This is a genomic window from Clostridium sp. AF22-10 (assembly GCF_003478725.1).
Lineage (GTDB): Bacteria > Bacillota > Clostridia > Lachnospirales > Lachnospiraceae > Otoolea > Otoolea fessa.
Genome location: NZ_QUFZ01000021.1, coordinates 1 through 41981 on the forward strand (window position 1 = coordinate 1; position 41981 = coordinate 41981).

39 protein-coding genes, 1 tRNA gene, 1 pseudogene and 1 riboswitch are annotated in these 41981 nt (G+C 48.4%); of the genes and pseudogenes, 9 read left to right on the forward strand and 32 right to left on the reverse strand.

Features of this window, described 5'->3' with window-relative positions:
• Nucleotides 1–195 precede the first annotated feature (195 nt).
• Both DWX91_RS13045 and DWX91_RS13050 read left to right on the forward strand, forming a co-directional pair.
• Nucleotides 196–435, forward strand: a complete 240-nt coding sequence (locus DWX91_RS13045; protein ID WP_118539153.1) for a hypothetical protein — start codon at nt 196–198, stop codon at nt 433–435.
• A gap of 74 nt (nt 436–509) precedes the next feature.
• Nucleotides 510–1667: a hypothetical protein gene (locus DWX91_RS13050; protein ID WP_118539155.1), complete on the forward strand. Its 1158-nt coding sequence runs from the start codon at nt 510–512 to the stop codon at nt 1665–1667.
• A 37-nt stretch (nt 1668–1704) separates the two neighbouring features.
• Here DWX91_RS13050 and DWX91_RS13055 read toward each other — a convergent pair whose 3' ends face one another.
• Together DWX91_RS13055 and DWX91_RS13060 are read right to left on the reverse strand one after the other, a co-directional pair.
• A complete protein-coding gene (locus tag DWX91_RS13055) occupies nt 1705–2139 on the reverse strand; it encodes a hypothetical protein (RefSeq protein WP_147354407.1) in 435 nt (144 codons plus the stop codon).
• A gap of 336 nt (nt 2140–2475) precedes the next feature.
• Nucleotides 2476–3273 carry a tyrosine-type recombinase/integrase gene (locus DWX91_RS13060; RefSeq protein ID WP_118539159.1) on the reverse strand — a complete coding sequence of 266 codons (798 nt, stop codon included), beginning with the start codon at nt 3271–3273 and terminating at the stop codon, nt 2476–2478.
• 90 nt (nt 3274–3363) lie between these two features.
• Between DWX91_RS13060 and DWX91_RS13065 the strand changes: the two genes are divergently transcribed.
• Genes DWX91_RS13065 through DWX91_RS13080 form a run of 4 tightly spaced genes read left to right on the forward strand, consistent with a single transcriptional unit; the run spans nt 3364 to nt 5754 of the window.
• Entirely contained in the window at nt 3364–3726 is a 363-nt protein-coding gene (locus DWX91_RS13065; RefSeq protein ID WP_118490869.1) for a hypothetical protein, read from the forward strand.
• The gene (locus DWX91_RS13070) at nt 3719–4354 is read left to right on the forward strand and encodes a hypothetical protein (RefSeq protein WP_118539161.1); all 636 of its coding nucleotides are present in this window, start codon (nt 3719–3721) and stop codon (nt 4352–4354) included. Before DWX91_RS13065 ends, DWX91_RS13070 begins: the two co-directional genes overlap by 8 nt.
• Entirely contained in the window at nt 4326–4754 is a 429-nt protein-coding gene (locus DWX91_RS13075; protein WP_118539163.1) for a putative ABC transporter permease, read from the forward strand. Before DWX91_RS13070 ends, DWX91_RS13075 begins: the two co-directional genes overlap by 29 nt.
• Nucleotides 4755–4770: 16 nt before the next feature.
• Nucleotides 4771–5754, forward strand: a complete 984-nt coding sequence (locus tag DWX91_RS13080) for a CHAP domain-containing protein (RefSeq protein ID WP_118539165.1) — start codon at nt 4771–4773, stop codon at nt 5752–5754.
• Nucleotides 5755–6441: 687 nt separating this feature from the next.
• Here the strand turns inward: DWX91_RS13080 and DWX91_RS13085 are convergent.
• From DWX91_RS13085 to DWX91_RS13160, 18 genes and pseudogenes are all read right to left on the reverse strand, one after another.
• Complete coding sequence (locus DWX91_RS13085) at nt 6442–6945, reverse strand: YqeG family HAD IIIA-type phosphatase (RefSeq protein WP_118539169.1); 504 nt, start codon at nt 6943–6945, stop codon at nt 6442–6444.
• A complete protein-coding gene (gene nrdR / locus DWX91_RS13090) occupies nt 6945–7442 on the reverse strand; it encodes a transcriptional regulator NrdR (RefSeq protein ID WP_106999995.1) in 498 nt (165 codons plus the stop codon). Before nrdR ends, DWX91_RS13085 begins: the two co-directional genes overlap by 1 nt.
• 122 nt (nt 7443–7564) lie before the next feature.
• Nucleotides 7565–7816 carry a YlmC/YmxH family sporulation protein gene (locus DWX91_RS13095; protein WP_106999996.1) on the reverse strand — a complete coding sequence of 84 codons (252 nt, stop codon included), beginning with the start codon at nt 7814–7816 and terminating at the stop codon, nt 7565–7567.
• Nucleotides 7817–7903: 87 nt separating this feature from the next.
• Complete coding sequence (locus DWX91_RS18210; protein WP_412693911.1) at nt 7904–8488, reverse strand: hypothetical protein; 585 nt, start codon at nt 8486–8488, stop codon at nt 7904–7906.
• Nucleotides 8470–8826, reverse strand: a complete 357-nt coding sequence (locus tag DWX91_RS18215) for a hypothetical protein (protein ID WP_412693912.1) — start codon at nt 8824–8826, stop codon at nt 8470–8472. Before DWX91_RS18215 ends, DWX91_RS18210 begins: the two co-directional genes overlap by 19 nt.
• A 5-nt stretch (nt 8827–8831) precedes the next feature.
• Nucleotides 8832–10061, reverse strand: coding sequence for a sirohydrochlorin cobaltochelatase (locus tag DWX91_RS13105; protein ID WP_118539167.1), 1230 nt, complete (start codon nt 10059–10061; stop codon nt 8832–8834).
• Between the two features lie 41 nt (nt 10062–10102).
• Nucleotides 10103–10280: riboswitch (cobalamin riboswitch) on the reverse strand.
• 297 nt (nt 10281–10577) lie between these two features.
• On the reverse strand, nt 10578–10757 hold the full coding sequence (locus DWX91_RS13110; protein ID WP_118482129.1) for a hypothetical protein: 180 nt from the start codon (nt 10755–10757) through the stop codon (nt 10578–10580).
• On the reverse strand, nt 10736–11338 hold the full coding sequence (locus tag DWX91_RS13115) for a hypothetical protein (protein ID WP_147353565.1): 603 nt from the start codon (nt 11336–11338) through the stop codon (nt 10736–10738). Before DWX91_RS13115 ends, DWX91_RS13110 begins: the two co-directional genes overlap by 22 nt.
• A 196-nt stretch (nt 11339–11534) precedes the next feature.
• Nucleotides 11535–12212: a (d)CMP kinase gene (cmk, locus tag DWX91_RS13120; protein WP_118472759.1), complete on the reverse strand. Its 678-nt coding sequence runs from the start codon at nt 12210–12212 to the stop codon at nt 11535–11537.
• A 23-nt stretch (nt 12213–12235) separates the two neighbouring features.
• The gene (locus tag DWX91_RS13125; protein WP_118472758.1) at nt 12236–13501 is read right to left on the reverse strand and encodes an NAD(P)/FAD-dependent oxidoreductase; all 1266 of its coding nucleotides are present in this window, start codon (nt 13499–13501) and stop codon (nt 12236–12238) included.
• Between the two features lie 37 nt (nt 13502–13538).
• A complete protein-coding gene (locus DWX91_RS13130; protein ID WP_227589675.1) occupies nt 13539–13955 on the reverse strand; it encodes a VOC family protein in 417 nt (138 codons plus the stop codon).
• Nucleotides 13956–14133: 178 nt separating this feature from the next.
• Nucleotides 14134–15642 carry a polyphosphate:AMP phosphotransferase gene (pap, locus tag DWX91_RS13135; RefSeq protein ID WP_118472757.1) on the reverse strand — a complete coding sequence of 503 codons (1509 nt, stop codon included), beginning with the start codon at nt 15640–15642 and terminating at the stop codon, nt 14134–14136.
• 52 nt (nt 15643–15694) lie between these two features.
• Entirely contained in the window at nt 15695–15859 is a 165-nt protein-coding gene (locus DWX91_RS17580; RefSeq protein WP_412693915.1) for a DUF3783 domain-containing protein, read from the reverse strand.
• Entirely contained in the window at nt 15793–16194 is a 402-nt protein-coding gene (locus DWX91_RS17585; protein ID WP_243099063.1) for a hypothetical protein, read from the reverse strand. Before DWX91_RS17585 ends, DWX91_RS17580 begins: the two co-directional genes overlap by 67 nt.
• A 263-nt stretch (nt 16195–16457) precedes the next feature.
• Nucleotides 16458–17561, reverse strand: coding sequence for an N-acetylmuramoyl-L-alanine amidase family protein (locus DWX91_RS13145; protein WP_118472755.1), 1104 nt, complete (start codon nt 17559–17561; stop codon nt 16458–16460).
• Between the two features lie 378 nt (nt 17562–17939).
• Nucleotides 17940–21702: pseudogene (locus DWX91_RS13150) on the reverse strand (phosphoribosylformylglycinamidine synthase).
• Nucleotides 21703–21871: 169 nt separating this feature from the next.
• Nucleotides 21872–22498, reverse strand: coding sequence for a histidine phosphatase family protein (locus DWX91_RS13155; RefSeq protein ID WP_118472753.1), 627 nt, complete (start codon nt 22496–22498; stop codon nt 21872–21874).
• Nucleotides 22499–22504: 6 nt separating this feature from the next.
• Entirely contained in the window at nt 22505–23059 is a 555-nt protein-coding gene (locus DWX91_RS13160; RefSeq protein ID WP_022359291.1) for a sigma-70 domain-containing protein, read from the reverse strand.
• Nucleotides 23060–23198: 139 nt separating this feature from the next.
• Between DWX91_RS13160 and DWX91_RS13165 the strand changes: the two genes are divergently transcribed.
• Nucleotides 23199–24122, forward strand: a complete 924-nt coding sequence (locus tag DWX91_RS13165) for a LysR family transcriptional regulator (protein WP_118472752.1) — start codon at nt 23199–23201, stop codon at nt 24120–24122.
• Here the strand turns inward: DWX91_RS13165 and DWX91_RS18220 are convergent.
• The 3 genes from DWX91_RS18220 to DWX91_RS13175 form a co-directional block, all read right to left on the reverse strand.
• Complete coding sequence (locus tag DWX91_RS18220; protein WP_412693913.1) at nt 24058–25302, reverse strand: ATP-dependent DNA helicase; 1245 nt, start codon at nt 25300–25302, stop codon at nt 24058–24060. The genes DWX91_RS13165 and DWX91_RS18220 overlap by 65 nt on opposite strands.
• Nucleotides 25303–25346: 44 nt before the next feature.
• Nucleotides 25347–26441, reverse strand: a complete 1095-nt coding sequence (locus tag DWX91_RS18225) for a DEAD/DEAH box helicase (protein ID WP_412693914.1) — start codon at nt 26439–26441, stop codon at nt 25347–25349.
• A 355-nt stretch (nt 26442–26796) separates the two neighbouring features.
• The gene (locus DWX91_RS13175; protein ID WP_118472750.1) at nt 26797–27039 is read right to left on the reverse strand and encodes an HPr family phosphocarrier protein; all 243 of its coding nucleotides are present in this window, start codon (nt 27037–27039) and stop codon (nt 26797–26799) included.
• A 493-nt stretch (nt 27040–27532) separates the two neighbouring features.
• Here DWX91_RS13175 and DWX91_RS13180 point away from each other — a divergent pair.
• Nucleotides 27533–27603: transfer RNA gene (locus DWX91_RS13180), tRNA-Trp, on the forward strand.
• Nucleotides 27604–27854: 251 nt separating this feature from the next.
• Here DWX91_RS13180 and radA read toward each other — a convergent pair.
• The 9 genes from radA to DWX91_RS13225 all read right to left on the reverse strand — a co-directional run bounded on the left by radA (nt 27855) and on the right by DWX91_RS13225 (nt 41591).
• Complete coding sequence (radA, locus tag DWX91_RS13185) at nt 27855–29258, reverse strand: DNA repair protein RadA (RefSeq protein WP_118472801.1); 1404 nt, start codon at nt 29256–29258, stop codon at nt 27855–27857.
• A gap of 161 nt (nt 29259–29419) precedes the next feature.
• Nucleotides 29420–29833 (reverse strand): hypothetical protein, encoded by a 414-nt coding sequence (locus tag DWX91_RS13190; protein ID WP_022359635.1) that lies wholly within the window; start codon nt 29831–29833, stop codon nt 29420–29422.
• Nucleotides 29834–29957: 124 nt separating this feature from the next.
• Nucleotides 29958–32405, reverse strand: coding sequence for an ATP-dependent Clp protease ATP-binding subunit (locus DWX91_RS13195; RefSeq protein ID WP_118472749.1), 2448 nt, complete (start codon nt 32403–32405; stop codon nt 29958–29960).
• Nucleotides 32406–32433: 28 nt separating this feature from the next.
• On the reverse strand, nt 32434–33468 hold the full coding sequence (locus tag DWX91_RS13200) for an ATP--guanido phosphotransferase (RefSeq protein WP_107000011.1): 1035 nt from the start codon (nt 33466–33468) through the stop codon (nt 32434–32436).
• Complete coding sequence (locus DWX91_RS13205; protein WP_107000012.1) at nt 33452–34018, reverse strand: UvrB/UvrC motif-containing protein; 567 nt, start codon at nt 34016–34018, stop codon at nt 33452–33454. Before DWX91_RS13205 ends, DWX91_RS13200 begins: the two co-directional genes overlap by 17 nt.
• A gap of 73 nt (nt 34019–34091) precedes the next feature.
• The gene (locus DWX91_RS13210; protein WP_022359631.1) at nt 34092–34466 is read right to left on the reverse strand and encodes a GntR family transcriptional regulator; all 375 of its coding nucleotides are present in this window, start codon (nt 34464–34466) and stop codon (nt 34092–34094) included.
• Nucleotides 34467–34685: 219 nt separating this feature from the next.
• Nucleotides 34686–37067, reverse strand: coding sequence for a cadherin-like beta sandwich domain-containing protein (locus tag DWX91_RS13215; protein WP_118472748.1), 2382 nt, complete (start codon nt 37065–37067; stop codon nt 34686–34688).
• Between the two features lie 124 nt (nt 37068–37191).
• On the reverse strand, nt 37192–39726 hold the full coding sequence (locus DWX91_RS13220) for an SH3 domain-containing protein (RefSeq protein ID WP_118472747.1): 2535 nt from the start codon (nt 39724–39726) through the stop codon (nt 37192–37194).
• A gap of 356 nt (nt 39727–40082) precedes the next feature.
• Nucleotides 40083–41591, reverse strand: a complete 1509-nt coding sequence (locus DWX91_RS13225; RefSeq protein WP_243033868.1) for an oxaloacetate decarboxylase subunit alpha — start codon at nt 41589–41591, stop codon at nt 40083–40085.
• Nucleotides 41592–41761: 170 nt separating this feature from the next.
• On the opposite strand from DWX91_RS13225, the gene DWX91_RS16940 reads away from it, so the two are divergent.
• The coding region (locus DWX91_RS16940; protein WP_207664032.1) for a hypothetical protein at nt 41762–41981 on the forward strand (220 nt) is incomplete at its 3' end.

A 41981-nucleotide genomic window follows, 5' to 3' on the forward strand; every position in this document is an offset into this window, starting at 1 on the left:
TGATTGGATAGTATGTGGGTTATGTTATGGAAAGATGTTTTATTTAAATATGGATACTCTTACATGGTCTTAAGTTTAAATATTCTCATCTATTATTAAATAACAATTTAACAAAATAAACTTCATAGGCTTCCTTTTAGGAGAAGATCATAGTAGGAGGAATTTATTTCTCACCACATATCTAGGAGGAAGCTTATGCTAAATAGAATTGTAAAAAGTGTTGTTCAGGCTATGAGTGATACATTAACATCAGAACAGTTACAAAGATTACAGGATGTGTTATATATTAATTTTCAAGGAACAAAAGTTACGAAGGATGAAACAGAGATCGTTGAGATAGATGGAATATCAAGCGCTTTGTTCCTAACTCTTGAAACAAATTCTCTACTCTCCCATCATAGAGAGAGACACAAGGATTTCATAATAAATTTCTGAGCGGATAAAGAATGACCTTTGTCTGCTTTTTTATTACCTAAAACCCTATTAAATTCACTAAAGGAGGACTTTAAATGATAGGATCTACAAATTTAAGCACTGGTGGCGGAGTTGGCTCCGATGAATTAACAGCTACCAGTGCAAATGTACTTGAAAATACAACTTATGTCGGCGCGGATACTGATGACGAGCTGGCAGAAGGTACAATGCAGCATCTCACCAGCCGCGCTACGATTACTCATACGGCAGAAAATGCCACGAAAGTAATCGAGGGTGATGCAGCTTTTACATCTATTAACAGCGATGGAACGGCGCGTGCAGAAATTAGATATAATGGCACTGAAGGATTTATTACTCCTAATACATTATTCGCCGTACCACAGGGAGATATGGCTACTGCTGGTGGATTGACTGCCGAGAAATTATTAGAAGGACAAAGTGCATTTGGAATCGCTGGTGCTGCCACTTCTGATGCGACTGCGACAGCAAATCAAATTTCAAGTGGAAAAATTGCTTATGTCAAAGGTTCTAAGATTACAGGTACTCTTGCAGAACGCGGACAATCTCAATATGGTAATTTTGGGCAAGGTAATGGATATGTAGCCATCAATGCACTTCCAGAGGGCATTTATCGGTCAAATGGAGCTGCTTGGGCACCAGAGGCACGTATCGCAACCTCAACATTAGCAAGCGGAATTGGGCTTAATGCCAGTGTTATTAAGAAGGGTGTTTCCATATTGGGTATTACGGGAAGTTATGAGGGTTATTATTCTGGTAATGGAACTATATATAATCGTGGTTCTTGGGGCAGTGGATATAACATTGGATGGTTTACTTCGTATGTTCAGGGTGTTGATGACTCTGGTGGAGTTTCAATTACGCAACAACAAACTTCTATTGCTATTACTACAAAAAATAAATACAGACAATCAACTGAAGCAGTTGATATTGGAAAAAAAAAATTAATCGTGGGAAATCCATGGAATAACTTAACTGTCATCATGTTCTCGAAGAGAAACGTTAATTGCACATTAAAAGCTGAAATATATAACAGCTCTGGAAGTATAATTGCTCAATCTGGTCAAGTTGCTGATGGCACAGAAAAAACTATCTCAATAAACCTTTCTAATATAAACACAAGTTTTTATATTCGTCTGGAAAATAAATATGTTAGTAGTTCTTCTTACTGGTATAGTGAAGATTTTACAATATTAAAAATACAACTATCTTAATTAGTTGAAAGATATACTTGAAATATAGATACAGATTTTATACTACTTCCAAAAACATTACCAACAGATATATAAATCCAATAATTTCCAGAAAAAGAAGATATATCACAAATACAAACACCATTTCCTGATATAACCTCAGAATTGCCCCAGTATGCTTCGGCTTTATATGATGATATATATACTTCATTATTTTAGTAGAAACTCCACCGCCGATTCTAGCCCACATTTCGACATTACCATATATTTTTAAGTAATTCCAACCAGAAAGATTTTGAATATTATTAAATCGTATTATAATATCTCCCTTATATAACTTAGAACCTTGTATAGAGGAACCAAAAGAAACAGAACCATAAGCAGTGTGGTTGCTCATTATACTAATCCCCGATTGTCCACCGCCATAAGAACCATTATTGAATAGATAAAGTGGATTGCTTACATATCCTTCGAATCTTCCTGTAATACCCATTATCTAAATAGCATATTTAGGAACATATGTTCTGTAAAATTCTTGACAACTTAACTAGCCTATATTATGATGTATTTAAAATCATAACATAGGAGGATTGAACAACATTATGAAGGCATCGCGTCAAATAAAGAATTGTTCTAAATGTGGTCAAGTATATATATAAATTCTACGGGACAGAACCTTTGTCCAAATTGCAGAATAAAATACTATCAACCAAATTATAATAGACACCCCATCAAACGCACAGAATTAGTCCTAGAACGCGGCAAAATACTCTCATTGAATATTTTTACGTCTAACGAATAAATCCCTCAAATAAGTCATTCTGAGAGCTTACCACGTTACCACCCTGTCTATGATCGCTCTTTGTTCGGTTGATGTCTTTCTGAGATATATTCTGGTTGTATCAATGTTTTCATGTCCCATCAAATCTGCAAGTAAAGCTAGGTCATTATGCTTATCCAAAAAATTCTTAGCATATCTGTGTCGGAATGAATGCGGATATACTACCTCGACTGATACCTTTGATTTTTCAGCATATCTTTTAATCTGCTGTGCCAATCCGCGCGTTGTAATTTGATTCCCAAAACGGTTCAGAAATATAAAGCCGCTCTTTCTCCCTGTTTTTTCAATCCATATCAATGCTTCTTTTTGAAGTTTTGCTGGAATAAAGATTCTGCGAAGTTTACCGCCTTTGGTATATAAATCCACATATCCCATCTCTACATTCTCGCCCTTAAATCTAACAAGTTCACTAACACGCGCACCTGTCGCAGCCATGAACCAAATCGCAAAATACCATTGTTTGTTCTTCATTTTCTTAAATTTGCGTTTTAAATAGATATAGTCGGCGTTACTGATTACATTCTCAAGAAATGTCTTGCGCTGGATTCGAACGGTCTTTAATCTGAGCTTTTCTTTTCCAAGATACTGTAAATACTTATTGATTCCCAAAATTCTGACGTTGACAGTGCTGGGCGCATAATGCTCCATTAAATACTCTTTGTATGATAAAAGATTGGTCTTATTCACTTCTGGATAATGTGTTTTAAAATAATTTGCCGTCCAAACATAGTTCTGGATTGTGCTGTCGGTTAAATTTTCTCTTCTTAAAAATGTCTCGTATTTCATAAATGATATTCTCCTTTTTCTTCCGTATATCATTTATGTTCTCTTATTCTCATTGCAATGTAGGCGAATCGCGCCAGAAAGGAAAACCACATGAAAATTTATGTTAATGAACGATATGAAATTGTGGATGTAAATACCACAACTGATGAAACCCTGAAAGAATACGAAATTTCCGATGAACAATTTAAAGGAAAATGCATCGGATTTATTCGTGGATATAAATACGAACCAGTTTGGAAAATTGCCATTGATCCTGAGACGAACCTGCCACAGGTCGATGAAGAAGGTAATCAGGTTTATGAACTTGATGAAGATGGAAACAAAATCAACGCTGGATGGAGTTTGTATCCGTACTGGGATTATAACCAGCTCTGTCAGATGCAGCTTGAATACGAAAATAAACAACTTGTGCTGGCTATGGCAAATATGATTGGAGGTGTTGCAAATGATTAATGATATGCAAAAAAAGATTCTGGTAAAAGCAATCGAAATCGGTGTGGAAAGTGGTGAAGATGCACTGGAAATTTTAAAGTCTTATCCAAACTTATCCATCGCAGAGAAACAGGAAATAGGCAAAGAGGTTGGCATTGAATACTCTCCTACTCTCGCGGAGGCTCTGACGGAGAAAATCGCGGAATTATCTAGCGTTTGCAATAAAGCCATTGAGGACGGTGTAACAATTCAAATTAACGGAGTAGATGAGCATTTTTCTTATGGTATCGCATCTGGAGATCAGAGTAACATTGATTCCTTGTTCCAGCTCTCAGCGGCGACAAAGCTTCAACAGCCATATCACTGCGATGGAGGTTCTTGTAAGTTATATACACCAGAACAGATTGCGTCTATCTATATCGCTGAAAAAATGAACGCTACCGTTCAGACTACATACTTCAATCAATTAAAGCATATGATTTCTGATACGTATAAAGAAGAATCTGATGTTGAAACCGTCCTTGATATTACCTACGGTGTTTCTCTGACAGGAAAATATCTGGATGACTACAATCAGATCATGAAACAGAGCAACCTTATCGTAAAGGCGGTGTCTGGTAATGAAACAACAACTGAAGCTACTGCTTAAATATGGATTTTTATACTATGTAGGTGGCAGTATTTATTATAACATTGAGGTTCTATGGCGCGGATACAGCCATTGGTCTATGTTCTGTTTGGCTGGAATGTGTTTTATCTTTGCTGGACTACTCAATGAAATAGAGTCTTGGGAAATACCGTTATGGAGACAAATTCTACAAGCGTTAGTATTTACTCTATGCGGAGAATTTATATGTGGGTGTATTGTGAACCTATGGCTTAAATGGGATGTTTGGGATTACTCAAATGTTCCATTTAATTTGTTAGGTCAGATTTGTCTGCCATATGCTTTATTATGGATTCCACTTATTTTGATTGCTATTGTTTTAGACGATTATTTAAGATATTGGTTTTTTGGTGAAGAGAAACCAAGGTATAAGTTGTTTTAGAAAGGGATGATTTGAAATGAAGACTTATTCTTCTGTTACAAATGCAATTGATGCGGTAATTAATATTGCTCTTGCTGAAGTTGGTTATTTAGAGAAAGCATCAGGTGTTAATTTATATAATAAGACTGCTAATGCTGGTGATAAAAATTATACGAAATACGGATATGAAATGAATAAGATTTATCCTGCTGTAATGGATTATCCGGCATATTGGTGTGATAGTTTTGTTGATTGGTGTTTCTATAAAGCATTTGATGTATGTAATGCTAAAAAGGTTTTATGTGGAGATTTTGATGATTACACTATAGCTTCTGCTCAATTATATAAAAATAAAGGAGCATGGCACACTTCTAAACCACAGCGAGGGGATCAAATTTTCTTCACAAACGGAAAACGTATTTGTCATACCGGATTAGTTTATAAAGTAGATTCAAAATATATTTATACTGTTGAAGGTAACACATCTGATGGAACTGCTGTTGTGCCTAATGGTGGTGCTGTGTGTAAAAAAAAATATATCTTAAATAACAGTCGCATTGCAGGCTATGGAAGACCATTATATAGTCTTGCTGTGTCAGAAGGTAGTCAGTTGGTTACATATGATATTAAAACTGGTTTTAGAGGTGTCTCAGTGTGTGTAGATAGTGGTTTAAATATTCGTTCCTACCCTGTGTCAGGTTCAATAATTGGCACTGTACAAAATACTGTACTGGTTCATCCAACGAAAAAGACATTTGTATCAAATGGAGATGTTTGGTATTATCTTCCAGACAAGGATGGTTGGATCTCTGCAAAGTATATTGATGGTGGTTGGGTATATGAAACGACAATTTCATCGCCTAGAAAATGGTGGTATATCCATAAAGGATACACCTGTACAACCAATGGATTCGAGGTAATTAACGGTTTAACCTATGCTTTCGATAAAGATGGTTATATGTATGAGAACGAAGAGATTCCAGCCGAAGCTGATTCTGAAGGTATAGTAAAGATTAAATAATAAATAGTAGTAAATAAAAATACTTTGTTAAATAATGTTCTTATAGGGATAGTTGAGTTTAAATACTCTTCTATCCCTATTTTTTACGATTTTTTGAAAATTATTTCACTTGACTATGAGAAGATCCTGTGAGATACTAATTTGTGCAATCTGCCATTTCTGGGATTCAAACAGATTGCTTTTGGGGAATGTCAATAAATGGCGTTCCCTCATTTTTTACGATAAAAATATAGTACAAAATATAATTGTTTTTATCATACTCTCTACTATATTTTTTCCGTACATTTGTTCGATTTTCTTCTAATATTCTGCATAAGGCTTCTCTGTTTTCATGTACCACTCATGTACCAATTTTTGTGATCTTATGTGAAATTATAATAATTTACATGAAGATGATATTTCTTAAAAAAGCTAGTAATATCAATGCTTTACGGGCATTTTATTAGTGTTTTGAATATCGGCAATTTTAGGGGCGTTTATTTTATACTATAAAATCTTCTTTTTCAACTACTTTTTTGAAAACGCAGGGCACATCATGTCAATTCCGCCCCTTATTTTTCTAAAATTGCCGATATTTTTTCTAAAACAACTGATTTTCCACCGTTTCCAGCACTCCTGTCAGCATCCGGTTCTGCCGACTGGCAAGCTCTTTCAAACCGTTCAAAAATCCCCAGCTGCAAACTTCCGCTATTTTTTTTCCTGTCTTCTCACATAGAACCACAGGACAATTTTCTCCAGATACCGCTTTAACACAATCTGGATCTCTTCCTTCGGATTGATCGGCTTTACAAGAATCGAATAGATGCCTGTCCGCCTCGCCCCGTACACATCCGTAAAGAGCTGATCCCCGACAAACATCGTCGAGCGCTCGCCCGTTCCCATCCGACGCATCGCCTGCCTGTATCCGCTGCGCTTCGGTTTTCTACCCTTGTAAATATAATCCGAACCCACCTGTCCGGCAAACGGGGCGACCCGCGCCTCCTTATTATTCGAGAGCAGACAGGTGTGGAACCCTATCGCCCGCAAACGTTCAAAAAGCTGTACTGCCCGCTCGTCCGCCGGGGCACCGTGCGGCACCAGCGTATTGTCAATATCAAATATGATACCCCGCATTCCCTTCTGGTAAAACTGCTCATACGGGATATCATACGCAGAATCCAGCCATTCATCCGGATAAAACGCATTTCCCATCATCTGGTCTCTTCCCCGTTCTTTCCAGGCTCATACGACGGCACATTCCGCTGCTGTATCTTCTGCAGTTCCTCCATAAATGTATCGACGTCTTTAAACTCCCGGTATACCGATGCAAACCGCACATAGGTAACCACATCCAGATCCTTTAACCGCTCCATCACAAGTTCCCCGATCACCGCGGTCGAGATCTCCCGTTCTTCCCGGTTAAATAAATTGTTTTCCACATCGTCGATCAACGCCGAAATCTGTCCCTGAGAGACTGGGCGCTTGTGGCAGGAATGCAGGATTCCCGCCTCTATCTTCGCCCGGTCGTACATCTCCCGGGTATTATCCTTTTTGACAACCATCAGAGGGATCGTCTCAAGTTTTTCATATGTGGTAAAACGCTTTCCACAAGTCTCGCACTGTCTCCGGCGTCTGATAGAACTGTTGTCATCCGCAGGCCGTGAATCGATTACTTTCGTGTCAGCCGCGTTGCAAAATGGACACTTCAATCGCTCTTCCCCTTTTCTGGTTTTATTGATATGCCCCCGCCAGGTTTTCATAACATATCATACTTATTATAATATCGCAGGAAGTGCGCTTCTGCAAGCAGAAGTTTTCCGCTATTCCTTCTTTATTCCTTCTTTTCTCTCTCTTCTTTCAGCCTCACCAGAATAATGTCATCCCCTATCTGGCAGATGTCGCAGAATGGAATTATGTACTCTTTTTCCCGCCCCAGAAAGCCCCAGACACAGCCCGGTCCCGGCACGATGATCGCAAGCATTTTTCCCGTGCTGATGTCAAAATCGACGTCGCCCACAAAACCAAGGCGCTTGCAATCTTTTACATTTATAACTTCCCGCTGTTTGAGTTCACAGATACGCATAGACATAAACCTCCCGGATCCTTCTGTAATCAAAATATGTACAAAAGGACCGGGAGGTTCTTCCTGGACAGGTATTTCTATCTACTTTTATTTCGTAACTTCTGATAACGTCACGCTGTCAAAATGCAGCGTATAATCAATCAGATGCGGCTGGCTCATCGCCACCGTCAAGGCACTGACCGCTACATCCTCATCCAGCGTTACCGGAATCTGAAACTCGGAATTGCCCTCGGTCTGGATCGGATCATACTGCACGTCATCCACCAGCATATACTCATAGTTCGGGCTGCTCCAGACAATATCGGCAGTCACCTTTCCATCCTTGACGATAATGGTCGCCGGGCTATCCACCGATGCTCTGCCGGAACCTCCCTGCAGGGTTACCTCACAGGTATAAGTGCCGTCTGCCACATCTGCAGTCTGCCCTGCCGGTTTCTGGGCATCTGCCGCATCATCGCTATTCTCCGTCTCGGATGATGCCGCTTCCGCGTCCTCTGCCTCTCCGGAAACCGGATTTTCTACCCTTACTTTGTGGTCGTACCAGGTGCCCTTCTTACCAATCAGAGCCAGGTCAAATTCTTCTCCGAGCGCCGGAACCGGCACATCGAAGCCGTTGACCTCCTCGCTCAGACCGTCGCTGTAAGTAACCGTGTCTACGGTTGGCTGCAGCAACCGGCTTCATCTTCCTTTGCCTCGTCCGCAGTACCCAGATACAGGTTCACGATGTTTTTCGAGGTCAGGCTGATATGAAGTGTCACCTCGCCATCCTTGACCGTCAGGACACCTTTTCCATTTTTCGATTCATTGACCTTGAACATACTGCTGTCCGTCTTAAAATCGACGGTGTAGATGCCGTCTGCAAGGTCAATGCTGCTTTTCTGTTCGACATTCTCGGTTTCTGCGCTCTCTGTCTGCGCCACGGTGTCGGCTGCGTCCTGTTTCTGTCCTCCGCACGCTCCGAGAAGAGCGGCAGCAAGCAGAAGCGCCGCTAAATTTAATTTCTTTTTCATATACATTATTCCGAAATAGACTCAATGGCTGTCCGTGTATGAGCAACATAGAATGATTCTACTGCTTTAATTCTGCCCAGACCGGAAATCTGAGTATCTACCTTGTCAAATGCACCTGATGCCTCAAACTGGCTCTTCCAGGAATCCTCGTCATCGCCTGCCATGTCGTTGTTTGCGTGATCACCTGCAACTACCATCAGCGGACGAAGAACGACATTCTTATAACCTGCTGCCTTCACTGCCTCGATAACAGACTCACAGGAGGTCTCTTCCGGCTCGCCCTCTACGGTACCGATAAATACATTGCTATATCCAAGATTCTGCATCTGGGTCTGCATCTGGCTGTAGGTTACCTTTGCAACGTGTGCGGTACCATGCCCCATCAGAACGAATGCAGTTCCCTGATCGGCTGCGTCAGCTGCATCTTTAAAACCAGCTTCCGAAGCTTCTTCTGCTACAACTGCTTTTGCAACTGCCTCTTTATCTGCATTGATAACGGTTGCATCGTCGCCAACCTCACCCAACAGCGGCTCTGCGACAGCTATCTGCTCGAATTTATCCTGATACTTCTCGAGCGCCTCAACCATCTCGTCATACTCAGCACCGTGCATCAGGTGGGTCGGCTGGACAACCAGCTCTTTAACTCCGTTCTCCACGGCGCGCTCCAGTGCCTGATCCATATTGTCGATGCACTCGCCGTCACGAGCCTCAACGTGGTTGATAATGATCTGTGCGGTAAATGCACGGCGGACTGCCCAATCCGGGAATGCATCCTGGATGGAATCCTCGATACTCTTGATATCTTTCACACGGCTGTCGTTGAAGGAAGTACCAAAGCTGACTACCAGGATCTCTTTGTCGCCAATCTCATCCTGATTGCGCGGATCGTCCAGGCTCGCGTCGCCGGTATCACGACCAAAATAATCTGGATCTGCGTTCTCGCCTTCTACCAGCTCCTTCTGCTCGTCAGTCAGGGCATCCCATGCCTCTTTGGCTGCCTTGCACTGCTCATCCGTATCATCGGTGCGCTCCTGTACATAGATGTCATCGATCAGCTTTGCCACCTTATCTGCCGCTTCCTGATCGGAATCGGCGCTCTCAGCTGCCTCGGTCTCTGCCTCAGAAGCCGCCTCCGTCGAGGTTGCCTGGCTGGATGTACTGCCGCCGCAGGCTCCAAGCAATACGGACATCGTAACTGCCGCTGCACTTACAACTACTTTTTTGTTTTTTCTCATGTTTTCCTCCTTGTGTGACTCGCACAAAAATAGTTTTAACCGATATGTTCACGACAGCCGGCAGGTTTCCTGGCTTTCGGGTCATCATGCACGCCGCGCCTTCTCACTTTCGCAATGGCATCTGCAGCGCCACTCTCCGGTTCACAGTGACGAGATCGCACAGGTTTTGCACCTGTTTCCCTTTTACCCCCTGTCCATGCCTGTCAATCCGAGCAATCTGACTGGTCTGGCACAAACAGCGGCACCCACTGCCCATATCAGCTTGTTTCATTATAGATGGGGTATGTTTAAAAGTCAATTTATCCCGGAAATTATATTGAAAAAGAATGTGCCTTGGCACATTCTCGCGCCGAGCGCGGTCGCTTGCGACATGTTTCTGCTTCGCGCGAGTGCGCATCATTGGCACGTTAGTGCCTTTTTGTGCAACAGGGAGTTCCAAGGAATTTCCTGTTACACAAAAAAGCACCTCTCATCCGGATAAAAGGTGCTCTCCTCCTCTTAATGATTTTATATCTTTTATGGCATAAATTTCCGGTAAATCGAAATAATTTTCTCATTCTTCACCGTCACAGCCGTGTTGTATGGCTTAAACTCCCCGATCAGCCGATCACGGATCGCGAATAATTCTTCCGCGGTATACACCTGCGGCGGTGTATCCGGGTCAGAATCATCTGTCAGGACAAAGTTCTCATCCATCTGCAGCGTAACCTCTCCCAGCTATGGTAACTTCTCCCGACTGCCATCTCCGAGCCATAAAAGGAATCCTCCTCTACCATTCTCAGCTCTTCTCCCCCCTGTGCCGGACCGCCATTGATCTCGATCCGCCCAGACTCCTGTCGGTCAATCGAAGTAATGAGACATTCTTTCCCATCGATAAGCAGCGTATCTCCCGCCTGCAGTTCATCGATATCTGCCTTATGAAAATGCTCATAGTCATAGACCGTCAATGTGATGATAACATTGCTTTCATCCTGATGGATCTGCTGCGGTTTGAACCCAGCTGCAAAGGTACAGTTGTCAAAATGCGTCATATTGAGGGTTTCCCGGACTGGTTCAACCGTGAGCGGTTCCGTCCGCTCAGTTTCCTGCGTTTTATCCCGTTTGGGCTGCTCCTGCGCCTGATCATTTTCAGCCACAGCCTCACGGATCGCCCCCTGGCTCTCCTCATCGACAGCCCCTTCCTGTGTGGCTGTCTCCGATGCCGCGCCCGCACAGGCGGTCATCCATACACTCATCCCAAGTGCTGCGGCGATCCATGTTTGTTTCAATCGTCTCATGTTTGCTGCCGCCCCTTTTCGGCTTCTCCTTTTTCCTGGCATTTTCGTAACTGTTCAGTACCTTCACAGTCACGCGCAAAAATCCATCAAAAATTGCCTACGGCAATGGGATTTTTGCCTGCTGGCCCATGTTTTCGTACGGTCAGCGCAGTAAATGCGCAGACCTACTAAACTGTTACACATTTTCAGCAAAGTCTTATGCCTGCTTTTTCTTCGCCGCCTCAACCAACTTCTCCATCTCCCGCATTACCTCTTCAAAATCCAACGCAGAAGTATCCAGTAAAATGGCGTCCTCCGCCTGCTTGAGAGGCGACAATTCCCGGTGCATATCGCGGTAATCGCGCTCGATAATATCCTGCTCGATCGCCTCCAGGGAACAGCTTTCCCCGCGTTCGGTCAGCTCTTTATAACGGCGTCCAGCTCTCACACGGCTGCTCGCGGTCAGATATACTTTCAGGGTCGCATCCGGCAGAACCGCCGTTCCGATATCCCGGCCATCCATCACGACATCCCGGCGTCCGGCTAATTCACGCTGCAGCTCCACCAGTTTTTTGCGGACCGGCGCATAGACAGAGGTATTCGAAGCCATATTTCCAACCGCCTCCGTCCGAAGCTCGCTGCTGACATTCTCCCCATTTAAATAAACCTGCTGGATCCCATTTTCATATTCCAGTGAAATGGAAACCGTCTCACAGGCGCGTCCGATCGCCGCCTCATCATGGCTGTCGATGCCCTGGCGCAGAAAATACAATGCCATCGCCCGGTACATCGCCCCCGTATCAACATAAATATATCCATAATCTTCCGCCAGCTTCTTTGCCACTGTGCTCTTTCCAGCCCCGGCTGGTCCATCAATCGCTATATTAATCGGCATTTCGTTTCCCCTTTTTCATATCGTTATAATTCATGATTTTCCGCTGCGCTCCGTCCCGCCAGCATGCCAGTCGACCACGCAATTTGTAAGTTGTAGCCGCCGGTGACTGCATCGAGATCCAGCACTTCCCCTGCAAAATAAAGCCCTGGAAGCTTCTTCGACTCCATCGTGGATGGATTCACTTCTTTTACCGTCACACCGCCCTGGGTAATGATCGCCTCATTGAAACCTCGCAGCCCGGTCAGCGTCAGGGTAAAATGCTTTGTCACCTCCGCCAGCCGTCTCCGCTCTTCCTTCGTCACGGCGTTGACCTGCTTGTCCGGCTCAATGCCGCTGCGGCGAATTATGACCGGTATCAGTTTTGATGGGTACAGATGGTTCAGCGCATTTTTAAACTGTTTATTCTTCTCCGCCTCAAAATCGCGCAGAATCCGCGCATCGAGCTGTTCCATGGAAAGCGCCGGTTTCAGATCGATCATCAGAGTCAGCGGACCCTTTTTCAGTTTTTTCGCCGCATAACTGCTGGCACTCAAGAGTACCGGACCCGAAACGCCGTAATGGGTAAACAGCATCTCACCAAATTCACGGTAAACCTCTTTCTTTCCATTTAAAACAGCAGCTTCCACGTTCCGCAGGGAGAGCCCCTGCAGCTCTTTCACATCTTCCTTCGTCTCAAACGGAACAAGCGCCGGCGAAAGTTCCGTCACCTTGTGCCCTGCTGCCTCCGCAAACCGGTAACCATCGCCGGTTGAGCCGGTCGTTGGGTAGGACAGACCGCCCGTCGCCACGATCACTGCATCCGCAGCTATGTAGGAGTCCTTTTTCCCACGCTCATTACCGCCCTGCGCCAGAATCACACCTTTTAATACACCATCCTCCAGCCACAGTTCCCGAACTCCCTGATTCAATTCTACTTTCACGCGCAGTTCCCGCAGCCGTCTTGCAAACGCCGATGTCACATCCGATGCCCGGTCAGACACCGGAAAGACACGGTTGCCGCGCTCCACCTTAACATGACAGCCGTTCGCCTCCAGAAAATCCTTCATATCCTGGTTACTAAAACCGTAAAATGCACTGTATAAAAAGCGGCTGTTTGTCACAACACTGTCAAACAGACCTTCCATATCACAGTCATTCGTCACATTGCAGCGCCCTTTTCCCGTGATATAGATCTTTTTTCCCAGTTTCTCATTCTTTTCATAGATCGTTGCCGCGCAGCCATTTTCCGCCGCCGCAATCGCAGCTGCCATGCCGGCTGCCCCGCCGCCGATCACGATTATTTTTTTCATATTGCTATCCTTTTCGTTTTTATATCTCCTGGTGCTATCAATCCTGTACCAGGTGGATCGCAAATCCGCCGACTTCTTCTTTAAAATAGGCGAAAATACAGCGACCCTGCTCATCAAAGCGCTTCGTCTCTTCCCGAAGCGTCATACCGCGGTTCACAAAGTATCGGATCGCCGCCTCGCAATCATTTACGCCAAAGCCAATATGACCGTAGGTTCCGTGGCTCTCCACCTTCATATTTTCCGTCAGGTCACCGCTGAACACCGCTTTCTCCGTCTCGCGCGGCATCAGCCCCATCAGGCGCGCCAGTGTCTCAGCAACCTCCCAGGCCTCGTCTTCCGATTTTGTATTGATTCCCACGTGTTTTACGTGCATATGAAATAGTTCCATCGGGGTTGGATCCCCCGCATGCTCTGCCATAAATGCTAGTGTGCGCTCTTTTGCTGTCTGCTCCATTTTGTCCGCTTCCTTTCTATCGCTACATTTAACGCAAAGTTTACACAAATGTTTGTATTTTTCAAAATTGCCGTCTTTTTCTTTAAATATTGATTTTACTGTATCTTACGAAGAATTGCAACCGCGCTTCTTCATATTTCCACACATGATTACCAAATCGGCCGTCCGCTTCTTTCTATCACTTACGCAGCTTTTTTACCTCACGGATCTTCTCCTCCATCGCCTCCACAACCGTTTCCAGCACCTTGACGCGCGCGAAATATTTGGAATTTCCTTCTATGATCGTCCACGGGGCATAGGTAGTAGAGGTCCGCACCAGCATCTCATTGACTGCCTGCTCGTATGCGTCCCATTTTTCACGGTTGCGCCAGTCTTCGTCCGTGATTTTCCACTGTTTTGCCGGATCCTCCATGCGCTCCTTAAAGCGGCGTTCCTGCTCATCTTTATCAATATGAATCCAGAATTTCACGATCACCGCGCCAAAATTCGCCATGTGCTCTTCCATCTCGTTGATTTCCTGATATGCCCGTTTCCAGTCCGCCTCACCGCAGAAACCCTCGATCCGCTCCACCATCACACGCCCGTACCAGGTGCGGTCGAAGATCGCAATATGCCCCGCTTTCGGCATCTCCCGCCAGAAACGCCACAGATAATGGTGTACCTTCTCCACATCATTCGGTGCCGCCGTCGGATTGACCTTGTAGCCGCGTGGATCCAGGTGGCTTGTCAGGCGCCGGATCGCACCGCCTTTTCCCGCCGCATCCCAGCCTTCAAAGCCGATCACCACCGGAATCCGCAGCCGGTACAGCTCGCCGTGCAGCACCTCCAGCTTTTTCTGCAGCTTATCCAGACGTTCCTTATATTCCTCGCGTGTCAGCGTTTTCGTCAGATCCACGCCGGAAAGCACGCCATTTTTAAACCGCTCATCTGGAAGTTTGACCGGCGGATGCACCGCCCCTTCCTCGCGTTCCATTCGGCGACGGTTCAGCTCATACTCCAGCCGGTCTGTGACGGTGGATAAAATCTTGACCGCCGCATAATTTTTATCAGTCGCTTCCACGATCGTCCACGGCGCGTACCCGGTATCCGTCCGCTGCAGCATTTCCTCATTCATCTCCAGAAATGTATCGTAATCCTTGTTGCGCTTCCAGTCCGCCTCCGTCACACGCCACGCAGTCTCTTTGCTTTCTTCCAGCCGTTTAAAGCGCTTTTTCTGCTCGTCCCTGGAAATATACAGAAACAATTTGATCAGAATCATGCCGGAATCTGCCAGCTGCTTTTCAAATGAAAGGATATCCCGGAACGCCCCGTTTAGCTCCTGCCGCTTCGTCTCTTTGTCAAACCGGTCAACGGTAACCTTATCGTACCAACTCTTGTCAAAGATCATCATTCGTCCATCTTCCGGTGTCTTCGTCCAATACCGCCAGAGAAATGGACGCATCCGTTCCTCTTCTCCCGTCTCCCGGCTCGCATAAACATCAAAGCCGCGCGGATCCAGCGGCTGGATCAGGCGGTTGATCTGCGTTCCCTTACCGCCTGCCCCGAAGCCGTCAAATACGATGACAACCGGGATCTTTTCCGCCTTACAGGCGCGCTGCAATTCTCCCAGCTTCACATCCATCTCTTCCCGAAGCTTCTTGTAGTTTTCCTTATCCACTGATTTATTCAAATCTACTTTTTCCAGCATCTTTCCACCTCCACATCAAGCAGTAAAATGACCTTTCACCAATCTCCTGGCATCACAATGCTTCGTCTTTACCTTTCCCCGTCATCATCTCATGCTCTTTTTTGATCTCTTCGTATAATTGTACCGAATCCCACTTCATATTATACGGTGTCAGGACTGCTTTATAATCAATCCGTCCGACTCCCTTTTTTCGGAGTGCATGGATAAATGCATCGATCTGGCGGAAGAAAAGCCTGCCATGATCGCCATCTCATCTGAGAAATCCATTTTCCTGGAAGAATCGTTCTCCGGCACTTCTCGCTGCAGCCTCCCGTCTGCCTGTTTCTGAGCGGACTCTTCTTTTTGCGTTTCCTCCCCAGCCTCTATTGCTTGTCCGGCTTCCTTGAGGACATCCTCATTCAGTCCTTTCACACCAGCCAGCACGCCCACCGGCAGCCCGTACTCCTCCTTTTTCACTGCCCTTAAACGGAATCCCAGCGGCATAAGCGCCTGCTGCACCTTCATTTTTCTTTTGGAATCAGTAAAATTATACAATAATACAGTTGGTTTCATCGTAATTTATCGATTCTCCTCTCTGTTTCTTATTCCCGCCTCATCAATTCTCCGGCTTCTCAATATGATTCTCTATTATATCCTTTTTCCCCCCTTCTGTGCAAGAAAAACAAAAAAGCAGCGGCATCAGCCACTTGCTTTCGCTCGTCCGCTGTCTGCCGCTGTCTGATTTTTATCTCAGTCGAGAAGACTCCCACCTCTTCAGGTGGTGATTAATAGCAAATTTGTCTCAGTGGGAGTTGGATCTGCAGCCAGATATCTCCTTAGTGAAGAACACCATTTGCATCCGCTATCATACCGTTCGGAGCTACCATGTTAGTCCAGAGTGCTCCGCTATTCAGGTCAAACAGATACCATGCGCCATCGATGAACTGATAGCCTGTCTTTCTTGCACCACGGGTACCGTCGGATACCGGATTCAGATAATACTTATACGGTCCAATCTGCTGCCAGCCGGTCAGCATCTTGCCTCTCGTACCATCGGATACCGGGTTTAAATAGAACCAGTTATTATCAGTATAGATCCAGTCTGTATCCATGAATCCGTTTGCATTCAGATGATACCACTCATTATCAACATATACCCAGTTGTTCTTAACCGGTACACCATTGATGTAGTAAGACCAGCCGTAAATGCTGTTTACCCACTGACCATTCGCATTTGCCGGAGTGGAACCACCAGAAGAATTATCGGTCGGAGGTGTACCTGTATACACATCTGAAGAATTCATATAATATTCATCGGACTCGTCACTCCACTCACCCTTATCGCTTCCGTCAACCGCGCGCACCTTAAAGGTATAATCGCCGGATTTCGTCATGTATGGGTAGAAATTGTAGCTTGTGCCTGTAGTTGTAACAGTCGTTACGGTAGAACTGTTGCGGTACAGTTTAACTTCATACTTGCTTGCATCCGATACGCTGTCCCAGGTTGCGGTACGATTGCTCCAGCTAAGATCTTCGACCGTATCCAAATCGCCGTCAACAGCTGACATCGTAATCTTAACTTTCCACTCGCTCTTATCGCCAGATCGCTTCGTAACTTTGTAAGCCGACTTGGTTGCAGAAAGCTTTGTGCCGGATAACTGATAACCGTCCTTTGCCTCGATCGTCAGGTAGATGACCGGCTTATCACCTCTCTCCCACTCGCTGTCGTCATTGTCAAACTCCTGCTCGGTAATCTCAACATTACCCTTCGTAACTTGTACATCCGGATCCCCGATGCTGTCGCCCGCTTCCGGTTTCGCATTGACACGGAACTTAACTTCCGAGATCTTTTTGTCAGCCGCGTATGCCGGAATACTCATAGCCAGTGCCGCCATGATAGCAAGAACGGAAACCGCCGCTGCCTTCAGGTTATGTCTCATATCCCATCCTCCTTTTTTAATGTACTCTCGCGTACAAAATCTTGTTTTCATTATAACAAACATATCCGCCTGCGTCAAAATAAACTGTCGGTATTTTCAAAATTTTCCCCTTGTTTTTTTGAAGTAGATGTCTGCTTTCTGTTATTGACAGGATACCACACTTTTATTACCTGAGAATAACTTTTTGTTTAAGGTTTTCTGACATTTTCGTCAATGGTAGAATTTATATCATAATTGATATTTCCTGTGACATAAAAAAGAATGTACCTTTTTGTGTGATGGGGAATTCCAAGGAATTTTCTATCACACAAAAAATAGACCGGGGCAGATTTCTGCGATCCGGTCTATTTCTACCTTACTTAAAAGCAGGTGTTCATTTTATTTGAAATACTCCACACCTGAAGCAAACAGCTGCATATCCTGATTTCCATAGATATTCATGCCTGTATCGCTCCAGCAGCGCTCGTTGTGACCCATCTTACCAAGAATACGTCCATCCGGGCTTGTGATACCCTCGATGCACTGGTAGGAACCGTTCGGGTTCCACTCCTCGCTGACGGATAAGTTTCCGTTCGGATCGCTGTACTGGATCGCGATCTGACCATTTGCGCGAAGTTTTGCAAGCCACTCCTCGTTGGCTACGAAACGTCCTTCACCATGGGACATCGGGTTGCAGTATACGCCTCCCAGCTCTGCTTTTCTGAGCCACGGGGACAGGTTAGATACAACCTTTAAGTATGCCATGCGGGAAATGTGGCGTCCAATGTTGTTGGTTGTCAGAGTCGGGGAATCTGCTTTCTGAGGCTCAATCTTGCCTCCGGTTAAAAGTCCCAGTTTGATTAATGTCTGGAAGCCATTGCAGATACCCAGTACCAGGCCATCCCGGTCATGAAGCAGTTTGTCGATCTCCTCCATCATCGCCTCGTTGCGGAATACCGTAGCGAAGAATTTAGCCGAACCATCCGGCTCATCACCTGCGGAGAATCCACCCGGGAACATGATGATCTGGGATTTCTTGATATCCTCTTTGTACTGCTCGATGGAAGAACGGATATCGGATGCATTCTGGTTGCGGAATACACGCACAATCGTCTCCGCTCCGGCTGCCTCAAACGCTTTCGCGCTGTCCAGCTCGCAGTTGGTACCCGGCATTGCCGGAATAAATACAGTTGGTTTTGCCACTTTATGTTTACATACATATACCTTATCGGTATTGTAAAGTGTCTCTTCTGCTGCCTTCATCGGTGCGCCGGAAGCGGTCGGGAACACTTTCTCCAGGGTTCCGGTCCATGCTTTCAGAGCCTCTTCCATGGAGATCACGGTACTGCCATACTCGAGGTTCCCTTGTCGGTTACCTCACCGATCACGGTGTACGGAATGGACAGCTCGCCTACCTTGCCGTCCGGAACCTCGCAGACAATATTGCCCCAGCCAGCAGCGAAGAAGTCTCTCGGATCTACATTGTGCTCAATCTTTACGCCCAGGCGGTTACCAAATGCCATCTTGCTGACAGCCTCTGCCACACCTGCACCCTCAACCGCATATGCGGAAATAATCTTTCCAGACTCCATATCGCGGTAGATTTTCTCGTAACCATCCATGATCTGGCTGTATACCGGCAGGTCATGTGCATCTTTCTCGATGGTAAAGAGAACAATCTTGCTGCCCGCTTTCTTAAATTCCGGAGATACCACGTGTTTGGTATCGGAAATATCAACTGCAAAGGAAACCAGTGTCGGCGGTACATCGATTTCGCCGTGCTCTTCATCATAGAAGCTGCCGGACATGCTGTCCTTGCCGCCGATGGACGGAAGTCCAAATCCGAGCTGCGCACTGTAAGCACCGAGCAGAGCGGAGAACGGTGTGCCCCATCTCTTCGGATCTTCCGTCATACGTTTGAAGTACTCCTGGAAGGTAAAGCGGATCTTGTGGAAATCACCGCCGTTTGCCACGATCTTAGCAACAGAATCCAGCACTGCGTAAGTAGCGCCGTGGTACGGGCTCCAGCTGGACAGGTACGGATCATAGCCGTAGCTCATCATGGTAACAGTATCGCATTTGCCCTCGCTCATCGGCAGTTTTGCCACCATCGCCTGTGTCTCGGTCATCTGGTGGACACCGCCGTATGGCAGGAATACACTGCTTGCGCCCACGGTGCTGTCGAACATCTCAACCAGACCCTTCTGGGAGCATACATTTAAGGAAGAAAGCATGGACAGCCATTTTCCTTTGACATCCTTTACTTCCTGTTTATCAAATACATTGCCTTCCCTGGTCGGAACCTCAACGGTAACGGTTGTCTCCTGATGAGCACCGTTGGTATCCAGGAATGCACGGCTTAAATCTACGATCGTCTTGCCTCTCCAGTTCAGAACCAGGCGCGGGGACTCGGTAACAACGGCAACCGGAACTGCCTCCAGGTTCTCTTCTGCTGCATAAGCAAGCATCTTATCAACATCTTTCGGGTCTACCACCAGAGCCATACGCTCCTGTGACTCGGAAATCGCAATCTCCGTTCCGTCCAGACCTGCATATTTCTTCGGAACCTTATCAAGGTCAATCTGAAGTCCGTCAGCTAACTCACCGATCGCTACCGACACGCCGCCGGCGCCAAAGTCGTTACACTTCTTGATCAGACGGCTGACCTCCGGGCGGCGGAACAGTCTCTGTAATTTACGCTCGGTCGGTGCATTGCCCTTCTGAACCTCTGCGCCGCAGACCTCGATGGACTCCTCGGTATGTACCTTGGAAGAACCGGTTGCGCCGCCAATACCATCACGGCCGGTACGTCCACCCATCAGGATGATTACATCGCCCGGATCGGAAGTCTCACGGATGACGTTTTTGCGCGGAGCTGCTGCCATAACAGCACCGATCTCCATACGTTTTGCCACATAATTTGGATGATAAATCTCTTTTACATAGCCGGTAGCAAGACCGATCTGGTTACCGTAGGAGCTGTAGCCATGTGCTGCATCCTTTACGATGCGCTTCTGCGGAAGTTTGCCGTGCAGTGTCTCCGACATCGGACGGGTCGGATCAGCCGCACCGGTCACACGCATAGCCTGATATACATAGGTACGTCCGGAAAGCGGGTCACGGATAGCACCGCCTAAGCAGGTGGCAGCGCCGCCAAACGGCTCAATCTCGGTCGGATGGTTGTGGGTCTCATTCTTAAAGTTTACCAGCCACTCTTCTTCCTTGCCGTCGATGGTAACCGGAACTACGATACTGCAGGCATTGATCTCCTCAGACTCCTCCAGATCCTCCAGCTTGCCTTCACGGCGAAGCTTCTTCATAGCGAGAACAGCCAGATCCATCAGGCAGACAAACTTGTCATCGCGATCTTTGTAGAGAACCTCGCGATCTGCCAGATACTGTTTGTAGGAAGCTCCATCGGCTCATTGTAATCGCCCTTTGTAAAGGTAACGTCCTTTAACTCAGTCTGGAAGGTCGTATGACGGCAGTGATCGGACCAATATGTATCCAGCACGCGGATCTCGGTCACAGACGGATCTCTCTTCTCTTCGTTTTTAAAGTAGTTGTGGATATGCTCGAAATCCTTGAACGTCATCGCAAGGTTCAGGGAATCGTAGAGTTCTTTTAACTCTGCCTCGCCATAACCGCAGAAACCATCGAAAATCTTGACATCCTCCGGCTGCTCAAATACCGTTACCAGCGTTTCCGGCTTTGCGTTGTTATTCTCACGGGAATCCACCGGGTTAATGCACAGGGACTTGATGCCCTCGATCTGCTCCGCGGTCAGTGTTCCGGAAATAACATAAGTTGTCGCGGAACGGATCACCGGATTTTCCTCTTCATTCAGAAGTTTCACACACTGTTCTGCGGAATCGGCTCTCTGATCGAACTGTCCCGGCAGGAACTCAACGGAAAAGATCGTATCGCCTTCCTTGGACGGGAATGCCTCCTCATAGACAAAATCAACCGGCGGCTCAGAGAAGATAGTAATCAGCGCTTTCTGATATGCATCCTCCGATACATCCTCAATATCATAGCGGATCAGTACGCGGACATCGGTGATCGTGTCGATCCCCAGATAGCTTGCGATCTCCTCTTTCAGATCGTGAGCCAATACGGCAAATTCCGGTTTTTTCTCAACGAAAATACGTCTTACGCTCATGTTTTCCTCCTGTTTTTTCGTATTTTAATGTTTCATGTTCTGTAAAATACATTCATTTTTTAGCATAAAAGGCAAATGCCTTCTTCTAGCATCTGCCTTTATCATACACAATTTTTATAGATTAGTAAAATTAATATATTTAATATTTTTTATTAACATATCTTATTGGTTACTGTTCCAACGTCCCTGTCTCATTCAGTGCAAGCAGCTTTCCCATCCCCGTCGAACGGTCATACGAAACAACCGACAGACTGGCATTCGCCACAATGATCTCCTGCGGCTCCCGATGGAAACGGAGCAGATAATTCATCAAAAAGACGAGGATCCCACCGTGCGCCACGATCACCGCATCCCCGGCTGTCTCCTCCAAAATCTGTCGGATCGCCCGTTCACTCCGCGCCTCGCAGGATTTTCTTGATTCTCCGCCGGACGGGATGCCGACCATCGGCTGTTCCCTCCACAGATGAAATTCATCCGGGTACTCTGCTTCCACCTGCTGCCAGCTTTTGCCTTCCCAGCATCCAAAATCGCGCTCCCGCAGCCCCGTCAGTCGGCGGAGCGGTAATTTTTCTTCCTTGGCCAGGATCTCCGCCGTCTGGAATGCACGCGCAAGCGGGCTGGCATAGACCGCATCGATCCGCGTTTTTGCCGGATAGCCGCTCCTTTCTTTCAGGACAGTGGCAAGCTGCTCCGCCTGCTGCCGTCCTGTTTCGTTCAGCGGAATATCCGTCGTTCCCTGTATCTTTCCCGCCCGGTTCCAGTCGGTCTGACCGTGGCGTACCAAATAAAACAGCATTTTCTATTACTCCTGTTCATCTATCTCTTTCTGAGCCATCTCTGCCGCCTGACCGCTGACCTTCATCGCGTCCATCGTCAGCTTCATGATGTCACGGATCTCATCCTCGCTCATCTTCATGCGCTCCGCCAATTCCGCAAGGGTCGCTTCACGTCCCAGCTCCCGCGCCATGCTCGCAGAAATATCCTTGAGGACATTAACACGCGCCGCCATCTCCTCCTCGATCTTCGTCTCGCGGTTCTGAATCTGCAGCGCATCCTCGATCGCCGCGCGCACCTTTTTCTCCATCTGCGCGTCGAAATCACCGTTTTCGTACTCACTTGCGAACAGAAACAGCGCCATATTTGCCTCCTGCACCAGATCGCCCGCCGGAAGTCCCCGATCGTGGTACTCCTCCGCGATCTGAACCGCCTTCGCCAGTTTTAACTCCGTCAGACGGGAAGCCGCTGTCTTGTCCCCCTCCGTCAGTTTTTTCAGAAGCGCCGCTTCCTCCTCCGGCGTGCCCTGCGGGAGATTTTTCAGTTCCTCTAAGTAAATATCATAAAATGTATTAGATTCCATGTGGTATTCCCTCCTAAAAAATACATACTTCTAAGATGATTCCGTCATTTTATCACAAACAAGACACAGATACAATCATTATTGACTCCGCCCTTCAATCATGTTACACTGAATACAGTTCTATAAGGAGGACTAATAAATGGATATCAACTATGAATTATATAAAGTATTTTACCACGTAGCCTCGACGTTAAGTTTCTCCGAGGCATCTAAGCAGCTTTTCATCTCCCAGTCGGCGGTCAGCCAGTCGATCAAGGTACTGGAGAAGAAACTGAACCAGACTCTTTTCATCCGCAGCACAAAAAAAGTACAGCTTACCCCTGAAGGCGAGATCCTACTCAAGCACGTGGAACCGGCAATGAACCTGATCCGTCAGGGCGAAAACCAACTGCTCGACTCTAACAGCTTAAACGGCGGTCAGCTCCGCATTGGCGCAAGCGATACGATCTGCCGCTATTATCTGGTGCCATTTTTAAGCGAATTTCACAAGCGCTACCCGAATATCCACATCAAGGTTACCAACCGTACCTCCATCGAATGTGCGCGGCTTCTGGACAACGGTCAGGTCGATTTTATTCTGACGAACTATCCAAACTCCGGGCTCGGTGGAACGCAGAATATCCATGTGCTGCGCGAATTCAACGATATATTCGTCGCCAATGAGACCTATTTTCCGATGAAAGACCGCCCGGTTACACTGCGCGAGCTGCAGGCGCTCCCAATCCTCATGCTGGATCGCAAGAGTACCACCAGCGAATTTCTGCACAACATGTTCCAGAAGCACCAGCTCGACCTCGTACCGGAGATTGAATTAAGCAGCAACGATCTGCTCATCGATCTGGCGCGCATCGGTCTCGGCATCGCATTTGTCCCGGATTTCTGTCTCCCGGCTGGCGAAAAGGAGCTTTATGCCCTGACCCTGACTGAAGCCCTGCCGCCGCGCCAGCTCGTCGTCGTCCACAATGAGACAATGCCGATCTCACAGGCATCGCGTGAATTTATTGAACTTCTGGAAAACGGCTCCAAAACGCCTGGAGCTCCTGCTCCAGAGACGAAAGACTGACTCGTTTGACATCGCTCCATTCCCTTGGAAATAATTCCCGGTACTCCCGACGCCAGAACCGGTCATCCAGTAAAAGGATGACGCCCTGATCGGACGCGGTCCGGATGACCCGCCCTGCCGCCTGGAGTACCTTATTCATGCCCGGATACTGGTAGGCATATGCAAATCCATCTTTTCCCTCTTCTTCAAAATATCCCTGCAAAATTTTCTGCTCCGTGCATACCATCGGGAGCCCGGTTCCGACCACGATCACGCCGATCAGCCGGTTGCCTGTCAAATCGATTCCCTCCGAAAACAGACCGCCCATCACGCAGAACGCCACCAGGGAGGTATCACGTTCAGCTGTTCGTTCGGGAGAAAATTTCTGTAAAAATGCTTCCCGTTCCTCCTCGGTCATGTGAGAATCCTGGATCAAAACTTCCATACTTTTTCCGGTTTTCCCAAAACGTTTTTCCACTTCCCGCACCCGGTTCATATACTGGTACGACGGGAAGAACACAATATAATTGCCTTTTTTTGCACTTGCCATCGCCTGAATGTAGTGCAGCACCCGCCGGTATTCCGTCTCATTGCGCCGCGTATACCGGCTCGTCACATCCGTCGCCGCCAGCAGAAGACGCCGCTCCTGCGGAAACGGGGACGGCACATAGACCGTATAGTCCTCCTCCTGATCCGACAGAAGCATCCGGTAATACCGGAGCGGCAGAAGCGTTGCCGAGAAAAAGACCGCCGCTTTCCCCTGCGACAGGCACTGCGCCAGATTTTCAATCGGATTGACACAATAAAGCCGGATGACAAATTCGCCGGACGGCAGAAGTTCCGTATAAATCCTGTAATGCTCATCGACCCGCTCATACATATTTAAAAAATGTCGCACCGAAAAATAAAAATCCAGAATCGTGTCCCGTCCATCTTCCCCACCCGGCTTTTCCAGATACTTTTCCATTTCTCCAAAAACACTGTTTAACACTGAAACCAGATGTCCGGCATCCTTAAGCACCTGGTAGCCGTCGCACTCCCGCTTCATCTCCAGAAGCGCCTTATTTAACCTTGTAAGCTGCCGCCCCAGCGCCGGCGCACGATGTCCCAGTACCTTTTTCGTCAAAAGCACTTCTTCCTTTATAATAGAAGCACTATACATTTCCCGCGCGCGCGATACCAGATTGTGAGCTTCATCCATCAGGAAGAAATAGTCTCCCTCCGCCCCATCCGCAAAATAACGTTTCAGCGCACATCCGGGTCAAAGACATAATTATAATCGCAGATGATCCCATCCACAAACGAAGAAATATCGAGGCAGAACTCAAACGGGCAGACCTGAAATTTTTCCGCATACTCTAAAATTACCGAACGCGTGATTCCAAATTCCTGATGCAAAATTTCATACACCGCATCGTTGACACGGTCAAAATGCCCTTTCGCACGCGGGCACATTTCCGGATTGCACACCGGTTTTTCCAAAATACACAACTTTTCCTTTGCCGTGATCGTGACCGAACGAAAATACAGCCCGCGTTCCCGCAAAATCGCCAGCGCCTCTTCCGCCACCGTCCGCGTGATCGTCTTCGCCGTCAGGTAAAAGAGTTTCTGCCCATGCCCTTCCCCGATCGCTTTAAGCGCCGGAAATACCGTCGAAAGAGTCTTTCCAATCCCGGTCGGGGCCTGGACAAACAGCCTGCGCCCGCGCTCCAGCGTCCGGTAAACCGCCACCGCCAGATCCCGCTGTCCCGCTCGGTATGGATAGGGAAATTCGAGCGCTTTGATTGATTCATCACGTCGCAGCCCGTTGTGATAGAGGTAACGCGCCCATTTGACATATTCATGGATCAGACCAGCAAACCATTCAGAAAGTTCGTCCATCGTCTGGATCTCCTGAAAGCGGCGGATCTCCTCCGTCTCCAGATTACAGTAGGTGAGCTGCAGTGTCACTTCGTCCAGCGCTTCCTGTAATCCATAGATATAGCCATAACAGCGCGCCTGCGCCATATGCACGCCAACCGCTTCTTCCAGACAGTTTACATCCTGGTAAACACACTTGATCTCATCGATCGTGACATCTTTTCCATCCCGGATGATTCCATCCGCACGCCCCTCGACCACGATTTGGAATCCGTCCTCCTCCACCGAATGGCGCAGCGACACCTCCGCCTGATACCCTGAGCCCATCCGCCGCTGTATCTTCCGGTGCATCCGTCCTCCAGCTAACATCGCCTCTTTCTGTGCACCCGCCGTGCGCCGGTTATCAATATCCCCCGAACGCAGAACGAACTCAACCAGATTGCGGACGGAGATCCGTATCTGCCTGCCGGTCAGCTCCATGTGTGGTTCCTCCCTTCCCCATACATGTACTCTCGGAATCTTTCTGTGCTTGATTTTGTGAAATGATTTTTTGTCAGTTGTGCCCAAATTTCTGAGGCGTACGCGGCGCGTACGTTGATGAAATTCGGGTGCGGCTGGCGGAAAATCAGCCACAAAAGCACGTGCAGAAAGACTCCGAGAGTACATATATATGTCTATCAAAAAGACTGCAGACACCATCTTCTCTCCGGCACCCGCAGTCTTTCTTTATTTTCGTACTATCAACTTTTCTTTCATCATACCGATTCGGGTCATACATATCCTTCCAAAATATCTATGATATCTATGTTCCGCTTGAACCAGCCCTCCAGCCCTTTTATGCCGCTGTCACATTGTTCGCTTCCATCGTGTCAAGAAACGCCTCATACTCTGCATCCTCGCCCATGTACTCAACGGTCAGAATCTGTGTCAGATCCAGGCTCATAACTCCCAGAATCGACTTGGCGTCAATGACAACACGGTTATAAAAAACATCAATATCAAAATCGCATTTCATAGAAGCATTGACAAATTTCTTTGCATCTTCTATCGTTTTCAGCATAATTTTTCTCTGTTTCATAATAAACAACTCCTTTTTACTGAATGTACCAACAGAATTTTTTCCTCCGTTTTTTAGGCACATTTAAAACCATAAAGATTTATTCAGTGTTTATAGCATGATTTTTGTCGAATGTCAATTTGATTTCTTTTATACCGCATATTTTTAATACATGATTTTTACCAAAAAAGCAGAGTGTTTCTTAGTAAAATATTCCGACGTCTAGAACTATCGTCGTATTCATTTCATGATATATTGTCATTATTTATATACATCAAATGGTTTAACGGATTGGTTTTGGGCAGTTGAACTAAATATTCATTGTGATTTTCCACCCAGCATGAGCACACAAATTCTCTTTTACCAAATTATCCTGATCTCTAGTTTCCATATAAAATGATGAATGATACTTAATAAATGGAAAAAAATATATTAAATCAAAAAAAATGAAAAATCACAAAAAAATTGTTGACTTTTCGTTATGGCTATGATATTATAACTGAGTCAGCAACGAAGGGGAATAGTTCAATGGCAGAGCAACGGTCTCCAAAACCGTTAATGGGGGTTCGAATCCCTCTTCCCCTGCTTCTAAAGGCGTCAGTGATTCAGAGATGAGTCATTGGCGTTTTTTGTTTTTTTTAACATTCAAGTTGAACGTCCGTGAGACTTGACGCGTGATTCTGGTCAGCGAAGCTGACATATTCCTATCAGAATCACTGCGCATCCTCACGGAGCGTTTATCTCAGTCGGAGCCCCAACTCCCACTGAGACAAATTTGCTGTTACTCACATTACGCTAATATTATTTTTCTTAAATTTTCCCAAAATCCAAGCAACCTACAGCAGCCCAATCGCCTCCCGCACATTTGCCACCCCTTCCAGCCGGATATCCGACCTTGGTTTCAATTTACTGACATTGACCATCGGAAGAATGCATCTTGTAAATCCCATCTTGACTGCCTCATGGACTCTCTGCTCTGCCATCGAGACGGCGCGCACCTCTCCGGAGAGTCCGACCTCGCCAAATACGATCGTTTTCTCATCCAGCGGACGGTCTTTATAGCTGGAAATCAGCGCCATCACGATCGCAAGGTCAAGCGCCGGCTCGTTCATCTTCATGCCGCCTGCAATGTTGACATATGCATCGTACCCGGACAGGGCATAACGGCATCGTTTTTCCAACACTGCCATGAGCAGGTTCACACGGTTGTAATCGACGCCCGCTGCCGTCCGCCGCGGCAGTCCGAAATTCGTCTTTGACACCAGCGCCTGCACTTCCAGAAGAATCGGGCGGGTTCCCTCCATCGAGCAGGCAGTCACCGCACCGGATGCCTCCGCCGGGCGCCCTTCCAGCATAAATTCGGATGGATTCGGCACCTCCGCCAGTCCTTCCTCCCGCATCTCAAACACGCCGATCTCATTGGTCGAACCGAAACGATTCTTCACTCCCCGCAGAATCCGGTAGGACGCATGGCGATCGCCCTCAAAATATAGCACTGTATCGACCATATGTTCCAGCATACGCGGTCCCGCCACAACACCCTCTTTCGTCACATGACCGACGATAAAGACTGTCACACCCAGTCCTTTTGCGAGCTGCATCAGGACGCCGGTGCACTCTCTTACCTGGCTGACACTGCCCGGTGCGGAACCTGCCGCCTCGATAAACATGGTCTGGATCGAGTCGATCACGACCACATCCGGGCGCACCTCCCGGATCACCTCCGCGATCGTATCCAGGTTCGTCTCACTCAAGAACGAAAGTGGTCCGCGCACCGTCCCGATCCGGCTTGCCCGCAGTTTAATCTGTTTTAATGACTCCTCGCCGGAGACGTATAAAACCTTTTGTTCCTGTCCTGCCAGGTTCCGGCAGACCTGCAGAAGCAGGGTTGATTTTCCGATTCCCGGATCTCCGCCGACCAGCACCAGGGAGCCACGCACCACGCCGCTTCCAAGCACCCGGTCAAGTTCTGCAAATCCAGTTTTCGTCCGATCCGTATCGGAAAGCTCAATTTCATCTAAGCTGACCGGCTTTGCCTGCGCGCCAACCCGTTTCCCCGGTGCCGACGTCAGCGAAGCCGCTGCCGCATACCGCCCTGCTGCCGTACCGGATGATGCCGATGCGGACGGCGCTTCCACCATCGTATTCCACGCCTTACACGCCGGGCACTGCCCCATCCATTTGGAAGATTCATAACCGCATTCCCTGCAGAAAAATCCCGTTGATTTTGCCTTTGCCATGCTGATTCCTTTCCAAACACTTCTTCTCATATTTCTTATTACACAAAAAGCTGCTGCATGGCGGAAACCGGCTTCCGGCGCACACGCCCGCCATTCCTGCCATGCAGCAGCTTTCATCTCATGCATTGTAACTTGTACGTAACGTTTTGTTTTTCTTTTCCTTATCTGGCTTCAATCCGGATTGCGGTTGCCTTGCCCGGGTTCAGCTCCACGCTCAGTACCAGTTTGCCGCTGACGTTGGTCTTCATGCCACCGACCGATACGCCGTCTACATATACCTCATACTCACGCTCATCCTCTAACTGAATGGTAATCTGAGCATCCTTCTCGCCCTCAACCGAAAACTGTACGGAAGTATCTCCCGCCTGGAAATGATTGACTGCCGTGCCCGGTACCGACTCATATACGAACATTCCGTTGCGCTCCAGCTTGGTAATCTCGCCGAATGTTTTTACCTTATAAAGATCGCCCTGAAATTCAAAATCCTGCAGCTTGGACTTTGCTGCTAACATATAATTGCCAAAACTGATGGTTCCGTCATCCTCGATGCGGATTAACTCGCTAACTACTGGCATAATGCTTTATCCTCCTAGTATCCTTTTAATCAATATCGCAACTGCTCCGCACTTACACAGTTACTCAGTAGTATCATTTTAACACACTTCGACCGGGTTTACCAGTCTTTTCGCTTCCAGCCCTTTAGACCGTCTCAAATTTCAGCTGATCGCCATCTTTTTCAATCCGAACCTCTGTTTTTTTCCGGATCGTGCCTTCCAGGATCTTCTCAGAAAGCTGATCCTCGATCTGCGTCTGGATCGTCCGGCGCAACGGTCTTGCACCATATTTGGAATCATATCCCTTGTCTGCCAGGAAATCGATCGCATCATCTGTGATCGTGAGCGTCATTCCAAGCTGATCCTCCGTCCTTTTCTTGATGCCGCGCAGCAGAATGCCCGCGATCGTCTTGATATTCTCCTTCGTCAGAGGATGGAATACTAAAATCTCATCGATTCGGTTTAAAAACTCCGGTTTAAACATCCGGCGCACTTCCTCCATCACGCGCTCTTTCATAAACGCATAATCCGCTTTCTCACCGCTCTCCGACGAGAATCCAAGCCGCTTCGGGGAAATAATATTTTCAGCGCCCGCATTGGAGGTCATAATCAGAATCGTGTTCTTGAAATCCACCTTCCGTCCCTGTGCGTCCGTAATGTGCCCGTCATCGAGGATCTGCAGCAGAATGTTAAATACATCCGGATGCGCTTTTTCAATCTCATCAAAGAGAATAACCGAATATGGATTGCGACGCACCTTCTCGCTGAGCTGTCCGCCCTCCTCGTAGCCAACATATCCTGGCGGCGAACCGATCATCTTAGAAACGCTGTGTTTCTCCATGTACTCCGACATATCAACGCGGATCATCGCATTTTCCGTGCCAAACATCGCCTCCGAGAGCGCCTTGGAAAGCTCTGTTTTTCCGACACCCGTCGGCCCCAGGAACAGAAACGAACCGATCGGCCGCTTCGGATCCTTGAGTCCCACACGACCACGGCGGATCGCACGCGCCACGGCGGATACAGCTTCCTCCTGTCCGACCACACGCTCATGCAGAATGGACTCCAGTTTCAACAGCCGCTCTGACTCTTCTTCTGCCAGCTTGCGAACCGGAATCTTCGTCCAGTCAGAAACAATGTCCGCAATCTCATTTTCACCGACCACTAACTTGCGTGAATTTTTCTCTTTTTCCCATTTTTCACGAATCTTTTCAATCTTTTCCTGCTTTTTCTGCTGCTTCTTCTTGATCTCACCGGCTTTCTCATAGGCTTCAGCCTTGATCGCCTCTTCCTTCTGACCTTCGAGTTTTTTGATCTCCGCTTCGAGCTTTTTAATCTCCTCCGGCTCCGTATATACAGTCAGACGCAACTTCGAGGATGCTTCATCGATCAGATCGATCGCCTTGTCCGGCAGGAAACGGTCATTGATATAGCGGGCAGACAGGCGCACCGCTGCCACCAGTGCCTCATCCTGGATCGTCACCTTGTGATGTTCCTCATAGCGGCTGCGAAGCCCCTTCAAAATCTCAATGGATTCCGCCTCCGTCGGCTCATCCACCATAACCGGCTGAAACCGGCGTTCCAAGGCCGCATCTTTTTCGATGTATTTGCGGTATTCTTCCAGCGTCGTCGCACCAATGAGCTGAATCTCGCCCCTCGCCAGCGACGGTTTCAGGATATTAGAGGCATCGATCGCGCCCTCCGCGCCGCCTGCGCCGATGATCGTGTGAATCTCGTCAATAAACAAGAGCACATTTCCACTCTCCCGCACCTCGGCAAGTACCTTCTTAATCCGCTCTTCGAACTCACCGCGGTACTTGGATCCTGCGACCATGCCGGACAAATCGAGACTGACAACCCGCTTTTTCGCGATCGTCTCCGGTACATTGCCGGAAACAATGAACTGTGCCAGACCTTCCACAACCGCCGTCTTTCCGACGCCTGGTTCCCCGATCAGGCACGGATTATTCTTCGTCCGGCGGCTTAAAATCTGAATAACACGTTTCATTTCCCGTTCCCTGCCGATGACTGGATCGAGCTTTCCGTCCCGCGCCATCTGGGTCAGATCCCGGCTGAAATTGTCCAGATTCGGTGTATTGCCTTTCTCCGGACGCACCCGTCCTGCTGCCGCATCTTCCGCTGCCTCGGACGGCGCGTCATCGCCCATAGCCCCCATCAGATCCACATATAATTTCTGAATATTAACATTCATTGTATTGAGTAAACGGCACGCAGTTGATTTTCCATCCTTGATGATGGCAATCAGGATGTGCTCCGTTCCAATCAGAGGCGCTTTGAAAAAAACCGCCTCATCATAACTCGCCTGCAGCACGGCGCGCGCCCCCGGCGTATACTCAATCTGTCCCTCTACCTGAGTCGCCACTGCCGGGCTTATCAGACGCTCCATCAGTTCCATGACACGCTCTTCTGTCACATCATGTTCTGCCAGAACCGCTGCCGCCACGCCAGTTTCCTCTTTTATCAGTCCTAAAAGCAGATGCTCCGTCCCCACATAGCCGTGTTCCAGCTCCTGCGCTGTCTCGACTGCCAGACGGATCGCTTCTCTGGCTTTCTGAGTAAAACGATCGATCATTTTACTGTTCCTCCTGTTTCTTTTTACTTTACACCAGCTTCGGCAGTTCCTCCCGCAGATACCGCGCCCGCTCTGCCTCCAATTCCTCACGTCCCAACGGCTTGCTCGAACGTTTCTGTAAGTTTGCCGGCTGGATGCCGATCATCAGGCGGTAAATGCTCACAAATTCCGCCGGTTTTAACAGCCCGTCCGCGATGCCCGCCCAGACATGAGATAGAAATGTCATCGCTTCCTTGAGCGTCATCCGACGCGCATATTTCAGAACGCCGTAGGACTTGTACGCCTCATCCTCCCGCTCCAGGCGGTGCCTCGACAGAGAAACCTCGCGGAACTGATTTTCCTGCGCCGAGAGCTGCCCCGCCACGTTGGCTACCAGCTCCAGAATCTCTTGTTCGGTGATGCCGAGTGTCTTCTGATTGACTACCTCGTACAAATCGCCGTAGTTTTCATTGCCTCTGCCATAAACGCCGCGCACGGTCGTGCCGAAACGTCCCATATCGCCCAGAAGTTCCTGAAATTTCTTATTCATTGTCAGAGACGGCAGATGCACGACCACGGACGCCTTCATTGCTGTTCCGACATTCGTCGGATAGGACGTCAGATATCCATATTTCTCATTAAATGCATACGGAATCTTCTCGTTGATATAATCATCCAGCGCATCCGCTTTTGCATAACATTCTTGCAGATCGAGTCCCGATGCCAGCACCTGTAACCGGATATGATCGTCCGCATTTAATACCATGCTGACCCGCTCATCCTCCGAACAGAGGATCCCGCCCGGCGTCGTCTTCTCCGCCAGCGTGCGGTTTAAAAGCCGCCGTTCCCGCAATGCGGTGCGGTCAAGCTTCTCCATCAATTCCAGATCTTCATATTCATAAAACTGACCGTCCCGGTCACCCAGATCGCGGAAATTCTGTTTTAAACGGGCAATCATCGTCCGCGCCTCATCCGGCTCCAGACGGCTCGGAAATTTATATTCCTCCCAGTTCCGAGACAGACGCACCCGGCTGGAAACGATATTGGACGCATCATTCGCCACTTCCTCAAACCATTTCGTCATGTCTCATCTCTCCTTCCAGACTGTGTATCTTATCCCGGCAGGCAGCAGCCGTCTCATAGTCTTCTTCCTGCAACGCCGCTTCCAGCCTGCGTTTCAGCTGCTTAATCTGCTCTTCCGGGCTGAATTCCAGTTCTCCTTTCTTCGTCACCTCTGCAGCCGCCTGACTGCGCGGCTGGATCTTCGGATGTTTGCCGGTATGGCTCGAATTTTCCTGCAATTTCTTAATTTTCTCTCCAAGCAACGGATCAAACACATGATAACAGTCCGCGCATCCGAAACGGCTGTTCTTGATAAATTCTTCATACGTCGTGCCGCAGGTCGGGCATACCACATCCTCTTTCGGTGCCTGGCTGGCAGACGCATCCGTCAGTCCCAAAAGGCTCGAAAGCAGTTTTCCAAGCGGAAATTCTCCCTCAATCAGTGCCGAGTACGGTCCCAGATCCATCTCTTTCGCGCACTGGGCGCAGAGATTATGCTCTGTCTTGACGCCGTTAAACACTTCTGTATATTTAATATTCGCTTCGCGAATCCCACATTTCTCACACAGCATAATTTATCCTCCCAACATACACATCCCGCAACGGTTCCAATACACAAAAACCATCGCCCGCAGCCGGAACCTGCTATTCCGCTGTAAATGCGTCATAAATGGAATCCACCAGATTGTGAACCTCCTCGCGGCTCACATTTTTACAGACACCTCTTGCCAGAATTACACTGAGATCCCGGCGCATCTCCGAGATCGTCCGCATCTTATCCGTGTCAAGTGCAATCACTGCCCCGCGGCGGCGGTCCACACGCAGAAAACCTTCCTGTTTCAGTACAGAATATGCCTTGTTGACCGTGTGCATGTTAATTCCGATGTTATCCGCTAACTGGCGCACGGATGGCAGCGTATCGCCCTCCCGGATCTGGTCGGTCGCAATCCCGATGATGATCTGGTTTATGAGCTGAATATAAAGCGCTTCCTCACTGTTAAAATCAATCTCTACAATCATACTCCACCATCTTTCATTCTGACGGCAGACCCCGTTTCTAAATACAGTCAGCCGCCTGTTTTATCATTTGTTATATAGATTGTATAACAAACAGATGTTTTCGTCAACTGTAAAACTGTGTTAATTGTGTGAACTTGTTACAAAAAAAATCAATATAAAAGAAAAGACAGATACCCGCCAGAAATCTTCTGGACAGATATCCATCTTTTCCTCTTTTATTTACTTCGGATCATCGATATACTCAAATCCATCCTCATCACGCCGATCCCGCTCTAACCGGGCTTTTGCCTCGCGGGCGCGTCTGGATCGCTCTGATTCCGACTCATATCTCGTTGGGCGATCACCGTATTCCTCCCGTTCCAGCGTGTAGTAAAGCTCCGAGCGGGATGCCGGGCGCACATAAATCGCCGGGCGCGCATTCCGGCGTTCTCCCGATGCTGCAGACTCTTTCGCCGCACGATGCGCCGATGCAGGCGTGTAATCGCGCTGCAGGCGGCTTTCTTTTGCTGAAACGGCACGTTCCCGTTCTGTGCGTCGGCTTTCTGCCACTGCCTGGCGTTCCCGCTCTGCGCGGCTTCCGTCTGCCGAAGTTCTGCGCGGACGCTCTGAATGGCTTTCCTCTGCCGCATCTCTGCGGGTGCGCTGCAGACGTTCTTCTTCTGATGCCTCTCTGCGGACACAAGCCGGACTGCTTTCTTCTGGCATTTCTCTACGAACGCGTTCGGAACGATTTTCGCTTCCTGCTTCCCGGCGACGTCTTTCCTCCGGCATCCGTTTTGCGCGGTCTGCCGATGCTGCCTCCATACTCCGCTCTCGGCGAACAGGCTGGGACGCGCGCTCATCTTCCCTTGTCCGGCGGACCGGCTGCATCTCGCGCTCCTCTTCCCGCTCCCGGCGAACCGGTCTTGTCTCCAGCGTCTCTTGGGTTCGGCGCGCACTCCGACGCCCTTCCTCCATCCGCTCTGCGGACGGGCGGCGTCTGTCATCCGCTGCCATGCGCTCCTTCTCACTCCGCGCTGCCGGTCTTGCCGGCATCATTTCCCCATCTTCTCTCTTGTCGCGCCCAGTGCCTCGTTTCACCCGTGCGTCTGCCGCCGGTCGTGCATTCGGCGATGACGGACGACGCTTGGACCTCTGTCTGCCTCCGGCTGCCTGCGCTTCCTCTCTCCACTCTTTCCGCTTGAGCAGAAGATTGATCACGATAAAGAACAAGATTACACACGCTACGCCCAGAACCGCAAGCATGACAAAGCGGATATTATAATCCCTGCAAAGTGCGTTGTACTTATCTACAATCTCTTCCACTTGTGCATCATCGTATTTAGTTGCCAGAGACGGGTCTTCAAAATACCGCTGGAAGGTCTTTTCTGCAATATCATACCGATACAGCGACTTCTCGCCGCTCTCATTCATACCATATACGACACAATACTTCTGCTGTTCATCGCTCTTCCACACCCAGCCCTGCACTTTATACGTGCCGTTTAACTGAATGGTCGTCTCCATAAATCCATCCGGAATCTGAACCGACTCATCCGGTGGAAGCACCAGAATCGACTTTGCTGTCACATCGATCGTCACATACGGCGATAACACACCGGATTCCGGTATATAAATATAAAATGCACCATTTCCATCGGCACCCTGCAAATACAAAAGCGTCAGGTCATTGCCATTTCCACACTGGACCTCTGAACCGCCATAAGTACAGGTAGACTGCGTATATCCTTCCGGAAGCAGGGAGGCATCAAATTCCGTCGCCACCGTATAGGAAACGCCGTCTATTTCCACATCCAGCCCGTTTTTCACAACCGGCGTTGTCCCAACTGCCTCTGTTTCAGCCCCTGTCTCCGCCTCTGACGGCACATCGACCGTATCGAGCTTATTGACTGTGATCGTGTAGCTCTTAGTTGTCTGTCCATCCTCCGCCGTCACCTTGCAGACAACGGTATTAGCACCTACCTTTAAGCCGGAATCACCGCTGACAAGGACTTTCGCCTTGCTGTCCTTCGCACTCGCGCTGACCGCCAGCTTATCGACGCTGGCTCCTACCTGCGCCGTATAGGAAGTCACATTTGGCGAAAATGCAGGGGAAAGTGTTCCTGGAGAAATCTTCAAGGACGAAAGCGCCGCTTCCGCCGAGGAGGTTGCCGGTGCTTTTACTTTGACGCTCGCCGTCCCCGTTTTAGAAACTGTGACTGCCTGTGCATCTGAGTCATAGACTTCATAACTTCCCACAGAGATCGAAGTATTTCCCGCCTGCACTGCCTTGAATTTCAGCGTATAGGAAAATGCCTTCGTCGAATTGGAATCCATCGTTCCAACTAGGCGGACGGAACCTGCACCGCCGCTTGCGTTATTTCCGCTCACAAACTCAATGACCGACGGATCATAGGAAAGTACCACGTCGGATGCCCCTAGATTTCCATCCTGAGAGGAGATCTTCACATTGACGCTGAACTCCTGACCCACCGTCGCACTCGGATCGGAAAATGAAATTTTTGCGCTGGATGCATAGGCGCTGATCCCGCCAACCGGCGCCGCCACCGTCAGCATACCTGCCGCAAGTATACCTAATATGATATTTTTAAACCTTTTCATTCAACTGCCCTGTCCTATATTCTTTATTGGTAACGGTCCCATATCTGCACCGTTCCCTTTCTTTACAAATTTTCACGTACCCGCTGCCATCTCTCAAGACCAGCCGCAGGTACGTGAAATATCCCTACAGTCCCAGAATCTTCTTCTGCATCAGAAGAATATCCAAAATATCTACTTTTCCATTTCCATTTAGGTCGGCGCGCGCGATTTCCTCCGCTCTTAACTTTCCAAGTCCCAGTATCGACCGCTGTGCCAGCAGGATATCCATGATGTTCAGCTTACCGTCGCCGTTGACATCCCCGCGCACCGACGATGCCGCATGCGTTCCCGATGTGGACTGGGATGGTGCCGCCGCGCTGGTCGGCGACTGGCTCCCCTGCGGACTGCCGGCGCTCCCGACAGACTCCCCATTTGGCGCAATCAGGGTTCCGGAACTGCCGCTCCCAAATCCATTCACATTCGATCCCGGTGCAGACTGCCCGGAAGGAGAGCTTCCTGAACTGCTTCCCGAAGAGGTCGGACCGACAATCTGCACATCCGAACCGCCGGAGGAAGAATTTCCTGAACTGCTTCCTGAAGACATGCCCGGTCCCGTCGCCGGACCGCTAGAGCTGCTTCCAGAGGAAACGCCGCTTCCAATCGAGCTTGAGTAGGTCGGACCGCCTGACTGGCGCACTACGTGAAGGACGTAATTTCGCAGATTTCCATTTGCCGCTTTGACCGTCACGGTGATCTCATTGACACCGCTCTGCAGATCGACCGTTCCCGTTCCGGCAATCGTTGCCTTGGAATCAATCGCGCTCGCCGCTACCGTCACGCTTGCCACCGACGGATCCACGATCAGATCGTAGGACTCTGTATCTCGGTTAAAGGTCGGTGTCAGTGCAAATCCATCGACACCCAGCGCCGACAGCTTGTTGTTCGGGCTGCCGTCCAGCGTCGGTTTGACGCAGGCGCCCGCCGGCATATTTTTATACACCGGAATCGAGAACTCAAGTGTTGTATTTGCCAATGCCGTGATCTTCGAAAGCGTCAGTCCTTCGGCAGCTGCCGCCTGCACATTCGTCATGTACTGGTGTTTATAAAGGTTGCTGCCCTGCACATTAAATTTCTTTAAGTACAGCGTATCCTGTCCTTTTTTTACATAATTCTCGCCGTAATAAACCGAACCGCCACGGATCGATTTCTCGATGCTGTTCCACGGGCGCAGATAGGTTCCCGACTGGGATGCCCACCAGAGTCCGCGTTCTACCGCACTCATCGAGCCGGACTGATATGCCTCTATATTAAAGAAGTTATAATAACCCTGATAGCCGGACACCGTTCCGGAAATACTGCGTCCGGTTCCCTGGCTGCCCTGTTCCTGCAGAATCATCGATGCCAGAATATATGGATTGACTCCCGATTCGGATGCCGCATTCATGATGATATCTACATAGGAAGTGCCGATTGCAGACTGCTGCGCCACTCCCGTGGAAGTTCCCGAACTGCTGGAAGTGCCACTTCCCGGTGCACTTGTTCTTCCGCTGCTGGTTGAACCAGAAGTTGTTCCAGTTGTGCTGCTTCCCGGTGCGCTTGTACTGCCACTGGTGGTTCCAGCCGTGCTGCTGGTTGTCCCCGATGACTTATTCGATGTGCCGCTGCTGACCGGCGCCGTCTCCCCGTCTGCATTGTTGGAAGAAAATCCATCTCCCGCCATGCCCGGTCCATTGGTCGCTGCCACCCGCTCCGTCTTATGATCGCTGATCGAAGCAATCGGAGACGACAGACCGGCGCTGCTTCCGCTCGAACCTGACGAACTTCCCGGTCCCGTCGCTGAACCGGAAGAAGAGCTTCCTGAACTACTTCCCGTACCGGCCGATACCGACGAGCCGCCCGACACCGTGCCGGAAAGGAAGGTTCCGCTCACCATGTTCTGCAGCCCCGTCTTCGTGTGAAGCGAACTGTCATACGACTGTTTCATGAACTGGTAAATATATTTATCATTTAAGAAATTCCGCGGATCCATATAATAGGCGATAATATCCGAAGACGCCTGTACCCAGGAGCTTCCGTCAAAACCCGGCCAGGTTCCGGTTCCCCAGTCATACGCACCTGTCTCGGTCGATTTCCAGGACGAAATGCTGCTGCTCGCAACCAGGTTCCGCCCGATCACGCTTTCATTTTTCAACGCTGTGTTCCAATCCAGATTTGTCTGGAACGCCGTGAACGTCCAATTCGGATATTGTGCATGCAATTCCCGGAGCCCCTGTTTATAGCTCTCCGGAAATCCCTGCTTTGTCAGATAGCTTTCAAAATCCGAATCCGATTTGATCGCAGTCGGAAACTTTATGTATTTGCTCGAAACATAACCCGTCTGCTCACCGCCGCTTCCGCTATATCGTATCTGATACCATACGACGCCATCCGTTCCCGTCTGCTCACCAAGTACTGTAACTGGTGCGCCCTTGGACAGCTTCGCTAGTGCCTGATACGAAGTGCCCGGACCACTCCGGACATTCAGGTTTGTCGCATTGACCGACGCGGTTCTCTCTTCCGCATAGCTGACGATCCCCAGCAAAGACTCTGCTGCAGTACCTGCCAGCCCTGGGTTGACCGCCATCACAGCACCCAGCAGAAACGCCGCCGCCCGTTTCCCCAATAACTTCCATTTTTTCATCCGTCTATCTCCTCATTCTGCTGCGTTTTCTGCAATTCATCCCCCGCAACGGAATTCTTATTCTGTCTGCCGCCGTATTTCCAGACAGCCGCTCGACTGTTTTCCATCTTTTTCACGTTTTTACAATCGTATCTATTATAATGAAAAAAGACCATATGTGTCAACCTTACCGAAAAAACTTCGCAAAATTTGGGGCCTTTGCGCGAAATTGTAAGATTTCCTTAATTTTTAGAAGCAGTATAAGTTGGCTTTGAAATGTTTTCCGGATATATGATTTTTGAATGCATAGTAGCATAAAAAGGAGTGCCAACCCGGTACACTCTACCGATTCTGGCACTCCTTTTGGCTCAAAATCCTTAAATTCTTTTTAGCTTAGATCTGGTAGACTCGCTTTTTCTTCCAGCCCAGGTATTGATGCCGTTTCCATCCATCTCCTCAGTGGACACCGGTGCTTTCTTTACTTCCGGTGCAGCCGCTTTCAGGATCTCACGTTTCTCAACCGGCGGTTTCTTTGCCGGACGGGACTCGAAGAACTCTTTTGCCACCTGTGGGAACAGTGCATAAGTCAGGACATCCTCATCCTGCTGCTTCCACTGCTTCATCTCCGCCTCAATCTTCTCAAGCTGCGGCTCGATCAGATCTGCCGGACGACAGGTAATCGGTTTTGCATCGCCGATTGCTTTCTTCTGAACTTCTTTGTCGAACGGCTTTACAGTCTGTCCGAACTCGCCCATCAGAAGTTTCTTGGATTCCTTTGTGAACATCTTGTAGCGCTCGCCCATCAGGACATTTAATACAGCCTGCGTACCAACGATCTGGGAAGACGGAGTAACTAACGGCGGCTCACCGAAGTCTTTGCGGACTCTCGGGATCTCTTTCAGAACATCGTAGTATTTATCCTCTGCGCGCGCTTCTTTCAGCTGGGAAACCAGGTTGGAAAGCATACCGCCCGGGACCTGATAACGCAGGGTATTGATGTCAACGCCCAGAACCTTGGTATTCATCAGACCACTCTTTAACGCTTCCTCACGCATCGGGCGGAAGTAATCTGCGATCTCCGCCAGTTTTTCCTGATCCAGTCCGGTATCATACGGAGTACCTTTGAAGGTCTCAACCATAACCTCGGTCGCCGGCTGGCTCGTTCCCATCGAGAACGGAGACATCGCGGTATCGATCATGTCAGCGCCCGCTTCCACTGCCTTTAGGTACGTCATGGATGCAACGCCGGAGGTGTAATGCGTATGGATATCAATCGGAAGATCAACTGCTTCTTTCAGTGCTTTCACGAGGATCTCTGCATTGTACGGGGTCAGAAGACCTGCCATATCCTTGATACACAGAGAATCAGCGCCCATATCCTCGATTCTCTTTGCAATGTCTTTCCAATAATCCAGTGTATATGCATCACCCAGTGTATAGCTCAGCGCTATCTGTGCGTGTGCTTTTTCTTTGTTGGCTGCCTTTACCGCTGTCTCCAGGTTGCGGATATCATTTAAACAGTCAAAAATACGGATAATATCAATACCATTGGCAACTGATTTCTGTACGAAATATTCTACCACATCATCTGCATAGTGGTTATAACCCAGAATATTCTGTCCGCGAAACAGCATCTGAAGTTTTGTCTTCTTAAAACCATCTCTCAGCTTTCTAAGGCGCTCCCACGGATCTTCCTTCAGGAAACGAAGGCTGGCATCGAATGTCGCACCGCCCCAGCATTCTACTGCATGATATCCAACCTCATCCATCTTTCCGATGATCGGAAGCATCTGCTCCGTTGTCATTCTGGTTGCAATCAGAGACTGGTGCGCGTCACGAAGGACAGTTTCCACGATCTTAACCGGCTTTTTCTTTTCATTTGCCATTCTAAAGATACCTCCCAATACACTTTTATTATGAGTCAACTATCTGCGACCTGGCTGATTAAATAATTCACAGCCATATTTTTATCCATTATACCACAAGTTTCTCGATTTCTGGATAGTTTTTTTAATATAATTTCATAAGTAAATTCTATATCGTGGAAATGTGGGTTGTGATTTTTGCTGATGTCAGGGAGCTTTCCTCTGCGCCGCGTGGGGGCGGCTGGAGGAAAAAAATTTCTTGGTCACTTCTTTCTAGTCCGCAGTGCGGCAGCTCGAAAAAACTTCGTTTTTCCTCGCTGTCGGGCATTCGCCCTATGAAAAAAAGAAGCCGCACACAGCTGCTTTTGTGTAAACACAACGCTTCTGTGTGTCACCTCTTTCTAGTCCGCA

Bases quoted from the DNA above. Each gene is read 5' to 3' on its own strand.
- DWX91_RS13045 (WP_118539153.1), top strand. From the start codon at position 196: ATGCTAAATAGAATTGTAAAAAGTGTTGTTCAGGCTATGAGTGATACA.
- DWX91_RS13050 (WP_118539155.1), top strand. From the start codon at position 510: ATGATAGGATCTACAAATTTAAGCACTGGTGGCGGAGTTGGCTCCGAT.
- DWX91_RS13055 (WP_147354407.1), bottom strand. From the start codon at position 2,139: ATGGGTATTACAGGAAGATTCGAAGGATATGTAAGCAATCCACTTTAT.
- DWX91_RS13060 (WP_118539159.1), bottom strand. From the start codon at position 3,273: ATGAAATACGAGACATTTTTAAGAAGAGAAAATTTAACCGACAGCACA.
- DWX91_RS13065 (WP_118490869.1), top strand. From the start codon at position 3,364: ATGAAAATTTATGTTAATGAACGATATGAAATTGTGGATGTAAATACC.
- DWX91_RS13070 (WP_118539161.1), top strand. From the start codon at position 3,719: ATGATTAATGATATGCAAAAAAAGATTCTGGTAAAAGCAATCGAAATC.
- DWX91_RS13075 (WP_118539163.1), top strand. From the start codon at position 4,326: ATGAAACAACAACTGAAGCTACTGCTTAAATATGGATTTTTATACTAT.
- DWX91_RS13080 (WP_118539165.1), top strand. From the start codon at position 4,771: ATGAAGACTTATTCTTCTGTTACAAATGCAATTGATGCGGTAATTAAT.
- DWX91_RS13085 (WP_118539169.1), bottom strand. From the start codon at position 6,945: ATGGGAAATGCGTTTTATCCGGATGAATGGCTGGATTCTGCGTATGAT.
- DWX91_RS13095 (WP_106999996.1), bottom strand. From the start codon at position 7,816: ATGCGTATCTGTGAACTCAAACAGCGGGAAGTTATAAATGTAAAAGAT.
- DWX91_RS18215 (WP_412693912.1), bottom strand. From the start codon at position 8,826: ATGAAAAAGAAATTAAATTTAGCGGCGCTTCTGCTTGCTGCCGCTCTT.
- DWX91_RS13105 (WP_118539167.1), bottom strand. From the start codon at position 10,061: ATGAGAAAAAACAAAAAAGTAGTTGTAAGTGCAGCGGCAGTTACGATG.
- DWX91_RS13110 (WP_118482129.1), bottom strand. From the start codon at position 10,757: ATGGATGAGAACTTTGTCCTGACAGATGATTCTGACCCGGATACACCG.
- DWX91_RS13115 (WP_147353565.1), bottom strand. From the start codon at position 11,338: ATGAGACGATTGAAACAAACATGGATCGCCGCAGCACTTGGGATGAGT.
- cmk (WP_118472759.1), bottom strand. From the start codon at position 12,212: ATGCCGATTAATATAGCGATTGATGGACCAGCCGGGGCTGGAAAGAGC.
- DWX91_RS13125 (WP_118472758.1), bottom strand. From the start codon at position 13,501: ATGAAAAAAATAATCGTGATCGGCGGCGGGGCAGCCGGCATGGCAGCT.
- DWX91_RS13130 (WP_227589675.1), bottom strand. From the start codon at position 13,955: ATGGAGCAGACAGCAAAAGAGCGCACACTAGCATTTATGGCAGAGCAT.
- pap (WP_118472757.1), bottom strand. From the start codon at position 15,642: ATGCTGGAAAAAGTAGATTTGAATAAATCAGTGGATAAGGAAAACTAC.
- DWX91_RS17585 (WP_243099063.1), bottom strand. From the start codon at position 16,194: ATGAAACCAACTGTATTATTGTATAATTTTACTGATTCCAAAAGAAAA.
- DWX91_RS13145 (WP_118472755.1), bottom strand. From the start codon at position 17,561: ATGAGACATAACCTGAAGGCAGCGGCGGTTTCCGTTCTTGCTATCATG.
- DWX91_RS13155 (WP_118472753.1), bottom strand. From the start codon at position 22,498: ATGCTGTTTTATTTGGTACGCCACGGTCAGACCGACTGGAACCGGGCG.
- DWX91_RS13160 (WP_022359291.1), bottom strand. From the start codon at position 23,059: ATGGAATCTAATACATTTTATGATATTTACTTAGAGGAACTGAAAAAT.
- DWX91_RS13165 (WP_118472752.1), top strand. From the start codon at position 23,199: ATGGATATCAACTATGAATTATATAAAGTATTTTACCACGTAGCCTCG.
- DWX91_RS18220 (WP_412693913.1), bottom strand. From the start codon at position 25,302: ATGGATGAAGCTCACAATCTGGTATCGCGCGCGCGGGAAATGTATAGT.
- DWX91_RS18225 (WP_412693914.1), bottom strand. From the start codon at position 26,441: ATGGAGCTGACCGGCAGGCAGATACGGATCTCCGTCCGCAATCTGGTT.
- DWX91_RS13175 (WP_118472750.1), bottom strand. From the start codon at position 27,039: ATGAAACAGAGAAAAATTATGCTGAAAACGATAGAAGATGCAAAGAAA.
- radA (WP_118472801.1), bottom strand. From the start codon at position 29,258: ATGGCAAAGGCAAAATCAACGGGATTTTTCTGCAGGGAATGCGGTTAT.
- DWX91_RS13190 (WP_022359635.1), bottom strand. From the start codon at position 29,833: ATGCCAGTAGTTAGCGAGTTAATCCGCATCGAGGATGACGGAACCATC.
- DWX91_RS13195 (WP_118472749.1), bottom strand. From the start codon at position 32,405: ATGATCGATCGTTTTACTCAGAAAGCCAGAGAAGCGATCCGTCTGGCA.
- DWX91_RS13200 (WP_107000011.1), bottom strand. From the start codon at position 33,468: ATGACGAAATGGTTTGAGGAAGTGGCGAATGATGCGTCCAATATCGTT.
- DWX91_RS13205 (WP_107000012.1), bottom strand. From the start codon at position 34,018: ATGCTGTGTGAGAAATGTGGGATTCGCGAAGCGAATATTAAATATACA.
- DWX91_RS13210 (WP_022359631.1), bottom strand. From the start codon at position 34,466: ATGATTGTAGAGATTGATTTTAACAGTGAGGAAGCGCTTTATATTCAG.
- DWX91_RS13215 (WP_118472748.1), bottom strand. From the start codon at position 37,067: ATGAAAAGGTTTAAAAATATCATATTAGGTATACTTGCGGCAGGTATG.
- DWX91_RS13220 (WP_118472747.1), bottom strand. From the start codon at position 39,726: ATGAAAAAATGGAAGTTATTGGGGAAACGGGCGGCGGCGTTTCTGCTG.
- DWX91_RS13225 (WP_243033868.1), bottom strand. From the start codon at position 41,591: ATGGCAAATGAAAAGAAAAAGCCGGTTAAGATCGTGGAAACTGTCCTT.